Raw genomic sequence first — 41,738 nt, forward strand, 5'->3', positions numbered from 1 at the left:
CTCAACAACTAGACTTACTTCTATCCCTGTATCAGTATCTTTAAATTGATGTCGAACTCCACCAATAGTAGTACCATCTTTCATACGTGCAACACCTGTTGATTGGTATTGATAAGATTTATCTCTCGGTGTTTTCAATCCGGTTTCGTCACCAAAAACAATGAAAAATTGAACTGGAAACGGAGAATTACCAGTAGTTTCGATAACCTCTAATTCATTTTCCCCAAAGGGTCTTAGTACATAGTGATCAGGACAAGCAGATAAATTCACTTTGTTATTTTCACGTGATTGTTCAAGCATCAAACTATCAATTCCATGTATAGCTACTTCTGCTGTAATCCCGTCTAAATAAATACTAGTTTTCGAAAATTTTCGTCTATCACCAGATAAAAGAGTACAGATACGCATACCTATTGCACTTAATCTAAGTTTTGATTTCAACTTTTCGTACATTTCATTGTATGTATATCGCAACTTTATTTCCGTTAGCTGTTTTATCATGACGTCTGTATCATTTATTTCAAGCTCTTTATGTCCTAATGTATATAATACTTTTTTTATCCGTTCTCTTTTCCATTCTATAAGTTGCTCTTGTGAGATATTATTTCCATCGATAATAATTTTCATAAACTTTCTCCTTCCTTTTGATTGTATCGTAGTGTAGTTAATACTAAATTAACCATTTCTTGTTTTGTATCTAGATTCAACTTTACTTCTGAATGAGCAATACTACTAAGACCGTATAGAATAAACCCAGAAGCTAATAATGAGTTATCAGTATAAAAAACCCCTATGTTTACTCCCTCTTCAATTACTTGTCTAATTAACGGTTGCATACGTGCGAATAATTTCTGTTCCAGTTGAAAATGTTGTTCCGTCTGAAACGAACTCACATTTTTATAGGGTGCTAACTTTTCAATAAATGTCCAAAATATATCTAGTGAATCTTTCATCTTTTGCATGACAGACCGTTCATTTGAAACAAGTATTTCTTCAATTAACTCCATATTTTTCACAATACAGTCATTTAAAACTTCATCAACAAAAATCTCTTTAGACTTGAAGTAATAATAAAATAAGCCCGTTGCTACACCTGCATGATTCACAACATCTTTTATGCCAAATCCTTTCATACCATTTTTCATATATAGTTCAAAACCAATATCCATTAACTCTTGCCGTCTTATATCTGGTTCTTTTGATATTCTTTTCATAGGTCATCTCCTACTTTGTTTTTCCTGCGACTGAATCTGATTCAATCATAAACGACTGAACTTTATTCAGTCAATCTTATTTCATAAATTTAAAATCCATTTAATAACTAAGCAACGAAATTTCTACAAAAAAAGTAATCTCAAGAAATATGCTACTAACCTTAGATTTATCAAAAAAGTTAGATCATATAACTTGAGACTACTCATTTCCATTCAAAATATTTATGTAATTAAATTTTAGTTCTTCTGCACCCTGGCTGTCTCCAAAACTATTTGTGGAAGCTCTTTTTGAATGATTTCTTTCAGTCCATAAAGAGCTTTCTTCACATAACCACCTTCGAAATTCCCTAATGGTTCTGGTAATTCATCCTCATCTAATATGAAGTATTCTCCATTAGGAAGTACCATAATATCGATGATTAAATCTTCGAAGGAAACCACTTCGTCTTTTATTTGTGTATTTTTTACGATATTAAAATAGGAACCTAAATACTTCCCTTTTATATCTCTCCATACGTATAAATTGTACGGACAATCTTTCCAGTAATATGCGATTGTATAACTCCCTTTTGGAATTGTTAACTTAGTATCATTTGCAATCATTGTAAATGAATACTGCACCTCGTGAAATAAAACGATACTTTGTGATTGCTTTTCAAGTAATAAGCAATTGTGATCTACTATTGTTGAGTTATATCGGATTTTTCTTTCTATAATTTCACCTTTCGATGTAAGTAACTTATTCATTATTTTGTTTCCCCTTATACTAGTTCTATCCTCAATTATATCCATTTATCTAACGATAAAGAAGTATATAGTTTTTTATATAATGATTTATACAAGTACACAAGAAAAACTCCTTCTTATTTAGAAAGAGTTTTTCACTATCCATGTTTCATATTTTTTCACTTCTAACGGAAGCTTATTTGTTTTTATGTAACTAACAGCACTATTACTCATGTTTTAACTTTTCCTTAACCGCATCATAAAATTTTCGTTCTTCATCAACATTTAAGTGCACACGACTTACTGTTTTAGAAAATCCATATAACAACTGTGCTTTCACTGGCTCTTTTAATGTTATTTCAAAAGTAGCAGGTTCTTTTATGAACTCCATAACAGTTGCATCCAATACCTGTTTCCCTTCTTTTGCCGTTAGCAATTCATCACCCTTGTAGAACGCAATATTATCAATTTGTGTAAATGGTATAACAATTTTCTTTCCTAATCCAATTTGAATGATTACTTGTTCTTCTGTTACGTTAAGTGGATTTTTACGCATCGCTTGTATTTCAGCTATAAAATAAATCATCGCGTATACATTTAAAATAAGTAAAATCCGTGCTATTACTGGATTCCACTGGTGTAGCAAATAATGAAAACCAATACTTTCTATTAAGGTCGCATGGATGATCATGATATATACACCTATTGCACCAGTCTTTTTGTGATATGAGTATACGTATTCACCTTCTGGTACTTTTTCACGCCACGATAAAAATGCATAATAGATTAACTTACACTCCGTTACAATGATATCTATTAATTTATTTCTTTTCATAGTAGCGTCAAACGCAGCATCAATTGCATAAGAAAATGAAGAGTACTCACTTTTATATTCTTTATATTTTTTTATTATGGTAGGAAGCTTTCTAACAATTTTATATAGAAGGAATAACTCTAAACATACAAAAGCAATTTCTCCTGCAACTATAATATAAGAAACGTATGAAAAATCTTGTAAATAGTCACTTGGAATAATAAATCTTGCAAAAATATAACCAGCTATTACAACAGGAACTATATACGTTAACGAGTACCTTTTTCGAATAATGAAGAAATACGTGATGATTGGAATGACAAACATGCAATCTAATAATGACCCAAGTACAACTTCTTTCGGCGCAGCTGGTACTATTGGAAGAGCATACAATAAATAGTTTGATAGCATAATTAAAGAGACGAGTCCAATCCAAATACCTTTTCGCCTTCGCGATAGTGTAACATTCATACGTTCACTCCTTTATTTAAAAACCTCATTTAAGTGGTCTTTATAAAATGAAATGGCACGTTCAAATTCTTTTACTTCCTCTACTTTCACGACAGTTTCAAGTAATAATTTCATCGCTGACTCGTGATCGTTTACGTTATATTTTGCTAATGATAAAAATACTTTCATCGGATCGTTCTCTGGGAATTTTTTCACCCCAGCTTCTAATACTGTAATTGCCTTTTCATATTCCCCTATACAACGATATGTACTTCCTAGACCAATATAAGCACCGCAAAGGGATTCGCCATCAAGTCCATTTGCGATTGCCTGCTCATAATACGGAACTGCTTCTGTTTCTAGCCCCATTACATCATGTATCCACGCACACTGATACAGTACTTCTGCATCCTTTGTAAAGTTTGTTAATCCTATAAGCATCTCTTTAGACTGCGCATATTTCTTTTCGTTTCTAAGTTTAATAGCTTGCTTTAATAAATGTTCCATAGAATCCACTCCTCACCAATTATTCTGTGTATAGCTCTTGATTGATATACGCTTCACATTCGTGTAAAAGTAAAATTCCCACCAATTAAAGTTTCGCTTACTTATTACTATGCGGATTCATTCTTATCTAAAAACTTAATTTTAAAAAGCAGTGACACGATTACATAATACCTCTAAGCTTTTGACAATTTCTTTCGCTGTTTCATCTTTCCCATTACACAACTTCCCTTTACCATCTTGTCCAATTACATAATGCACAGCTCCGCGCGAATATAAAGAATGTGGTGAATTCGCAATCATTACATTCGCCCTTGCTTCTTTCATTCTATTTTTCGCTCTTTCAAACAGTTCTTCTTCATTTAAATCACTTTCAAGTTTAAAACCAATAAGTACTGTTTCTGGGTCCCATTCTTTTATTTGTTTTAATACTTTTGGAGCCTTTTGAAAGTGAATAATCGGTGCAATATCACTTGAAATTTTTCCGTTCATATTAAGAACATTACCATCTTGATCACAGATCTTCTCCACAATCCAATCTGATCCAGCCGCTGCCATAATAACCGCATCAACCTTTTCATGTGTGATGATACTTTTCATTTTATCTTGTAAATCAACAATCCCTTCAAATGGATGTAATTCTAACCCTCTATGTACATCGCTCGGTTTCTCCGCAAAATAACCGTGTAAATATATAACATGTGCCCCTTTAGCTAGAAGTTCTTCTGCGATTATCCTTCCGATTGTACCTTTAGCCATATTCGTATGCCCGCGTACTTGATCCCATTTTTCTAGACAACCACCGCTCGTAATTAATACCTTTTTCCCTTTCATTGTAACCATCCCTTACTAATTTTTCTTACGAAACCATTCTGTTCCAAAGTCAACTATATCACGCTGTTTCATTAGACGACACGTTGCATTCCCTATCTTCCCATTTTTTACAGTTCCTTTTCGCTCAAACTCAACACCAATTTCTACAAACTTCTCAGATTCGTAATCCATTTCAACAAACTCTTTCCACACTCTTTCACCGTTTTCTATAATAGGTGCTCCTACTTGTATTAACTCACATGCACCAGTACGCACCTCGGATAAATGAACAGACGTATTTGAATCATATCCAACACCAATTAATAATACGTACCCGTCTAAATCGTATATTTTTCTTAATGGAGATTCTTCTCCAAAGCTCATTGATAATGAATGGTTCATTGTTATTTCTACTGCATGTTTTCCCCATGCAGCAAAACTTCCTAACGGATGATTACTACGTACTACATTCGGATATGTACGAAAACATTCAACTATTTCACCCATTCCCCTTGTTGGGGTTATACGTGAATCAAATGCAGGGACGTTATCTCGGATAATTTGCCACCAGTCTTCCGGTACAGGTGGTCTTGACCAATGTTTCGGATCGGACAAATCCGAAGATTGCGTTGGCATTATTATCGTTCCTTCTTCCGTAACAACTTTCATTAATGCTTCTACTACGGCAACCGCACCACCAGATATCCATCCGATAGAACTTAGCGATGAATGAACGATAATTGTCATTCCTTTTTCGATTCCTAATGCTTTTAAATCTTTTGTTATTGTTTCGATTGTATTTGGAAATTGTGTGCTTGCTACTATTTCATTCATTTTCATATTGGTTCCCTCACTAGCCACGTAAATTTAAACTTTTATATAAATATATTATCATATTTTTCTTAATTTTTAACTTAATCATATTCATTACTACAAAAATATGTATATGGGTGTACTGAAGCCTCAAAACTCTATTAAAATCGTAGAGAATGATAAGCGAGAGTTTTATTAAATGAAGAAAAATGTAAATCTTATTTTTTCAAGCTATACTCCATATGCATATTTTTATACTATTTTTCCAAATAACAATGAAATCTTTCGATTTCCATATATTTTTCTCCTAAACTTTTAACTTGAAAACCAATTCTTTTATAAAATTCTACCGCCCCATCGTCTGTCTCTGCTTCTATATAAGTCAATTGATATATCCTTACCACTTCTTTAATCATTTGCAGTGCAATTCCTTTTTGACGATAATCTGAAGCCACTGCTATATGACATACTCGTGCTTTAGTTGCTCCGATTACTTCAATACCTATACAAGCTTTTTCTTCATATTTGTACAAAGTCCCTTTATTACTTTGATAAAATATTACTGCCTTCTTTAAGCTTATTTCATTTGGACCGACGGCATATTGTAGCACATTTAATATTGAATCTTTTTCAATTTGTTCAACACGCTGTAAATTCATATTTTCATCCCTTTCTATGAAAAAAGACTAACTCTTAATAAAAAGAGCTAATCTCATTACGCCGTTATTTTTTCTTCTTTTTTTACAACGACAGCTACATAACTATGAAGTATCATTCCAATAATAACGAGACTCATACCAACCCAAGATAAAGATGACGGAATTGGTGCAGATAACCATATCAGCTCTCCTACTAGCGCAAATAAAACTTCACCAGACTGCGTCGCTTCCACTGTTGCTAGTTTTTGTGGATCATCTTTTACAAGATCTGTTGCAAAGAAAAATAATATTGTCGCGATTAACCCAGAACTAACTGCTACAATAAAACATTGAAAAACTTGGTTACTTGACGGTAATCCGCCAGTTGATACTTCGTAACCAGATAATAAAAACCAAAATGGTAAACTTGCTAATGTCATACCGAGTACTCGCTGAAATACATCTAATTCCCCTTTACAAACTTGCATCATTTTTCGATTTCCAAGAGGATACGCAAATGCTGCAATAAGTACAGGAACTACACATAAAACGGTTTCACGAATACCTAATGAAGAAGCATGTTCTACTTGCATGAGAACAACACCGAATAAAATAATGCCCGACATAACTAATTCCTTCATCGGAAGTTTTTTATGTAGTGGATCCACCGCAAAAAATGGTGTTAACAAAATCCCTGCAACGATTGTAATTTGCCATGTTGATGCAACGAGCCAACCTGGTCCGAACGCTCCAGCAAAACTAAGCGGTGCATAAAAGAGACCAAATCCAACGATACTCCATACTAACCATTCTTTCGGATTGTTTTTCATATATTGAAAGAGTTGCTTTAAGTTCCCTCTATACATAACAATAAGTAATAGCATTGGAACCATAAAATAATACCGTAATGATGCACTCCAAATCCAGCTTCCACCTTCTAAGTCCATTGCCCGGTTTAAAACAAAGGTAAAGGCAAAGAAAAATGATGCCAGTATCCCTATAACAATTGCTTTCATCGTAAAACCCCTTGTATTTAATTTTTAATCTCTATAACATATATTTTAGTATACGCGATGAAAAATCTACATACAAACTTACATTTCACTTTCCATTCACTTGCAATGAAAAAGATAATAATACATACATTCATTCATTTATTATACTTAATATAAAAACATTAAACAGAAATAATTTTAAAAATAAGTTACTTCTATGGATGTGATAACACTGAAAATATACAGAGCCTCTATACAATCTATTTTATTTGTACTTTCTTTCGGAGTTGTTTTCCTTCTAATAAGTGTTTTATCTTTAATGGAAGAATTTGATTTACTAGGAATTATTTCAATATTTTTCTCCTTATGGCTACTAAAGTATGCCCTAACCTTATGGAAAACACGTGCAAACGATATAGGTTCCTATTGGGATGATAAAGGAATTGTAGTAGATTTGCATGGGAATAAAGTGTATTGGTATGAAATCGAGGATATTACATACCAAAATTTTTAAGGGTCAAAATCTACCTTAATCTCGACCCACTATACTCACCATGAAAATATACGAATCTGCCATAAAAGATGGCTACCAACTATTGCACATTCAATTTACTGGTTTTCTATTGAAAAACCAAAAAATTATCATAAAAATTTAATGATAGCTTGGGAAGAAAAACAAACGAATAAAAATAAACGCCTCCTTTAATTATTATTTAGGGGCGTTTGTTTATTCAAAAATTAAAGAATATGCAGTTTATATTCTCTATATAATTTCCTCAATCGACTTATATGTGCTTGATGATACCGATTATGATCTGCTATATGCCAAACTCCCCATCTTATAGTCGCATTTTCCCCTTTTTCATACAAAACTTCCTCTCTTAAAAGAACAACACCATATGTTCATCATCACTATACACACCATTCATTTTTATAGCCTTTTTTTCAATTCCGTACGTTTTAAATCCCATTGATTCATATAATCGTTTGGCTGGTTCGTTCGTTGACACAACCCCTAAGTTCAATTGCTCTAGCTTCATCTCTTTTGCCCTTTCAATTGCTTTACGTATTAAATCACGTGCAAGACCACTTCTTCGATTTTCAGTATCTACATACATTGCAACGATATGCCCTTTATGCTTATATGCGTCCTTTTCTTCTGTTAATAAAGTAACAACCCCAACTAAACGATTTTTATTATTAAAAGCACCAAATGTAAAACTACTGTTGGATGAAAGATTACCCGCAACGCGTTCAAGAGGGTTTTCTTGACGTACTGCTTCTTCATAAGTCGTTACAAATGCTTCTGGATTTACTTGTAGTGCTTGTAAACGTAACTCCCAATATTGTTTTGCATCCGCTTTTGTAAGTAATCGAATCATTTTATCTTCCCCTTTTTAATTGACATAATATTTTTATAGGTTATTATTTTTTGATTCATACTCTTCTTTTAATATACTGTAACGATAGCGATGAATGAACTTCCCCTGTCTCAATCGATCATTTCTCATTAACCCTTCGCATACAAATCCGGCATTTTCATAACTCTTTTTAGCTTGTGTATTATCTTCATCTACACGTAACCAAATTTTCTCCAATTCAAACTGGGAAAAACCTATTTGTAACATGCTGTTTAGAGCTGCCATTCCAAATCCTTTCCCCCAATAGTCTTTATTTCCAATCGTAATTCCTAGTTCTGCATTTTTATTTGTTTTATCAAAATTTTTAAGGTCTACCCATCCAATATGTATACCTTTCTCAGTAACGATCGCCCTTTGTTCATAACCATTTTTTCGGCTTATACAAGCTTCAATCCAGATTCTCGTATCTCCACGAGTGAACGGAGGATATTGGTCTGGTACGACTAAATGCTTTGTTACATCGCTATCTAACGACCATTGATAGCGATCTTCTACATCATCTAGTGTCAATTCTCTTAATTGAACATATGGTACATTCATTTTTCTCTCCCCTTTTTATTTACCAATAGAAAATCCTTCGAACACTCTTCCACCATACTGTTCTAACGTCATTTCTATAAAATGAATTAATTCATTTTTCTCTCCCGTTTTATAAAAATGATCAAAAGCCGCTACAAATTTGTTTGCATATTGCTCATCATATCTTCTTAGCACTCTAATAAACCATTTTGAACTCCCAAGCCACCTACCATTTACTCTTAATACATATTCATGTACTAAATCCGCTAATAAATTAGCGATAAACAATTCTTCTTCTCTTTTTGTTGCACCAATAAAGTCATCTAAAGTATCCGTAATAAAATATCGCTTCTGCTTAATCGTTTCTTCGGTCCATTTAGCTGGTCCTTTATGTAGTAAATCATTCGCTTCTTTTTTTAATTTCTCAACAATTTCCTTTTCCCCTTTTAATGCAACCCCTTCTGAAACTAATTGTGGTAACGACGGTCTCCCTCGATCACAATCCATTTTGAAAAAGGTTTTATATGTTGTAAAATTATGAACAAACACCTCAACAGGCCATCCATTACTATAGAAAGATTCTCTATAACAAGAAGTTAAACTTTGGTCAACTATTACAATATCAAGGTCAGATGTTTTTGTCGCTTCTCCTCGTGCAACGCTTCCACCGAGTAAAGCTACATCACAATTCGGAAATTGTGATGTAATTATGCTTTGTGCTGCTTCAATGGGTTTCATAGCCGTTCCTCTTTTCTTATTTCATTTTCTTTTTTTCAGCTCTTTCTCTCGCTTTTTTTATATAGCTTTCTGCATCTGGTGTTTTACATGATGTTGTACCGTGATCAACCTCTACTTTTCCAATTTCACGTGCAATTTCAATCGCTTGTCGCTCTAAGTCTTCATTACGAATTCCTATTGCGATTAAAGCACTATTCATCGCTTCTTTTTTTCTATTTTTTTCATTATGTATATTTTCTTTAATCTCTTCTAAGTATGGAGAGAAGAAATCATCATGTAACGCTTTATTTTTAATCGATATATTTGCTAATAAAGACCAGCCAGCTCTTCCAATCCATTCATCATTAGACTTTGTCCACTCTTCCATTCTTTCTATTGCAATTGGCGAAGTACATATAGATGTCATAAAAACATCCATTAAACAGTAATAATCAACATCCTGAACCCAACTATTAAGCTGTTCTGCTGTTATATTCTTTGGGTCTAAAATATAAGTTGCTAATGTCATCGCGTCCATATTTTTTGTTTCCCACAATTCAACTGCTAAATCGTGATCTTTTTTTATTTTCTTTTTTAACAATTTTAGATTCGCAAAACTAACTCCGAATAATGGCTCTTTCGCTCCGTGGTTTTTATACGTTTTTCGATTTTGTTCTGTTCCATATTCCTCTAGTTGCTGCATTACTTCCTCAAGTAACATATACCCACCTCTTTATCTTTTATGTTGACTGTATATATGTATGTACGATATATTCTACATTACTTTTTGTTTTTCCTATATTTATTTTTAAAATACGGTATGTGAAATTTCTAAACATTGCACAGCTATACCATTAAAAAACTGTACATGTTAAACATACAGTTTTTTGATGGTATCAATTTTGCGTAGAATAAGATATAAACTACGAAAGAACTTTTAATGGTCCTCTCAATCACCTATTTTTTCAACTAAATTTTTTACATCTGACCACTCTTCTATTGACCCTGCGTCCGGAAAAACTGTAACTACATTAAAATTCGCACCTTTTTCTTTCCCAATTTGTTTAGCTGCTAATAAATTCGCTGCCGCAGAAGTTCCTATTTTTATACCAGTATCTTTGTAAAAACGTGCCATTTCATACAGGGTATCTTCATATGAATAAGTCCATTGTTTTTCTATCAAATTTTCTTCCTGTTCTATGAAATGTTGTTTCTTTCCTAAGCCGAACCCACCTGATCCAGCATATTTCTTTAAATCATTTGGTGGTTGTTCCGAACCATAAGGCAATTCAGCAGGCATTACTAAATGTAGTTCAACATTTTTTGTATAATTCTTTATTGCTGTATAGACTCCCATTAGAGTTCCACCAGTACCAGCAGATGCTACCCATGCATGTATTGGTTTTCCATTCATTTGTGCAATAATTTCTCGCCCTGTACCTTCTATATGACTTACTAGATTTGCATTATTATAATGTTGGAATAAAAAGTATAATTCTGGCTTTTGTTTGCTAATCTCTATTGTTTTCTTAATTACTGCGTAGAACCCTTTATATTTATCAACTAAGATTACGTTAGCACCATAACGATCAAGTTCATTTAAGAGAGATTTACCGGTTCCAGAACTTAAAACTAACGTGCATTGAATCCCTAAATAATTACAAATACACCCAATTGACCTCGCTAAGCTTCCACCACTATACTCTAAAATATTTTGTTTTTTGTCCGCTTCTTGTAAATATTTATTAATCATTCCAAGTGCCGCCCTATCCTTAATTGACCCTGTAGGGTTATGCCATTCACATTTAGCATAGATAGAAAGGTCCTTCGTTTCTTTGCATTCTAATTTCACGAGAGGTGTATTTCCAACATGTTTAGAAAACTCTTCAAAATGGTTTACTATCATACTTTTATACCTCCTTCATAAATTATGTTTATTACATTTGTTCTTAGCCAAAATACTTTCTACATTTTAATAACTCTCTCAATAAAAATTTCTTATATAAAAATCCCTACAAACACTGTAGGGATTTATGTCTAAATCATTTTGTTACACTCTATTTCATATGAAAATAGTTTTCTTATTCAGATGCATTCATAAGCACAATTCTCCAACCGTCTGGATCCTCTATTGTGGTTCCTTTCTCTATCCAATACGGGTTTTCAGGTTCTACCTCATGATAGCCCATATTACTTAATCGATTCACTATCTTTTCAATTTCATCTTTAATAGGCATATAAAAAACTAGTAAATTATCTTTTGTCGGTGCCGGACATGGACTTCCATTAACATGTGTAGTAAACTCCAAATGATACTCTTCATCTGGTAAGCCAAACATAACCCCATCATATCCTTCATGATTGTGAAATTCCCCTATACGTTTTAAACCTAATCCTGTTTCATAAAAACTTATCACTTCTTCAAATTTATCTGTTGGTCTTGCAATTCTAAATTGAACCCAATTCTTCATGCAAATCTCCTCCTTTTCATTTTCCAAAGCTTTATAGTAATTAGTATAGGTTACATATATTCCCTTTAACATCCCTCATTAGTGTGAACTTCCTAAGTTGAAAGACCTATTAGTTAATAAACAATAGGACTTTAGTATAAAATTCATATAAAATTAGTTATATAAATATAGAGATGAATTACAAGCTATTACGTATGAAATAGTTCTCCTTGCAGGGCCTTTATATACCGATCAGCAGATCTTTGTACAGCTTTATTCGCATCTTCCACCACACCATGAAATGCATTATATAGTCGACTAAATTGGATATCTTTTACCTTCTCTGCCATATCTCTAACTTTATTCGCTGGTAATGGAATGAGATTGGGATAACTATACATAAAACTTACCCATTTTCGATCCGAAACTACTTGTATAATATCACCTGATAACAAAATACCTTTCCCTTCATTACCGTCTTTCCAATGTATAACAGTTCCACCCTTAAAATGGCCTCCTAAACGATGCAATGTAAGTTCTTCCGATAATATCAGATGCTCCCCAGACCAAAATTTAATTTGCTTACTCGGACGAACCACCCACTCTTTATCATCTTCATGAATATAAATAGGTACATTGAATGTTTCCGCCCATTTAACTTGTGTAGAGTAATAATGTGGATGAGAAAGTGCTATTGCTTGAATACCACCTAAATCATATATACGTTGTATCGTTTTATCATCTAAATAACTAATGCAATCCCACATAACATTTAAAGTTTTACTTTGTATTAAAAATGCTGTTTGTCCAATCGCAAATTTAGGTTTAGTAGTAATGCTATACAAACCGCTTTCTTCTTTTATTATTTCGTTTTTGTATAAATTGCTATTTTGCATCGTTTCTAATGTTGTCCATGACTGCCCAATTGGATTAACATATTGTCTTTCCTCATTACAAATTTTACAGCGAGAAGGTGCTTCTTCATTTTCGGGATACTGTACTCCACATGTAGTGCAAATATAATTATCCATATTCCCACTCCTTTTTTCATGTAATTGTTTCTTTACCAATATTTTAATAAAAAACAAAAATATTCGAATCAATAATTGGAACGAAAATGAAATGATACGAAAGTATGATTAGTCTCCTTTCGTTTTAAGACTTTAGCCTAAGTACTATATTTTTCATTTCTTCTTTCTGTGAAAGTTGCATATCGTTTTTAATAGAAATTCCAAGTAAATTAAACTTTTACCCATTAAATAAGTGAATACATCTTTTCAAAATAAATGAACCTATTCATAGATTTTGTCACACCTTTGACAAAGTTGCACTAAGCGATACACATTAGGGGTATAGTATATTTAAAGTAACGATAAAAGAATATTCAATAATTTTATCTTCCTTATCGTTACTAGATTCAATTCGTAACAAATAAAGGAGAGGTTTTAATGGAAATCGTTATTATGCTCTATGATGGAATTACTGCATTAGATGCTATTGGTCCATACGAAGTATTTGCTGCAGAAAGCAACAACAACATAAAATTTGTTGCTAAAACGAAGGGATTAATAAAATTAGATTCGAAAATGGGCTATTTACATGCTGATTACAATTTTAATGAAATTACTTCAGCAGATATTCTTATTATTCCCGGATGTCGTCCACCAAACTTTACACAACTTATGAAGGATGAAGAAACTCTTAATTGGATTCTCCAAATACATAAAACGACAAAGTGGACTACAACTGTATGTACGGGCTCCTTAATCTTAGGTGCTACTGGTCTACTAAATGGTGTTAATGCTACTAGTCATTGGAGCTGTTTTAACTTACTTCGTTCTCTCGGAGCTATTCCAACTGAAGAGAGATTCGTGCGCCATGAAAAAATTATAACAGCTGCTGGTGTATCTGCAGGTATTGATATGGCCCTTCAGTTAATAGCTTGGGAATTTGGAGATGAAAAAAGCAAAGCAGTTCAACTCATGTTAGAATACGACCCTCAGCCTCCCTTTGATACAGGTTCTCCTAAAAAAGCGCATGCATCCTTATTAGAAGATTTAAATTTGATGATTGAAAGTTTAAATAATAAAGTTTAAATTCATCCTATTTTTCAAAACTGCAATTGATATAAAATCTTGCATACTTTTGAGTAAACTTTTTTACACTTGTAAAAAAGTTTTTTTGCATTTCCCTACCTATAATTGCTAATATAGTAGAGTAGAACTTTTATAGAGAGAAGGAAAATTATGCACAATGGAATTCGAATGACAACTTTAGTAAAAAGGGCTATGTTAGTTTGTGCGGGGGTATTATTCACATACGAAGCGGCTTTGGGATCAGTACATACTGCTCTAGCTAGTACAGAGGATGAAGCAAAATCTGTTCAACTTGTAAGTGAGATTCAAACATCTCTTGCTCCGAAAGAAGCTCCTAAACATTATAACGGGCAAGTTAGAAAAGTCGCTTATTTAACATTTGATGATGGTCCTGGAAAATACACAGCTGAGCTTTTAGATATGTTAAAGAAAGAAAATGCAAAAGCAACATTCTTCCTAATTGGTTCAAACGTAAAAGCTTTCCCTGATCTTGTAAAACGCGAAGATGCTGAAGGCCACTACGTTGGGATGCACAGTATGACTCATAACTACAAGAAACTTTACACAGAAGGTCATTACGTAGATGAAATGAAGGAAGACCAAGGCTTAATCGCTGGTGTTTTAGGTAAATCACCAGTATTAACTCGTCCATCTTACGGCTCTATGCCAGGATTAAACGAAGCTCTTCGCAACAAAGTTGTAGAAAATGGCTTAAAAGTTTGGGATTGGACAATTGATTCTTTAGACTGGAAATACAACAAAATGCAAGTTGATGCTGCATCTGCTAAAATTGTAGAGAACGTGTTACATGGTGCTACAAATCCAACAGAAGTTATCCTTATGCATGATATTCATCCACAATCAGTAAAAGCAGTACCTGGAATTATTAAAGGACTGAAAGAAAAAGGATATGAATTAGAAGCATATAATGAGAACGAACATTTCCCATTAAACTTCTGGCATGATAATCGTATGTAATGAAAAGACTTGATTCCCTTTAGCTGGGAATCAAGTCTTTTTGTCGTTTTGGGAATTACTCCTCGTATATTCGACTCAAATTCCCCCTTCTCTAATATCAATAAAAATTCAAAATCACATGTTATACTAAAATTTAGTTTAAATAAGTAGGTGCCATATGATCGTATATACAGTACAAACTGAAGAAGCTTGGAAACAATTTAAGAAACTTGGTTATTTAGAAGGTAATAAAGAATTCATCGATCCAGACGATTTATATTCATATGACTGGATGGTGCGCGTTGCTAAAACAAGATTGCCTCATTACGAAGGTAACTATCCTATTTGGGTCTGGGAAGCAAATAATTACCCAAATCGAAATCATAAAGCTTGGGGTAGAACAAATTCAAAAATGGTAATTTTAACACTAGATGTACCGAAAGAATGGGTACTATGGAGCTATTTTGACTATTGGTGCTGCGCTATGACTGATGGATCAATATATTTACATACAAAAAATAAGTGTACTTTAGATGAATGGTATACATATATGGATAAAAAATACGAGATAATATTTGATTTCGATTATTTATTATCTCATCCTGATTGGTGTCTAGGTAAAGAGGATTCGTTAGAAAAACAAGGTGTTATCGGCAACATCCCCCTTTCCTTCGTAAAAAAAGTAAGGCGTTTTCGCGCTAAGGAAGATACATCTATTAATGAGATCAGAAGTGATAACTGGGATAGTAGAAAAGAAAACCGTATTAAAAAGATGAATCGAAAATTAAGAAAAAGAATCGAAAAACAAAAAAGATTGCAAAAGCGACTTATACGAAATTAAAACAGATTTATCAAAATATAGTAAGAAATTATGGATTGAATATAAAATTTCAACCCTTTTTATATTATCAACACTTTAGCACATATTAACCATAAGGAGTGATATGTATATGGAGTTTCTCTCATCTGAATATTTGTCTGCCTTGCTTGCCATCATTGTAATCGATTTAGTGTTAGCCGGAGATAATGCCATCGTAATTGGATTAGCAGCAAGAAGATTACCGAAAGACCAACAAAAAAAAGTTATTATATGGGGTACTGTCGGGGCAATCGCTATTAGAGCCCTCGCTACCTTAGTTGTCGTTTGGTTATTAAAAATACCTGGTTTACTCCTAATTGGCGGTATACTTCTTATATGGATCGCTTACAAGTTGATTGCTGAGGGCAAAAATCATGATATTAAAGCCGAAGAAGGATTTTGGTCTGCTATTAAAACCATTATTATCGCTGATGCGTTAATGGGCATTGATAATGTACTCGCTGTTGCAGGAGCTGCCCATGGTAACTTTTCTTTAGTAATCATTGGTCTATTAGTTTCTATTCCTGTAGTCGTATGGGGCAGTACATTGATTTTAAAATGGGTGGATCGTTTTCCTGTCATCATTACGATTGGAGCAGCGGTTTTAGCTTATACTGCTGCAAAAATGATTGTAGATGAGAAATGGTTTGCTGGATTTTTTGAAAGTAACCCTTTCATTAAATGGACATTTATCATTATTATCATTGTTGGTGTAGTTTTCTTCGGAAAAGCAAAACAAAAAGCAACAGCTAGTTCTGTCTAATAATGATGGTATATCTACAAATAAAAAGCGCTATTCATATGAATAGCGCTTTTTATTATTTAGCTTCCCCTTCCGGAGTCGTTTTTACCTTCGTTTTGTTTTTATCACGATTGTTATAGTTATACTTCGAACGATCTACTGGAGTGAATCCTTCCGGTGTGTAGAATCGTAATAAGTCACCATTTACGACTTGGTCAGAGTATTTTAGTGAGTTTTGAACCATTTGTTCATTTTTCTTTATTTCATCTGTAAATTCTACAGGTTTTCCAGTTGTTGTATCATAGTATTTGCCGTTTAGTGCAGTAACAGTTGGGCTTACGTAGTTACCGTTACGGAACGCAACGACTTGTTTATGCTCTGGTGATAATAAATCTGAACCGAATTGAACATAGTTTTTCGTATCTGTACCTAGTAAGTGTAATAACGTAGGAAGAACGTCAATTTCACCGCCATATTGATGTTGTACGCCACCTTTCACTCCTGGTACACGAACGATTAAAGGTACACGTTGTAACTGTGCATTTTCAAATGAGTTCATTTCTTTACCCATTACTTTTGACATTGCTGCGTTATGATTATCTGAAATACCGTAATGGTCTCCGTACATAACGATAATTGAGTTATCATATAAACCAGATTGTTTCAAGTAATCGATGAAGCCTTTTACAGATTCATCTAAATAGCGTGCTGTTTGGAAGTACGTATCTACTGATGAATCACCTGTTGTTGCTGGTTCAATCGTTGCTTCTGCCTTATCAATTGGATAAGGGAAATGGTTCGATAACGTAATAAACTTCGTATAGAAAGGTTGTTTCAACGTTTGTAATAACGGAATAGATTCATTAAAGAACGGTTTATCTTTTAATCCGTAGTTTACTACGTCTTTTTCATTCATATCGTAGTATGACGCATCAAAGAATTTATTAAAACCAAATGATTTATAAATATCGTCACGGTTCCAGAATGTTTTGTAGTTACCGTGGAATACTGCTGATGTGTATCCTTGTTGTCCTAAAATAGCTGGTGCTGATTGATACGTATTATGAGATTTCGTTGTAAAGACAGAACCTTGCGGTAAACCAAACATTGAATTCTCTAACATAAACTCCGCATCAGATGTTTTCCCTTGTCCTGTTTGATGGAAGAAGTTATCAAAGTATAGTGTATTCGCATCTTTTGTAAATGAGTTTAAGAACGGTGTAACTTCTTGACCATTTAATTTGTAATCAATTAAGAAGTTTTGGAATGACTCTAAATGAATATAAATTACGTTCATTCCCTTTCCTTTACCGAAATACTCAGGATTTGGACTTGCATAAGTTGATGTTAAATAATTTCGTACTTCTGTCATATTATCGCCATCAGCTAATGCTCGTTCTGTCGATGCTTTCGCACTTTGAATTCCATCATAAATTGTGTAGTTGTATGCCCCTAAATATTTCACAATATAATTACGGTCAAACGTTCTTGTTAATAATTCAGGACGGTCAGACTCTGCAAGACCTAAGTTAACACTGAATAATAAAATACCTGCTACAAATACTAGAGATAATTTATGCTTCGCAACACGAATTGGTTTTGGATTTGCAAATTTTGTTGCGACTAACACAATTAATATAATCGTGTCTAAAAAGTATAGTGGATCATAAAGATGTAGCAACGCAAGAATACTACCACCTAAATCTCCAAAGTTATTCGTTTGTGTTAATGTCGGGAACGTAATAAAGTCACTGAAAAAGCGATAGTATACTACGTTTGCATATAAAAGAATCGACAATAACAAGTTGATAACGATTAACCAAATATAAGATCGTTTCCCTTTTGCAAATAATGCAAGTCCTAAAAATAGAACTGCTGAACTAAGCGGGTTGAAAAACAGCAAGAATTTTTGGATTGTGTTTGAAATTCCTAAATTAAATTCCGTTACATACGCGGCATATGTTTTGAGCCAAAATAAAATAACGGCAAACAGAAAGAATCCAAAATGATTGCTTAACACACTTTTGCTCTTTAATAAGAACTGTTTCATTTCTCCACCTCTTTTAATCATCCAAGGCTTATTTTTTATAAGTCTGTCTCTCTATTCAAATTTTCTTCTTCAAATAGATTATCTTTATTTAACTATATGAAGAATATTAGTAATTATAATTTGAAGCTAGTATTTATTCAACTATTTCTTTTTAAACATTTTGACCTTGGTTTCTATTTAACAAAATAAATTTGTAACATTTCCTGTTTTCTCCCAAGATTCATCCACTAATTATGCCATCCCATACTATATACCTTTATAAACTCATTCGCAAACTATTCTATCTCCAATTTTGGTACATATTTCACATGACAAAATAATGTTATTTAATTATATCGCTCATCTTACATTTCCCTACTTCAACTAAATCTTAAATTCATTACATCTCTTCCATACATGAAAAACCCTCATGTTCACTAATGTTATATTTGAATAATTATTCATTTACCCTACCAGTGGTGTTATGTTTTCTCGACAAAAAAACTCGCTCTAAAAAGAGCGAGTTTTTTCATGATATATTATTGACCTTTGTACATTGCATCTACTTGTTTTTGAAGTTCTTCATTTTCTAAGTACTCATCGTAAGTTGCCTCTTTATCGATTACACCGTTTGGTGTTACTTCGATAATGCGGTTTGCAATTGTTTGTACGAACTGATGGTCATGAGATGTGAATAACATTGTACCTTTGAAAGCAATTAAACCGTTGTTTAATGCAGTGATAGACTCAAGGTCTAAGTGGTTCGTTGGATCGTCAAGTGTGATTACGTTCGCACCACTTAACATCATTTTAGATAACATACAACGAACTTTTTCGCCTCCAGATAATACAGAAACGTTCTTCTTAACTTCTTCACCTGAGAATAACATACGGCCTAAGAAACCACGTAAGAAGCTTTCTGACTCATCTTGTGGAGAGAATTGGCGTAACCAATCAACTAAGTTATAGTCACTGTTCTCAAAGTACTTAGAGTTATCTCTTGGGAAGTAAGATTGAGATGTTGTAACACCCCATTTGAATGAACCGCTATCTGGCTCCATTTCACCCATAAGGATTTTAAATAATGTTGTCATCGCGATATCGTTACGACCGATAAATGCAACTTTATCACCTTTATTTAAAGTGAAGTACACATTATCTAACACTTTTTCGCCATCAATTGTTTTAGAAAGGCCTTCAACAGTTAATAAGTCATTTCCTATTTCACGCTCAGGTGTGAAGCCAACGAATGGGTAACGACGTGATGATGGTCTAATATCATCTAATGTAATTTTATCTAATAATTTTTTACGAGAAGTTGCTTGTTTCGCTTTAGATGCGTTTGAGCTAAAGCGTGCAATGAAGTTTTGTAACTCTTTTACTTTCTCTTCTTTTTTCTTATTAGCATCTTGTGTTAATTTTAAAGCTAATTGGCTTGACTCATACCAGAAGTCATAGTTACCAACATAAAGTTGAATTTTACCGAAATCAAGATCAGCCATGTGCGTACATACTTTATTTAAGAAGTGACGGTCATGGGATACAACGATTACTGTATTTTCAAAGTTCATTAAGAAGTTTTCTAACCATTGAATCGCTTTTAAGTCCAAGTGGTTGGTAGGCTCATCTAGTAATAGAATATCAGGTTTACCGAATAATGCTTGAGCAAGTAATACTTTTACTTTCTCTGCACCAGTCAATTCTGATAATTTTTTGTCATGAAGATCTTCACCAATACCAAGACCTTTTAGAAGGATTGCAGCTTCTGACTCAGCTTCCCAACCGTTAAGCTCAGCGAACTCACCTTCAAGTTCTGCAGCACGCATTCCATCTTCATCACTAAAGTCTTCTTTCATGTAAATAGCATTTTTCTCTTGCATTACTTTGTAAAGTTGCGTGTGACCCATAATTACTGTTTCTAATACTGGGAACTCTTCATATTCGAAGTGGTTCTGTTTTAATACTGCTAGACGCTCACCTGGCGTAATATGTATATCACCTGTTGATGGTTCAATTTCTCCAGATAAAATCTTTAGAAATGTTGATTTACCAGCACCGTTTGCTCCGATTAAACCGTAGCAGTTACCTGGCGTGAATTTTATGTTAACATCTTCAAATAATTTGCGATCCGCGAAACGCAAACTAACGTTACTTACTGTAATCATTTGTGTCCTCCTACTAATACCGCTTATTTCAGCGTTTTCTCACCGATTGTCTTAAAAAATCGCATATTACGACTCAATTATTGTAGACTATAGCTATTATATAGTAGAAGCTGGATGAATAGCAACGGTTGATTACCTTTCTATAATGAAATCGGATAGTTTTTATCCATTCCCCTAGCTATTGTATGTATATCATTGACCTCTTTCTCATATAACCATTCACTTCTCATTCTGTAATACATTGGATTCATTTTTTATTTGAAATTTTATATATAGAAAAACTGTAGAGAAATCATCCCCTACAGTCTTCACTTATTTCGTATTTATTATCTTTTCTTTATAACTCTTCAATTTACTCGTTAACCCCATTAAAGCAGGTAACAATATCGGCATCACGATTAAAGCTAATAGTAATAGTGCAACGCCAACAACTGATGCTACTTGTATAAGTGTTAATACACCTGAAGGGATTAATGCTGCAAATGTCCCTACTAAAATTAGCGCCGCTGATAATACAACTCCTCCTATATGACGAGATGCAGTTATAATTTTCGTTACCGAATCCCCTTCTACCTCGTTATAGCGCATCATTACGAAAATACTATAATCCACTCCTAAAGCGACAATCATAATGAAGCTAAAGAATGGAACATTCCAGCTTAATGACTCTACATGTAATACATGTGCACTAATTTGTTCGCTTATACCAAGCGATGCAAAGTACGCTAATAGTAATGAGGCAATAATAAATATTGTATTTAATAATGAACGTGTAATTACCATTAATACAATCGCAATTCCAAATAACATAATCGTAGCTGTACGTAAGAAATCTTGCCCCGTTACTTCTTTTAAATCAACGTTTCTAGCTGTTGTTCCGCCAATTGCTGTTTTCGCATCCTTTAATTCCGTTCCCTTTACAGTGCCTTCGATTGTTTTATTGATTTCTTGAATAATCGGCATTGCTTCTTTTGAATACGGATTTACATCTAAAATGATGGTCATTTTAGTAATCTTTCTATCTTGTGACATGTACGTGTTCAATGCTTTTTGGAAATCTTCTCCCTCTAACACTTCTTTTGGAATATAAAACTTCTCAGAGCTTTTCGATTCATTGAGCTCCCCTAAATATTTCTGCGCGTCATGCAGGCCATTGCTTACTTTTCCAAGCCCTTCTGTACTTTTAGATAAACCGGATTGTAATTGCCCCATCTTTTCCTGCAGGTCTTTAAGGCCCGTTAAAAGTTGCCCTTGCCCATCGTTTATTTTCGTTAATCCAGATTGTAACTCAGCTGATTTATTCGCAATTTGTTTTGAACCTGCAGAACCTTCATTTAATCCATTTTTAAGATCCGCTGCTCCCTTTTGTAACTTATTAATTCCATTGTTCATTTCTTTTAAGCCGTTATCCACTTTCAGTAACGATTGATTCGCTTCTTTAAACGAACTCATCGCTGCTTTATGTTGCGTTGCTAATTGATTTAATTCTTTTGAAAGTACATTTAATTGTTTTTGAGCCTCTTTAGCAATCCCTATCGTTTGTTGTATGTTTGAATCATTCGCTAGTTCTGGTTTCGTTTGAACGAAATTGGTCATTAACATTTCAATTTGTTCATATCCCTTTTTCGCACCATCAATTGCTTGAGAAATACTTCCGAAGTATTGATCGTAAGAGCTTAAACCTTTTTCTAACTGTGCATAACCAGCATGCAGCTGCGACGTTGCATTAGATAGAACATTTATATTTTCGTTTACTGAAGCTAAGCCACTCTCAATTTGCTGTGCCCCTTGTGCACCGTCGTTTATGCCATTTGATAATTGATGTAAAGCTGTTCCTAATGCTGCTACCCCGTTTTTCGCCTCGTTCGTTCCATCAATTAATTTTTGAACATTCGCAAGACTATTTGAATCATTACTTCCCATTTTATTTTTCGCATCCGTTAATCCATCATTAATTTCCTTTATGCCACCATCGGCATCTCCTAATCCTGTATTCAATTCTCCCGCTTGCTTATTTAAATATAATTCTTTTATCTTCTCACCAGTTGGACGTGTTGGTGCATATACTTCTGATACACCTTTAACTTTCAAAATTTTATCAGTTAATTCGTCTAAAATTTGTAGAGAAGTTCCTTCATCCAGCTTTTTATCAGATTGAATGACTAATGTACTCGGCGAAGAGAAACCAGGCGGAAAATGATCTTCTATTACGTTAATACCCATCTTTGATTCATACTTATTATCTACTTCAAATAAATCATTGTAATTTAGTGTATTAGAGTATTTTAATATGAAAGGAATCGATATTAAAAATACGATGATTAAAGCGATAAATGGCCTTGCTACTGAGTTTTTCGCAAAGAATCCCCATAAGCGACTATCCTCATGACCTTTAAATGTTTTAACTGGATAAAACATTCCTTTTCCTAAAAGCACCATGAAAAATGGATTTAAAGTCGTTAATACGAGTAGTAATACTAAAACACCAATTGCTACCGCTGAAGTAGATTGATATAATTTAAAATTCGCTAACGCAAGTGATGCAAAACCAATTAGCACCGCTATACCGCTATATAATACGGTTTTACCTGCCGATTTAAATGTTTCTTTCGTGGCCCAAAATGCATTTTCTTGTTTACTTAATTCTTCTTTAAACCTCGTATATAATAAAATGTTATAATCTGTTCCTACTCCAAAGAGGACGACGACTACGAACACTTGTGTAAAGTTTGAAAATGGGAAATTAAATTGATCTACAAGCTGAGCAATAATCCCCATTGAAACTAAATACGACACACCGACTGTAAGAAGAGAAACAATCGGAACAACTGGTGAACGGAATACGAGGATTAATACTACAAGAATGAAAATGATTGAAATAACTTCTGTCTTTTTCACTCCCTCTTGAGAGGATTTAAGAAAATCACCCGCTATTAAGTCACTTCCTGTTAAATACGTTTTTACTCCTTTCGTTTGCACCTTTTCATGCAGATTATTTGAAACCCTTGATATTTCACCATGTTTTTTATCTATCGATATTTGCGTTAAAATAGTCGTATTATCTTTAGAAACTAATTGTTTCTCCAAGTCTTTATTATCTAAATGCGAAACAACTTCCTTAATTCCTAATTGCTCTTTTTCATTTTGCAGGGCGTTGATCGTTTTTGTTATTTCCTTCTTTTGTTCATCTGTTAAAGCTGCCTTATTGCCACTATTAAAAACGGCTATAATTTCATACTTTTCAACCCCTTCTTTATCTATCTCTTTAATCATCTTGTCAGCAATGCTGCTTTGTTCTGTATTAGGGATTGTAATTTTCCCTTTTCCCTTCACTAATTTATCCATATTAGGCATCGTTACAACCATTGTAATAGTAATAACTATCCATAATAGAAAAGATAAACTTCTCCAACTTTTTAGGTTGCTCATTTGAATCATCTCCCATTATGAAATTTACACACGGAATGAATGTTCATTCCTGTCCTTATAACGCTATAGAATCAAATGATTCTAATAGCATTCCAACAACTTTCTTCCAATTCCTTTACTAATTCATCTGTATATTCTAACTGCCCTGTTTCCATTACTTTAATTAATTTTTCAATTGGTTGATATACAATAATAATTAAAGCAATTGGTGGTAATGGACGAAGCAAACCTTTTTCGATTCCATCTTCAATCAAGTTCATGAAGAAACCCATGAAGTCCTCGAATATTTCATTGCTATGTTCATCTAGAAAATAACTATCACAGTGAGAATTTGTAAAAAGAAAAGCATCTGCATTTTGTCTCGCAAATTCAAATAAACGGTTGTATGTATGGCTAAACTGTTCACGAATATTTGCACCGACCGGGAAATCATTTTTTATTAATTCCGATAGTTGTAAAACACTTTTCGTAAATAAAGAATTAACAAGCGCTTCTTTATTTTCAAAATAACGGTAGATTGTACCTGCGCCTACTTTTGCTTTTTCAGCAATCATCGGAATTGTTGTACCATCATAACCTCGTTCTGCAAAAAGTTGTATTGCAGCATCAAAAATATCCTCTTGTTTGTTTTTAGCCATTTTTCCACCTCAATTTCCAGGAATGAAAATTCATTCCGTTTTTAATTATAAATTACATGAATTAAAAGTCAAGTGCGTGACAAAGTATAACTGTGATTTTTTATCCTCTATTTGTGAATGAAATTATATGAGTGACTTTCTGGATATATTGGCGCAACTTAAAATTATATCAGCGATTCTCATGATATATTGACTTACCGACAAAAATTCACAATATAAGAGGAAGCTATCCCGAAATTTCACTTAGGATAGCCCACCTTCATACATACAAATTAAAAGAAATCATAAATAAATGGCTTACGCACTGGTACTAGATTCTCAATTGACCGTATTGCCTCGTCACTTCCACTAATTAATTCAAGTTCATTTAGTTCTAATGGGCGTTTATAACCAAACATTATTGCCGATAGTGCATTTATATCCAGTTTTATTCCTTTTTCCGTTGTTTCTTCTACAATTGTTATTTCATGATTTGCAAGTCTCACTGTTACGTTATTCCACGGAGCAAATGCGTCTGTAATGTGTAGGATCACTTCTTGCTGTACATTGTTCCAATTCAACTCATATTGTTTTAAGAACTGCTCTACATCTACAATTCTTCCCATAAAATATGGTTTTATTTCTGTCTTCACGCGTGGCTCTTGCAATGAATATAACAACGGTTCGTTTTCACTTACTGTCATTTCAAGTTCTTTAATCATAGAATCATGCTGGCAAATAAAGTTCCACAGACCATTTCGTGCTTCATTATGTAGTGGTACAAATTCTTCTACTGTCATTTTATAGTTTTCTATTTTGTATAACATGTAACCTGCTGCCCTTTTATTTTCATCATAATAAATCGCTAATGTTAAATCATCATAAACCGCTTGTAACCACCAGTTCTTCTCTCGAACTAGCATACCTGAAAAACGTTCTGCAAATACTTCATAGAGCTTTTCGACCTCTTCTGGATGATTTTCTTTATTAAAACGTTTCACAGTGCCATTTACTTGTTTTTTCATCACTAAATCGCTCTTAGTCATATGACATGTGACTAAATTCGCACAAAGTTCCCAGCCGTATTTACGGTAAAATGAAACCGCAAATGGATGTAACATAGAGACTGTATAGCCATCTTTTTTCATCGTTTGAAGTGAATCTTGAAGTAGCTCTTTTACATACCCACTTCTTCTATACTCAGGATACGTCGCTACCCCTGCAACGCCACCCATTTTAAATTTTTCTTTACCTATGTAAATATGAAACGGAATAAGATGTAGTTTTGCTGCTAAGTCTTCCCCTTCCATAATGCCGTATATTTCATGACTTTCCTTCATCTTTGTAAGTTGCTGCTGTAATCGTTCCTCATCTACTTTATATTGAAAAGCGTATTCTGATAAACGTAATGCTTCTCTGAACTTATCTTCTTTTAATTGTATGACATTCATATAATTCTCCTCCATTCCCTGTTTGAATTGTATCACAATTCTTTCTATTATAGTTCGGTAAGTGAAATTAGAAAGACGTTTTAACAAAAAAAGCAGATACATCACGTATCTGCTTTCCATCCTTATTATTTAGCTAACTTTTGAAGTTCATCAAAGAATGTAGGATATGATACACCTACTGCTTCTGCATCTTCAATAATTGTTTTTCCTTCTGCCAGGCAGCCAGCAATCGCAAGCATCATTCCGATGCGATGATCACCATAACTATTTACTGTATTGCCTTTTAGAGCTGATTTTCCGTAAATGATCATGCCGTCATCAGTTGCTTCTATGCGAGCTCCTAGTTTCGTTAACTCAGCAACGACTGTATCAATACGATTTGTTTCTTTTACTTTTAATTCGTGTGCATCTTTAATTACTGTAATTCCTTCCGCTTGCGTTGCCGCTAATGCGATTACAGGAATCTCATCGATTAATCTAGGGATAATATCTCCGCCAATTTCAATTCCTTTTAATGAAGATGTTTCAATTGTAATATTTGCAGCTGGTTCTGATGCCCCTTCGTTAATTATATCTACAGTGAACGTAGCACCCATTTTCTCTAAAACATCAATAATACCTGTACGAGTTGGATTCATTCCTACATTTTGTAATACTAGTTTACTATTTGGGATGATTGCACCTGCTACTAAGAAAAATGCTGCTGATGATACGTCACCTGGCACTTGAATGTCTGTTGCTGTTAATTTTTGTCCACCTGACAGCTTCACTGTTTTCCCTTCGCGAGTTACTTTAACACCAAATGCTTCAAGCATTCTTTCCGTATGGTCGCGTGAAATATGTGGTTCTGTAACAGCTGTTACACCTTCTGCACGAAGACCTGCAAGTAAAATAGCTGACTTTACTTGTGCACTTGCAACAGGAGAAATATATTCAATTGCTTTTAAATCTCCGCCACGTATTGTTAGCGGTGTAAATGTTCCTTCTTCTCTGCCGTCAATGTTTGCACCCATTTGTTTTAATGGGTTTGTTACACGCTTCATCGGTCTTTTTGCGATAGACTCATCACCTTGTACGCAAGAGAAAAATGGTGTGTTAGCTAATATACCTGACATTAATCGAATTGTTGTACCAGAATTACCAACATCTAATACAGCTTTCGGTTCTTGTAAACCTTCTAATCCTTTACCAACTACAGTAACTTCATCACCGTTTTGCGTAATTTCTACTCCCATTTCTTTAAAACATGAAATAGTACTTAAACAGTCTGCACCGGGCAAGAAACCTTTAATTGTTGTTTTCCCTTCTGCAATCGAACCGAACATAACAGCACGGTGTGAAATGGATTTATCACCTGGGATTGTAATATTGCCATTCAATCCGTTATTAACAGGTTGTATTGTTCTTTCTTTCACGTTTTTCACCTTCTCATTTAAATTGTTTCATAAGTTTGGTATTCTTCTTCTCCAAGCGCTAGCTTTGCTTTCATACGATCTTCTTCCCTTTGGAAACTAATACGTAATACCCCAAGCAGTCCTTCACGCGCTTCTAATATTTGCAAGTTCGTAATACTAATTTCCTCGCGCGCTAAAATACTCGTAATATGAGCCAATGCCCCCACCTTATCTAATACATCAACGTATAAGTCGTGATAGGCAGGAATTGCACCACTCTTTCTTACTGGTAAAGAATCACGGTATTCCTTCGCATCTGCAAAATAGTTTTGAATCTCGCCTGCATCTCCGGTAGAAACTGTCTTATATAAACCTTCCATTTCAGAGATCCACTCTTTTAATAATACCATTAAATGCTCTCGATTTTGCTTTACAATATCACTCCACATTTTCGGACTACTAGATGCGATACGTGTAATGTCTTTGAAACCTCCAGCAGCGAGTTGATGAATGAGCGGATTATCTCCTGCATGTTTCTCAACTTGCTTTACTAAACCTGCTGCGATAAGATGCGGGAAATGACTAACAATCCCTGTTACATAATCATGTTCTTCTGTATTTAAAACAAGAAAATGAGATCCTGTTCCTTTTAACCATACTTTAAGGTCTTCCACTTGTTCATTTGGTACATGATTCATCGGTGTTAAAATGTAAAATGCATTTTCAAATAAATGCGCCTTTGCGCTTTCAACTCCCGTTTTATGAGAACCCGCCATCGGATGTCCCCCAATGAAAGAAACTTCCTTTGAAAATAAAGCTTCCGCTTCGTTCATAATAGACCCTTTTGTACTACCAACATCAGTCACTATAACATCTTCTCGTAAACGGAATGACGCAAGTTTGTGTAATAGTTTCTTCGTTTCTTCAACTGGAGAAGCAAAAACAATTAAATGTGCCTCTTCACATGCATGTTGTAAATCAACTGCTACTTCATCTACTACGTGTAATTCTTTTGCACGCTCTACTTGCTCTTTAAATATATCGTAACCTGTTATCGTTACATCGTGCTCTTTCTTAATCGCTAATGCGAGAGAGCCTCCTATTAAACCTGTTCCAATTAATACTACCTTTTTACGCATTTTCCTCATCTCGAGACTTACTTTTTTTGTTTTCAAAGTGTTGTTTTAACACTGAAATCACTCCTTCATTTTGCTCCCTTGTTCCAACTGTAATACGGACACCATTTGGGAATGGACGAATAATAAACCCTGCATGTGCACAAGCTTCATAAATCTCTCCTGCATTCTCAACTGGCAAGAAGATGAAATTTGTTTGTGATGGATAAAATGGAATTTCATTTTCCTTACAAAAGCTTTCGTATTGTTGTAATCCCTCTGTATTCACACGAACTATTTCTTCAATAAACTCGTTATCACCAAAAGCAATCGTAGCTGCTTTTTGCGCTAATGAAGATACGTTAAATGGTAAACGTACGACATTTAATTTCTCAATTAGCTCTTCCTGTCCGATCGCATATCCAACGCGGAAAGAAGCTAATCCGTATGCTTTAGAAAACGTTCTAAGTACAAGAATGTTTTTATGTTTTTCTAAAAGCGGTAATGTCTCAGGGAAATCTTTTGCTGTTACGTATTCATAGTACGCTTCATCAATGACAATTAACGTATTTTCACTAATGCCTTCAATAAATTGAGTTAATTTTTGCTCATTCACATATGTGCCCGTCGGGTTGTTCGGATTACAAATCCATACGATTTTCGTATTATTATTTACCGCTGACAAAATTTCGTCTAAATCGTATACACCATTATTTAAAGGAATTTCTTTCACTTCACAGCCTTCAATAATCGCATGATGACGGTATTGCGGGAATGTTGCACCTGCTGTTACAATGTTATCTCCCGCTCGTAATACGGCGCGGCTTATTATTTGAATGATTTCATCTAAACCACTACCACAAAGTACTTGTTCCATTTGCACATGCAACTTATCCGCGATTGTTTGACGGAGCGTCGTAGCACCTCCGTCAGGATATAAAGCATGTTCCAACCAAGATTTTTGCAACTCTTCTAAAACTCTCGGTGAACAACCGAATGGATTTTCATTCGATGCTAATTTCACAAACGAATGATCTCCGTACACTTCTTTCATTTGTTCTGGTGATTTACCTGGTTTATATGGTTGTAATGATGATAGTTGATCTTTTACTTGCACGTTAAACCCACCTTTTTATTAAAATTCTTTTGCGTAGTTATTGTGTTGCATAATGTTTTGTTTTAATAATTCCATACGATCTTTTCCGAATTGTTCGACTAGTGCATCTGCAAGTTCCCATGCTACAACAGATTCAGCTACTACACCCGCTGCTGGTACTGCGCAACTATCAGATCTTTCAATACTCGCTTGGAATGCTTCCTTCGTATCAATATCAACGCTTGCTAACGGTTTGTATAATGTAGGAATTGGCTTCATAACGCCTCTTACGACAATTGGCATACCTGTTGTCATACCGCCTTCTAAACCGCCGGCATTATTCGTTTTTCTCGTGTATCCTTTTTTTTCATCCCACAGAATTTCATCATGCACTTTACTTCCTGGTTGTCTTGCCGCTTCAAAACCTACGCCAATTTCAGCACCTTTAAATGCATTTATACTCATAATTGCACCAGCAAGTTTTGCATCTAATTTACGATCGTAATGAACGTAACTACCAACGCCAATTGGCATACCTTCTGCAATAACTTCCACAATACCACCGATTGAATCTCCGCTACTTTTTGCGTTGTCAATCGCATCCATCATTTCTTGCTCTACTTCTTTATCTAAACATCGAACTGGTGAGTTTTCAGTTATCGTTTGAATTTCTTCAATCGGTAAGTTTGAAATATGTTTTGCTTTTACTCCACCAATTTCAAGAACATGTCCTGCAATTTTTACGCCTAATTCGCTTAAAATTTGTTTTGCAACTGCACCAGCAGCTACACGAACTGTCGTTTCTCTTGCAGATGAGCGCTCTAATACGTTTCTTATATCACGATGACCATATTTAATTGCTCCATTTAAATCCGCATGTCCTGGACGTGGTTTTGTAATTGTACGTTTCATGTCCTTACTTTCTTTTTCAGAAATTGGCTCAGCACCCATTACTTTCGTCCAATGTTTGAAATCATCATTTTTTACGATTAACGTAATCGGTGATCCAAGTGTCATCCCGTGACGAACACCACTTACAATTTCAACTGTATCTGTTTCAATTTGCATGCGTCTTCCGCGTCCATGACCTTTTTGTCTTCTTAATAATTCTTTATTAATATGTTCCGCCGTAAGTGTCAAACCTGCTGGTACACCTTCTAAAATAACTGTTAACTGCGGTCCATGTGATTCTCCAGCTGTAATGTATCTCATTTCTCTTGCCCCTTTACTATTTTTTTGTACAAAAAAGTCCCTACTGAGCGCTCAGTAGGGACGATGTTTATCGCGGTACCACCCTAGTTGTAGACAACTGTCGTCTACCTCTCTTCTTCTTTAACGATCGTTTGACCGTCTTCCCCTCCATAAGTTGTCGAGAAAGATGCTCCAAGGCTGTAATTCATGCTTACCTTTGTACTGATTCACACCAGCCATCAGCTCTCTTTAACAGTGAGATAAGCACTACTGTTTCCTCTTCAACGCATATATGATATGGAATTAAGATAATTTATTTTTGAAACCTTTTAACTCATCCATGAATCTATGGAATTCTGGAATGTCCATTTGTTGTGCAGAATCTGACAATGCAACTGCTGGATCTGGATGAACTTCAGCCATTACTGCATCTGCGCCAATTGCAAGTGCCGCTTTCGCTGTTGGTAATAATAAATCTCTGCGTCCAGTTGAATGTGTTACATCAACGATAACTGGTAAATGTGTTTCTTTCTTTAAAATTGGTACTGCAGAAATGTCTAATGTGTTTCGTGTTGCTCTTTCGTATGTGCGGATACCACGCTCACAAAGAATAATTTGATCGTTACCTTGCGCAATGATGTATTCCGCTGCGTTAATGAACTCATCAATTGTTGCTGCTAATCCACGTTTTAATAATACTGGTTTGTTAACTTTACCTACAGCTCGTAATAAATCGAAGTTTTGCATGTTACGTGCGCCAACTTGAATTACATCAACGTAGTCTAATGCCATTTCAACATCGTTCGGATTTAAAATTTCACTAATAATTGCTAAGTCGAACTCGTCTGCTACTTGACGTAAAATTTGAAGTCCTTCTACTCCTAAACCTTGGAAATCGTATGGAGATGTTCTCGGTTTGAATGCACCACCGCGCATTAATTTTAAGCCTTGGTCTTTCATCGCTTGCCCTACTTGACGAACTTGCTCTAAGCTTTCTACTGCACAAGGTCCCATGATGAACGTTTGTGTTCCGTTTCCAATCAATTCACCTTTTACATCAACGATTGTATTTTCTTGTTTCTTTTTACGTGATACTAGTAACGCTTTACGGTTATCATCTTCTTGTAACTCTAAGCTTGCTTTGAAAATCGTTTTGAAAATATGTTGAACTGTTGATGTTTCGAATGGTCCTTCGTTATGCTCTGCGATCATATCAAGTACTTCACGCTCACGTACTGGATCAAAGCGTTTCGTACCTTGTACTTGCTTTTGCTCTCCAATTTTTTGAACGATTTCACCACGTTTGTTTAAAAGGTGTAATAGTTGTAAGTTAATTTCATCTACCTGTTTACGTAATTGATCTAATTCATGATTTGCCATTTGGAAATCCTCCTCTAATGTTTTAAAAGTATAGTAAGAGAATAAAAGATTCTCTATTTTCTGAACTGGTTAATTATACAAATTTATAGTGGAATCGATACCTCTTCTTATTTTAAACTAATAATTCGTACAAAGACATGAACTACTAGTTAAAAAGCCACTTTTTTGTACAAAAAAGCCCTACTGATCCAATCAGTAGGGACGATATTTATCGCGGTACCACCCTAGTTGTAGACTTCTTTCGTCTACCTCTCTTCATTGTTAACGATCATCTGACCGTCTTTCCCTTCATAAAGACAATACTATCTTTACTACGAAAAAGATGCTCCAGGACTGTAATTCGCTCTTGTTTTTGTACTGGTTCGCACCAACCACCAGCTCTCTGTTACAGGGAAACAACAACTACTGCTTTTCCTTTCAATGCATGACTATTTTATTTTCAAGTTGGACCACTAAAATACAAAAAGTCCCTACTGAATAAATCAGTAGGGACGATATTTATCGCGGTACCACCCTAGTTGTAGACTAACTTTCCGTCTACCTCTCTTCACTGTTAACGATCAATTGACCGCTTTTTCCTCATAAAGACAAACTATCTTTATTACGAAAAAGATGCTCCAAGACTGTAATTCATGATTATCCCTGTACTGGTTCACACCAACCACCAGCTCTCTGTTACAGTAAGACTAACCACTACTGTGATCTCTTCATTGCACTTTGTTTATTCAAATGTTTTTGAAATTGAATAAGTATGATTCGTATTATAGAACGCTTTTCAAAACACTGTCAACAACTTTTTATATATTTTTTAAAATTCCACTTTCGTCCTATAATTCTTCTTGTAAATCACCCATTACAATTCCTATGCGAATTATTTCATTTTCTAGTAAATGTAAAACAGATTCCTCTACTCCATACTGAACTAATAATTCTTTTATTTTTATGATTTCTTTTTCAAATAAAACGGCTTCTTGACATGTTTGTAGTAAAATAAAAAACACATTTGCAAACATTTCTTTATGCGCTTTCATACTTTCTTTTTTATGAAGCATTTCAATCAATAACTGCTTCATTTCCTCACCTGTACATTTACCATTTACACTTGAAAATGCACGAGACATAATACATAATCCTTTTTCTAATATTTCATCCATGTATAAAATAATACGTAAAAGCATTACATATTCTCTCGCTGTTATCTCACCCATTTTTGGTCGTTCTCGCAAAAATACACTGAGCCAAGCTGTCCAAAATTTTTGTTGTTCTTTTACACTTAATGTTTTGACGTAATAGCATAAAAACTGCATAAATTTAATTTTATTTTCTTCATTTTCTAGTATGAGTAAAGGGTATAACCAATCTGTTTTTTGCTCCCAATATAGTACACATTTAATAAATACAAAGCTAAGCCACTTCAAGAAAGCTTCCCTCGTATGCGGATGTAATACTTCCAAATGTTCTATCGCATACTTAATAAAACGCTTCATTTCTGTAAATAAAGGTAAATTTATTTGCGTGTAACATAAACCAGCCCATGCATATTCCATAATTTCATTTTGTTTTTTTAAATCTAAGTATGGTAACAAATATTTTCGGCACCATTGCTTTTCAATATGATATAGAAATGTAATATCTGCTATTAAACGAGCAAACATAAAGTTTGTTCGTACTGAATTAACTCTTACTTGTTCTTCAAATAAAAATAAATATTCATATACATTACGATCGTATAAATGATCATATGATAACAACTTTAATAATACAGCCGTCATTTTTCCAACAGGATGCTGAATTGATTCATTGTAAAAATCTTGTTTTCCAAGCTTAAAATCCGTATCACTCTTCATAACTTGAGGAAACACTGAAAAAGCAAAGCGTTTTACAACACGTATACTATTCTCTTCTAACTCTTCTAGTCGATTACTAATTTCATATAGAAAACTACTAATTAACCAATGAAAAGCAGTATTTCTAACAAATTTCTGCAATAACGGAATAATTTTTTGGATTTGATCATTTGTCAATCCTCTGTTATTTCGCCATTCTCTAATACAAACAAACCATACTTCATTACTTATTTCTTGCACTCCTACTAATTGATATGCGAATGAAATACTCCACTCTGTATTCAATTTACATGCTTTTGATAACATCTCTAAAAAATGGCGTTGTTCAAAAACACCATCTTGCAAAAATTGCCGAACTTGCTTCATAATTTCAACATCTTTCAGCTGCAATAATCCGTCAGCTGTTACATTACAAGTAATGCTTTGCGCTGTATCCTCTTTCTTTTGTACACTGTATCGTTCAGAATGAAAATGAGGATGCTTTTGCTTCATTAACTCATACCCATTTGCCGTAGATGGACTATTTGAATCACACTTGAATAATAAGTCTAATACGAGACATGCATCAAATACTCTCTCTTCTGTAAGACGCTTTATTACAGTTCGAGTGACTTCTTCTTTTGTTTTTTCCAAACAATTTGCATAATGACTTTTTAAAAGTTGGAAAACTTCATGTTTATAAGTGAAATCTAAAAGAAGTCCTTCCTGTAACAACCATTTCATTTTGTCATCTACACGAACAAAAATATTTTTATTCATCGCATCAATTGCAATTCGCTTTTGAAGTACACTATTCGCTTCTATCATTTCTGTAATATAATAATCCGCTTTTTTCTCATTGTTTTCACATAAATAAGTTAGACACTCTTTTACAATTTGTATTAAAAATGCAAGATCATTTTGATGAAACTCTTTTTCTACATCTTCCGTATTTCTTTTTTTCAGTGCCGTTTGTCTTAACGACAACATTCTCAATTTTTCTAATCCAATCATCATAATTGGAACAGCATAATAGGCGATATATGGCCTCATCTTTTCATTCCAAATTTGCTCCACATGAGAAAATGTTGATACTGGTAAGCGACTCGATTCCTCGAGTTCTATTGCTTCTTGCGTATCATTTCCCCATTTTCTTACACGTTTCAACTTCAGCTTTCCGTCTAAAATAAAAGTTAGTAACAATAACGCAATTTCCTTATGCTCAGGAAAAGAACATTTTTGCAGTAACTTAGAAATCTTTTCTATAGAGCTACTATCTTTTTCAGCAGTTTCTAATAAAAGGAGTGTCCACCTGGCAAACAACAATGGGTCCATCTTACTCTTCGTTTCGTTTAAGTAGTTACAAATTGTTCTCCATAATAACGGTGATATTTTAGAATAGTTTTTATAAATTAATTGAAATAATTCTATCTGATGACTAAAAAGAAATTGTTCCACTAACCATTCTGCAAATAATTCATCTACTTCATTATAGTTTGGCGTAAGCATAAACAAATTTTGTAATTTATCTTCTGCTTCTAACCATTCGACCCATTCATAATCGTGAGCAAATTCCACAAAGTAACGAACTGTTTCAATTTTTTTAATTGATTGCTTTATGTATGATAATTGTTCCTGTTCTAATGACGGGGGAACCGTTACAATATCCCGAATACGCATTCTTTTCGTAATATAATTATCACCCATTAATTCCGCCCAGCGTTTTACCGCTTTTACGAGAGATTGATGATTATTCACTTTATTCGGATACACAATCGGTCTTATCCCTAAATGTTCCCAGTGGTACGTATTTTCTCCTTGTGCGACAAAAGCAAATCGTCTTGTACTTGGTGGTAAACCAGTTGCTAAATATTTCATTACTGGGTCATTATGACTATATCCAACGAATAAAACGGTGTAATTTGAGAATAGATCGACTAAAAATCTTCTCGCCCAACCTTCCGTTAAGTAAGCCCTTCCAAAATCACCGTCTGTTAAAATTAAAGCCTCTTTCTCCTGTTCTACATTACCATGTATATAAGCAAGACCTTTAAAAGCTCTCCCAGTCGGTAAAGCTGGAGCGTAATAAACATTGATATCTCTATTTATTTCTTTAATTGCAGTTGTAAAATGTTGATCAAAATTTGTTGTTACAATGCGGATATCTGTATCTAAAGGAAATAACCTTGGAATTGCATAATGTAATGGATTCGGTTTTGATTTCTCTATATGAACAAGATCTCTTGCGACTTGATGTACATCTTTTGTTTTCGCAATTTTACCAAGATAATAATCATGTGGTTCTGTTATTTCACGCTTTTCGACATATAACGTTTTTGCAATTTCATCAACTAAATCATCAAAATTTGGTAAGTTTGATTTCCCTTTCATAGAAACTCCCGCTCCAACAAATAACACTAACTTTCCTTGCTCAATGTGATCAATTAACTCATCTGGAATTTCTACTTCTGAAGTAATCCACATCCTGGATTCCCCCTTACCTAAAAATGTCATAAACTCTCATTTTACTATAACATTTTTTCGTTATTTTTATAATATTTAGACTAAATTCCGAACATGAAAAAGTTTTATGTAAATAAATCCGTTACAATGTATGAACTCCAGAATTTATTGCAAAACTATGTATAAATCGGAGGTGTAAATTTTGAATGATTTCACAGTAGTGCTTATCAAGTTTATATCATGCATTATCGCATTTAGCATTGGGCTTGCTTTATTTTTCCCTGCAACGTTTGTTCAAATTATTTCATTCAGTCTCTTTGTTACAATCGTATCCTACATGTTCGTTGATAAAATTATTTTAAATCGAATTGGCAATACTGGTGCCATTATGTCGGATTTCTTATTAACATATTTAAGCGTATGGATTTTCGGTAATATTTTATTAGACAACTATATGCAAATTGCATGGGGCAGTATCCTTTCTGCCATCGTCTTCACTTTATCTGAAGTAATCGTTCATCGCTTCTCTAACTCTCATACAAGGCACAACAATGATAACATTCGTATTAATCGCCGCTTTGCATATGGTACGGAGTTTGCTGAAGAACAAAATATATTGGATAAAGACAAGAAGAAGTAACATTTTAATGCAGGAGCGCCCTTTTTAATTATGTGGTGCTCCTTTTTTGTATTTTTTCATTATGGTACGTGAAATTATATAAACGATTATTTCAAAATATCGACTTACCAACAATATTTGACGCTATTTTTCTAATAAAAAAACTGCCTCTTATTTAGAGGCAGCCACTTTCAAGTCTTTTAATGCAACAACATCCGCAAACGCTCCCAATACTGTGTTATGATGTTTCACAATATCTTCAGCACGTAACACTTCTGTATTAAATGTACTATGCGCATCACTCACTAACGTTACTTTATATCCTTCACTACATGCTCTGCGCGTTGTCGTATCTACACAATACTCTGTTTGCATTCCCGAAAGAATAACGTGTTCAATTCCTTTCTCTTGTAACACTTCGCTTAAGTTTGTCTTATGGAATGAATCTGGCGTCGTCTTTTCAACAATATCATTCCCTTCTTGCGGAGCGATTGTTGCATGGATTCGCCATCCATCCGTACCTTTTTCTAACGGATGGTCTTTAGGACCGTTATGTTGGACATAAATAACTGGAATATCATTTGAACGACATTCCCCAATAAGCTCTTGCAATGTTTGTAAAAACTTTTCCCCATTATGTACTGGCATTCCAGCTGTATACATACCGGCTTGCACATCAATTACGATTAATGCTTTTTTCATTTCACACAGCTCCCTTCGTTTATATAAGCCATTGCATATTCATTATAATTGTTTGTATTCCATCATCCAACAATCTTCTAGTTCCCCCTCATGCAGCTCATGTTCCTTTAAAATCTTTACTTTTTTAAATCCGCATTTTTCATAACACTTTATCGCTCGTTCATTATTTACTTTCGGATCCATTGCGATTGCTTCTGCTCCCATTTCACCCATAATGTATGTAATTGCTGCCTGAACGAGTTTTTGTCCAATTCCTTTTCCCCAATAGACTGGTTCACCGATAAATTGATCCATTCCCCATACATTTTGTGATTCTTTATAGCCATATATCGCTTTCCACTCTGAATCAACTGGGTACATTTGTATGTAACCAATCGGAACGGTATCAAATTCTATTAAACATCTATTTTCATTACTGTTTGGATTATGCATAAAATGATCAAGCACCTTTTCTACAGATTGCGGATTATCTCGCCCTTCGTAATACCGCAGGACTGCTGGGTCCGTTAACCATTTAGAAATGATAGCTGCATCATTTTCCATTACGTATCTAATCAATAAACCTTCTTTTTGAAAAAGCATATTATACCTCTATTATTCCTTTATATTTTTTCTTGATGTTACATCTTTCATTGCACCTACTAATGCATATGGTAGTAATGTAATCGCAAAAAATGCTGTAAATACGTTAAATTGCGGGATTGTATAGAGTGTGAACCATTCAGTGAAAAATTGAGAATTTAATATTCTATTAAAAAACTCTCCGCCTGGTCTAAAGTTTGGTGCCCACGCAGTTATTTCACACAAAATAAACAGTAACTGAACAATAAAAAATGCCCCTAGATAACGAAACCAAGTCCGTTTCCATATAGGTTGTGCATTTTTTAATATATCCCCCATCTAATCCCCTCCTTAAATATTCATCATATTAATTATACACTTTCCTCACTTTATTTGTTAAAATTTTCTATATAATTAATACCGTTGGGGGAATACATTATGTCTAAACCTATACTTACATCCACTTTAATCATTCTTAGAGGAAACTCCGCAAGTGGTAAAACAACGATTGCAAAGCAACTACAAGAACATTTCGGACAAGGTACACTTTTAGTATCACAGGATGTTGTACGTAGAGATATGCTTAGAGTACACGATACAATGGGTAATTTATCACATGATTTACTATTTGAAATTACAAAGTACGGAAAAGGAAAATGTGAATTTGTTATTTTAGAAGGTATATTGGACAGTCGTAGGTATGGTGAGATGTTAAAAGAATTAATTCGTTATTTTGATGAAAATGCATTTACATATTATTTTGATTTATCATTAGAGGAAACTATTAGACGACATAACACAAGGGACAAACGATATGAATTTGGTGAAGATTCCCTCCAAAAATGGTATAATCCGCACGATACAATTGAGGTTGCCAGAGAAACTATTTTTACAGATAACTTTACGCAAAAAGATATATTTGATGCGATTCTTAATGATGTTGCGATACAAAAACAAGACTAATATAATATGTTAGTCTTGTTATGTACTTTGTGTTTCCGTTTTTATAATTGAACAATCTTTACATAAATAATAGTATATATTCATTTCCCCAAACTGGAAATCAACTACTGAAATAAGTTCACGTTCCTCGATATCTTGTGTAATTGTAGCAACATACTTCATCTCTTTAGAACAAGTTGGACACGCCAAATGCTCTGGAAGATCCGCATATAATGGTGCCCCTAATAATCTACATACATATTCAGAACCGAACAAGTCAAAAGCTTCCCAGTAACTATCTTCATCTGTAGGTATATCTTCATTTTTCATATTTATAAGCTTTACCGTTGTTTTTAGTAATGAAACTGGTAACTTATCTTCCTCTTCCATTATCCATTCTTCTGTATTTTGCTGCTTTATGATTTGAACTGTTTTACCTCCATCACTTAACTGAAAATATTGCGGTTCCCACACCATCGCGCAGTTCAAGCATGAAACGAATGGTAAAATATTTAGTTCATTACTTTTAAGTTCAGCAAGTCTCCCATCTTTTAAATCAAAACAGAGAATTTGATGCATCTTCTCACCGCATAACTTACATACTGGCAAATTACAATCTTGACCGCCAAAGTAATGATTATATGAACCTCTTCCTTCAATTACTCTATACCCTTTCCGCTCATTACAATGTGCGCCATATAATTCTATTGTCATATTCTATCCTCGCCTTTTATAAGAATGATTCACAAAATGATAATAATTAAGACTAAAAAACATCGTCTTCCTGAATAGTTTCCATAATAAATTCTTTTAAACTCGGAGATATTTCTTCCATTTCGTCATCCGCGTGATACCAAATATATATTTTATCATCCATTTTTCCATTATTTATTTTAAAGCACAATTTATCCCCTGAACCATCGTCACCAATTATGATAAGATTTTCTGGTATAGACTCATCTCTCATGTCAATGTTTTTTCTAACAATATCATCCAAAGTTTTCGTTACATTTCTATTATCTTTAATCGGATATAGTATCCATTCCCCTATTTCAGCATTATTAACTAATTTAATAAGATCCCTATATTGATTTGGGAAAGCAGCACCTAGCTTTTCTTCCGTTTCTTTTATTTGCAACTCCAATACACCTTGTTTCTTTGTTTCAATATATTCTCTTACTTCTTTCATGAAATACACCTATCCTTTGAACTTAATTACACTATTATGAGTGAAAGTGTTTAGTAAACGATTTGATCCGATTTATATATTTCATTATACGTTAACCCTTCGTTTTCAACATACTATTCTTCTATTCTTCTCTACTTCTCAATAACCTTCTGTTCTACTTCCTTACCTCATTCTTAATAGTTTTTCTAAACATGAGACAATTTTTATGTTTTATTACAGGTTTATTAATAAGTCATTTAAAAATCCTATTATACTTCCACTAAAAAAATAAAAGCCAGCCTCAATAAAGAGAACTGACTTCTATTTGGATCATTATAGTTACTATAAAATTTTTACTTTAACAGTTTTTCTTCCCCAATTCATAGCTTTACTTTTTGACCCCATTAATACATCAATACGATTACCTTTAATTGCGCTTCCAGTATCACCAGCGATAGCTTCTCCATAACCTTCTACCCATACTTTAGATCCTAATGGGATTACTTTCGGGTCAACTGCGATAATTCTCATATTCGGATTTTCCGTTAAATCATGCCCCATCGCAGTTAAAACGCGTCCACCATATGTACCATTTTCACTTGGATCAGCAGTATACGCTGTCGCTACTACCGTTAATTCACGTTTAGCAGACTGTATGTTGTTTTTTGATACTTCTTTCGCTCTCTCTTCTTCTTTAGCCTGTGCTATTTCTCTTGCTTTCTCTTCTTCTTTAGCTTTTGCTATTTCTCTTGCTTTTTCTTCTTCTTTAGCCTTTGCTATTTCTCTTGCTTTTTCTTCTTCTTTAGCCTTTGCTATTTCTCTTGCTTTTTCTTCTTCTTTAGCCTTTGCTATTTCTCTTGCT

40 protein-coding genes, 1 pseudogene and 3 other annotated features (1 of these 44 cut by a window edge) are annotated in these 41,738 nt (G+C 34.1%); of the genes and pseudogenes, 7 read left to right on the forward strand and 34 right to left on the reverse strand.

The window, feature by feature from the left end; genetic code table 11:
- The 9 genes from H6481_RS19910 to H6481_RS19950 form a co-directional block, all read right to left on the reverse strand.
- Positions 1 to 627 carry the 5' portion of a hypothetical protein gene (locus H6481_RS19910; RefSeq protein ID WP_182812924.1) on the reverse strand. It extends 102 nt beyond the left edge of the window, so 627 of the gene's 729 nt are visible here — the first part of the coding sequence; the start codon lies at positions 625 to 627; its stop codon lies off the left edge, out of view.
- Entirely contained in the window at positions 624 to 1,214 is a 591-nt protein-coding gene (locus tag H6481_RS19915) for a TetR/AcrR family transcriptional regulator (protein WP_023522253.1), read from the reverse strand. Before H6481_RS19915 ends, H6481_RS19910 begins: the two co-directional genes overlap by 4 nt.
- Before the next feature lie 237 nt (positions 1,215 to 1,451).
- Complete coding sequence (locus H6481_RS19920; RefSeq protein WP_023522254.1) at positions 1,452 to 1,961, reverse strand: DUF402 domain-containing protein; 510 nt, start codon at positions 1,959 to 1,961, stop codon at positions 1,452 to 1,454.
- A gap of 205 nt (positions 1,962 to 2,166) precedes the next feature.
- Entirely contained in the window at positions 2,167 to 3,225 is a 1,059-nt protein-coding gene (locus H6481_RS19925; protein WP_182812926.1) for a hypothetical protein, read from the reverse strand.
- 12 nt (positions 3,226 to 3,237) lie between these two features.
- The gene (locus H6481_RS19930) at positions 3,238 to 3,711 is read right to left on the reverse strand and encodes a tetratricopeptide repeat protein (protein WP_000400637.1); all 474 of its coding nucleotides are present in this window, start codon (positions 3,709 to 3,711) and stop codon (positions 3,238 to 3,240) included.
- 141 nt (positions 3,712 to 3,852) lie between these two features.
- On the reverse strand, positions 3,853 to 4,542 hold the full coding sequence (locus H6481_RS19935; RefSeq protein ID WP_000676727.1) for a phosphopantothenoylcysteine decarboxylase: 690 nt from the start codon (positions 4,540 to 4,542) through the stop codon (positions 3,853 to 3,855).
- 15 nt (positions 4,543 to 4,557) lie between these two features.
- Positions 4,558 to 5,361: an AAC(3) family N-acetyltransferase gene (locus tag H6481_RS19940; RefSeq protein WP_000783341.1), complete on the reverse strand. Its 804-nt coding sequence runs from the start codon at positions 5,359 to 5,361 to the stop codon at positions 4,558 to 4,560.
- A gap of 230 nt (positions 5,362 to 5,591) precedes the next feature.
- Positions 5,592 to 5,993, reverse strand: a complete 402-nt coding sequence (locus H6481_RS19945) for a GNAT family N-acetyltransferase (protein ID WP_088020676.1) — start codon at positions 5,991 to 5,993, stop codon at positions 5,592 to 5,594.
- Between the two features lie 56 nt (positions 5,994 to 6,049).
- The gene (locus H6481_RS19950; RefSeq protein WP_000644593.1) at positions 6,050 to 6,988 is read right to left on the reverse strand and encodes a multidrug resistance efflux transporter family protein; all 939 of its coding nucleotides are present in this window, start codon (positions 6,986 to 6,988) and stop codon (positions 6,050 to 6,052) included.
- A 298-nt stretch (positions 6,989 to 7,286) separates the two neighbouring features.
- On the opposite strand from H6481_RS19950, the gene H6481_RS28915 reads away from it, so the two are divergent.
- Positions 7,287 to 7,481 (forward strand): hypothetical protein, encoded by a 195-nt coding sequence (locus H6481_RS28915; RefSeq protein ID WP_237655332.1) that lies wholly within the window; start codon positions 7,287 to 7,289, stop codon positions 7,479 to 7,481.
- Between the two features lie 224 nt (positions 7,482 to 7,705).
- On the opposite strand, the pseudogene H6481_RS19960 reads toward H6481_RS28915, so the two are convergent.
- The 8 genes and pseudogenes from H6481_RS19960 to H6481_RS19995 form a co-directional block, all read right to left on the reverse strand.
- A pseudogene (locus H6481_RS19960) lies at positions 7,706 to 7,843 on the reverse strand (DinB family protein); the annotation flags it as partial.
- Positions 7,844 to 7,848: 5 nt separating this feature from the next.
- Positions 7,849 to 8,349, reverse strand: coding sequence for a GNAT family N-acetyltransferase (locus H6481_RS19965; RefSeq protein WP_182812928.1), 501 nt, complete (start codon positions 8,347 to 8,349; stop codon positions 7,849 to 7,851).
- 33 nt (positions 8,350 to 8,382) lie between these two features.
- Positions 8,383 to 8,928: a GNAT family protein gene (locus H6481_RS19970; RefSeq protein ID WP_023522259.1), complete on the reverse strand. Its 546-nt coding sequence runs from the start codon at positions 8,926 to 8,928 to the stop codon at positions 8,383 to 8,385.
- Between the two features lie 15 nt (positions 8,929 to 8,943).
- Positions 8,944 to 9,645, reverse strand: a complete 702-nt coding sequence (locus tag H6481_RS19975) for a nucleotidyltransferase domain-containing protein (RefSeq protein WP_000802433.1) — start codon at positions 9,643 to 9,645, stop codon at positions 8,944 to 8,946.
- A gap of 16 nt (positions 9,646 to 9,661) precedes the next feature.
- Positions 9,662 to 10,345 carry a DNA alkylation repair protein gene (locus H6481_RS19980; RefSeq protein WP_088020674.1) on the reverse strand — a complete coding sequence of 228 codons (684 nt, stop codon included), beginning with the start codon at positions 10,343 to 10,345 and terminating at the stop codon, positions 9,662 to 9,664.
- A gap of 228 nt (positions 10,346 to 10,573) precedes the next feature.
- The gene (locus tag H6481_RS19985; RefSeq protein WP_182812931.1) at positions 10,574 to 11,530 is read right to left on the reverse strand and encodes a pyridoxal-phosphate dependent enzyme; all 957 of its coding nucleotides are present in this window, start codon (positions 11,528 to 11,530) and stop codon (positions 10,574 to 10,576) included.
- Between the two features lie 175 nt (positions 11,531 to 11,705).
- Entirely contained in the window at positions 11,706 to 12,095 is a 390-nt protein-coding gene (locus tag H6481_RS19990; protein ID WP_000800667.1) for a VOC family protein, read from the reverse strand.
- Positions 12,096 to 12,283: 188 nt separating this feature from the next.
- Positions 12,284 to 13,105, reverse strand: coding sequence for an MBL fold metallo-hydrolase (locus tag H6481_RS19995; RefSeq protein WP_000371021.1), 822 nt, complete (start codon positions 13,103 to 13,105; stop codon positions 12,284 to 12,286).
- Between the two features lie 417 nt (positions 13,106 to 13,522).
- Between H6481_RS19995 and H6481_RS20000 the strand changes: the two genes are divergently transcribed.
- From H6481_RS20000 to H6481_RS20015, 4 genes are all read left to right on the forward strand, one after another.
- Positions 13,523 to 14,170: a DJ-1/PfpI family protein gene (locus H6481_RS20000; protein WP_000407025.1), complete on the forward strand. Its 648-nt coding sequence runs from the start codon at positions 13,523 to 13,525 to the stop codon at positions 14,168 to 14,170.
- Between the two features lie 150 nt (positions 14,171 to 14,320).
- Positions 14,321 to 15,148 carry a peptidoglycan-N-acetylglucosamine deacetylase gene (locus H6481_RS20005; protein WP_000551449.1) on the forward strand — a complete coding sequence of 276 codons (828 nt, stop codon included), beginning with the start codon at positions 14,321 to 14,323 and terminating at the stop codon, positions 15,146 to 15,148.
- A 157-nt stretch (positions 15,149 to 15,305) separates the two neighbouring features.
- Positions 15,306 to 15,968, forward strand: coding sequence for a DUF3841 domain-containing protein (locus tag H6481_RS20010; RefSeq protein ID WP_098014861.1), 663 nt, complete (start codon positions 15,306 to 15,308; stop codon positions 15,966 to 15,968).
- 109 nt (positions 15,969 to 16,077) lie between these two features.
- Positions 16,078 to 16,749, forward strand: coding sequence for a TerC family protein (locus H6481_RS20015; protein WP_053564170.1), 672 nt, complete (start codon positions 16,078 to 16,080; stop codon positions 16,747 to 16,749).
- Between the two features lie 55 nt (positions 16,750 to 16,804).
- On the opposite strand, the gene H6481_RS20020 is transcribed toward H6481_RS20015, so the two are convergent.
- The 11 genes from H6481_RS20020 to H6481_RS20070 form a co-directional block, all read right to left on the reverse strand.
- Positions 16,805 to 18,778 carry an LTA synthase family protein gene (locus H6481_RS20020; RefSeq protein WP_000808748.1) on the reverse strand — a complete coding sequence of 658 codons (1,974 nt, stop codon included), beginning with the start codon at positions 18,776 to 18,778 and terminating at the stop codon, positions 16,805 to 16,807.
- A gap of 518 nt (positions 18,779 to 19,296) precedes the next feature.
- Positions 19,297 to 20,922, reverse strand: a complete 1,626-nt coding sequence (locus tag H6481_RS20025; protein WP_000633860.1) for an ATP-binding cassette domain-containing protein — start codon at positions 20,920 to 20,922, stop codon at positions 19,297 to 19,299.
- Positions 20,923 to 21,234: 312 nt separating this feature from the next.
- Complete coding sequence (locus H6481_RS20030) at positions 21,235 to 24,351, reverse strand: MMPL family transporter (RefSeq protein ID WP_182812933.1); 3,117 nt, start codon at positions 24,349 to 24,351, stop codon at positions 21,235 to 21,237.
- A gap of 71 nt (positions 24,352 to 24,422) precedes the next feature.
- Positions 24,423 to 24,989 carry a TetR/AcrR family transcriptional regulator gene (locus H6481_RS20035; RefSeq protein ID WP_001107291.1) on the reverse strand — a complete coding sequence of 189 codons (567 nt, stop codon included), beginning with the start codon at positions 24,987 to 24,989 and terminating at the stop codon, positions 24,423 to 24,425.
- A 272-nt stretch (positions 24,990 to 25,261) separates the two neighbouring features.
- Positions 25,262 to 26,419 carry a GNAT family N-acetyltransferase gene (locus H6481_RS20040; protein ID WP_142245235.1) on the reverse strand — a complete coding sequence of 386 codons (1,158 nt, stop codon included), beginning with the start codon at positions 26,417 to 26,419 and terminating at the stop codon, positions 25,262 to 25,264.
- 125 nt (positions 26,420 to 26,544) lie between these two features.
- Entirely contained in the window at positions 26,545 to 27,834 is a 1,290-nt protein-coding gene (gene aroA / locus H6481_RS20045; protein ID WP_016081178.1) for a 3-phosphoshikimate 1-carboxyvinyltransferase, read from the reverse strand.
- A 17-nt stretch (positions 27,835 to 27,851) separates the two neighbouring features.
- Entirely contained in the window at positions 27,852 to 28,952 is a 1,101-nt protein-coding gene (tyrA, locus tag H6481_RS20050; protein ID WP_053564165.1) for a prephenate dehydrogenase, read from the reverse strand.
- A complete protein-coding gene (gene hisC / locus H6481_RS20055) occupies positions 28,945 to 30,045 on the reverse strand; it encodes a histidinol-phosphate transaminase (RefSeq protein WP_098851023.1) in 1,101 nt (366 codons plus the stop codon). Before hisC ends, tyrA begins: the two co-directional genes overlap by 8 nt.
- A gap of 18 nt (positions 30,046 to 30,063) precedes the next feature.
- Complete coding sequence (aroC, locus tag H6481_RS20060; protein WP_182812935.1) at positions 30,064 to 31,236, reverse strand: chorismate synthase; 1,173 nt, start codon at positions 31,234 to 31,236, stop codon at positions 30,064 to 30,066.
- Positions 31,237 to 31,289: 53 nt separating this feature from the next.
- Positions 31,290 to 31,509 (reverse strand) — a binding site (T-box leader).
- A 9-nt stretch (positions 31,510 to 31,518) separates the two neighbouring features.
- Positions 31,519 to 32,595 (reverse strand): bifunctional 3-deoxy-7-phosphoheptulonate synthase/chorismate mutase, encoded by a 1,077-nt coding sequence (locus H6481_RS20065; RefSeq protein ID WP_001273575.1) that lies wholly within the window; start codon positions 32,593 to 32,595, stop codon positions 31,519 to 31,521.
- 194 nt (positions 32,596 to 32,789) lie between these two features.
- Positions 32,790 to 33,025, reverse strand: a binding site (T-box leader).
- A 54-nt stretch (positions 33,026 to 33,079) separates the two neighbouring features.
- Positions 33,080 to 33,315 (reverse strand) — a binding site (T-box leader).
- 107 nt (positions 33,316 to 33,422) lie between these two features.
- Entirely contained in the window at positions 33,423 to 36,905 is a 3,483-nt protein-coding gene (locus tag H6481_RS20070; protein ID WP_182812937.1) for a DUF4020 domain-containing protein, read from the reverse strand.
- Positions 36,906 to 37,086: 181 nt separating this feature from the next.
- Between H6481_RS20070 and H6481_RS20075 the strand changes: the two genes are divergently transcribed.
- Positions 37,087 to 37,524, forward strand: a complete 438-nt coding sequence (locus H6481_RS20075; RefSeq protein ID WP_000997702.1) for a YndM family protein — start codon at positions 37,087 to 37,089, stop codon at positions 37,522 to 37,524.
- 150 nt (positions 37,525 to 37,674) lie between these two features.
- On the opposite strand, the gene H6481_RS20080 is transcribed toward H6481_RS20075, so the two are convergent.
- From H6481_RS20080 to H6481_RS20090, 3 genes are read right to left on the reverse strand one after another with little or no spacing between them, the layout of a single operon-like run.
- A complete protein-coding gene (locus H6481_RS20080) occupies positions 37,675 to 38,205 on the reverse strand; it encodes a cysteine hydrolase family protein (protein ID WP_182812939.1) in 531 nt (176 codons plus the stop codon).
- A gap of 42 nt (positions 38,206 to 38,247) precedes the next feature.
- Positions 38,248 to 38,787: a GNAT family N-acetyltransferase gene (locus H6481_RS20085; protein ID WP_000898784.1), complete on the reverse strand. Its 540-nt coding sequence runs from the start codon at positions 38,785 to 38,787 to the stop codon at positions 38,248 to 38,250.
- Positions 38,788 to 38,799: 12 nt separating this feature from the next.
- Positions 38,800 to 39,105, reverse strand: coding sequence for a YfzA family protein (locus H6481_RS20090; RefSeq protein WP_000502339.1), 306 nt, complete (start codon positions 39,103 to 39,105; stop codon positions 38,800 to 38,802).
- A gap of 99 nt (positions 39,106 to 39,204) precedes the next feature.
- On the opposite strand from H6481_RS20090, the gene H6481_RS20095 reads away from it, so the two are divergent.
- Positions 39,205 to 39,729: a kinase gene (locus H6481_RS20095; RefSeq protein WP_074625439.1), complete on the forward strand. Its 525-nt coding sequence runs from the start codon at positions 39,205 to 39,207 to the stop codon at positions 39,727 to 39,729.
- Positions 39,730 to 39,747: 18 nt separating this feature from the next.
- Here H6481_RS20095 and H6481_RS20100 read toward each other — a convergent pair whose 3' ends face one another.
- The 3 genes from H6481_RS20100 to H6481_RS20110 all read right to left on the reverse strand — a co-directional run.
- The gene (locus tag H6481_RS20100; protein WP_182812940.1) at positions 39,748 to 40,422 is read right to left on the reverse strand and encodes a hypothetical protein; all 675 of its coding nucleotides are present in this window, start codon (positions 40,420 to 40,422) and stop codon (positions 39,748 to 39,750) included.
- 52 nt (positions 40,423 to 40,474) lie between these two features.
- Positions 40,475 to 40,897: an SMI1/KNR4 family protein gene (locus H6481_RS20105; protein ID WP_098126623.1), complete on the reverse strand. Its 423-nt coding sequence runs from the start codon at positions 40,895 to 40,897 to the stop codon at positions 40,475 to 40,477.
- A 321-nt stretch (positions 40,898 to 41,218) separates the two neighbouring features.
- Positions 41,219 to 41,738: 3D domain-containing protein (locus tag H6481_RS20110; protein WP_259347379.1), on the reverse strand; the 520-nt coding region annotated here is incomplete at its 5' end.

This window comes from Bacillus sp. ME78, from assembly GCF_903970865.1.
GTDB classification, from domain to species: Bacteria; Bacillota; Bacilli; order Bacillales; family Bacillaceae_G; genus Bacillus_A; species Bacillus_A cereus.

Coding starts and splice junctions, on each gene's coding strand:
- H6481_RS19925 (WP_182812926.1), bottom strand. CDS start 3,225: ATGAATGTTACACTATCGCGAAGGCGAAAAGGTATTTGGATTGGACTC.
- H6481_RS20005 (WP_000551449.1), top strand. CDS start 14,321: ATGCACAATGGAATTCGAATGACAACTTTAGTAAAAAGGGCTATGTTA.
- H6481_RS19945 (WP_088020676.1), bottom strand. CDS start 5,993: ATGAATTTACAGCGTGTTGAACAAATTGAAAAAGATTCAATATTAAAT.
- H6481_RS20085 (WP_000898784.1), bottom strand. CDS start 38,787: ATGCTTTTTCAAAAAGAAGGTTTATTGATTAGATACGTAATGGAAAAT.
- H6481_RS19935 (WP_000676727.1), bottom strand. CDS start 4,542: ATGAAAGGGAAAAAGGTATTAATTACGAGCGGTGGTTGTCTAGAAAAA.
- H6481_RS20035 (WP_001107291.1), bottom strand. CDS start 24,989: ATGGCTAAAAACAAACAAGAGGATATTTTTGATGCTGCAATACAACTT.
- H6481_RS19970 (WP_023522259.1), bottom strand. CDS start 8,928: ATGAATGTACCATATGTTCAATTAAGAGAATTGACACTAGATGATGTA.
- H6481_RS20100 (WP_182812940.1), bottom strand. CDS start 40,422: ATGACAATAGAATTATATGGCGCACATTGTAATGAGCGGAAAGGGTAT.
- H6481_RS20105 (WP_098126623.1), bottom strand. CDS start 40,897: ATGAAAGAAGTAAGAGAATATATTGAAACAAAGAAACAAGGTGTATTG.
- H6481_RS19985 (WP_182812931.1), bottom strand. CDS start 11,530: ATGATAGTAAACCATTTTGAAGAGTTTTCTAAACATGTTGGAAATACA.
- H6481_RS20040 (WP_142245235.1), bottom strand. CDS start 26,419: ATGAATGTCATACAATTAAAAGAAGATAAGTTCAGAGAAGCATTACGT.
- tyrA (WP_053564165.1), bottom strand. CDS start 28,952: ATGCGTAAAAAGGTAGTATTAATTGGAACAGGTTTAATAGGAGGCTCT.
- aroC (WP_182812935.1), bottom strand. CDS start 31,236: ATGAGATACATTACAGCTGGAGAATCACATGGACCGCAGTTAACAGTT.
- H6481_RS20015 (WP_053564170.1), top strand. CDS start 16,078: ATGGAGTTTCTCTCATCTGAATATTTGTCTGCCTTGCTTGCCATCATT.
- H6481_RS20065 (WP_001273575.1), bottom strand. CDS start 32,595: ATGGCAAATCATGAATTAGATCAATTACGTAAACAGGTAGATGAAATT.
- H6481_RS19995 (WP_000371021.1), bottom strand. CDS start 13,105: ATGGATAATTATATTTGCACTACATGTGGAGTACAGTATCCCGAAAAT.
- H6481_RS28915 (WP_237655332.1), top strand. CDS start 7,287: ATGGAAGAATTTGATTTACTAGGAATTATTTCAATATTTTTCTCCTTA.
- H6481_RS19990 (WP_000800667.1), bottom strand. CDS start 12,095: ATGAAGAATTGGGTTCAATTTAGAATTGCAAGACCAACAGATAAATTT.
- H6481_RS19915 (WP_023522253.1), bottom strand. CDS start 1,214: ATGAAAAGAATATCAAAAGAACCAGATATAAGACGGCAAGAGTTAATG.
- H6481_RS19950 (WP_000644593.1), bottom strand. CDS start 6,988: ATGAAAGCAATTGTTATAGGGATACTGGCATCATTTTTCTTTGCCTTT.
- H6481_RS20080 (WP_182812939.1), bottom strand. CDS start 38,205: ATGAAAAAAGCATTAATCGTAATTGATGTGCAAGCCGGTATGTATACA.
- H6481_RS20030 (WP_182812933.1), bottom strand. CDS start 24,351: ATGAGCAACCTAAAAAGTTGGAGAAGTTTATCTTTTCTATTATGGATA.
- H6481_RS19940 (WP_000783341.1), bottom strand. CDS start 5,361: ATGAAAATGAATGAAATAGTAGCAAGCACACAATTTCCAAATACAATC.
- H6481_RS20090 (WP_000502339.1), bottom strand. CDS start 39,105: ATGGGGGATATATTAAAAAATGCACAACCTATATGGAAACGGACTTGG.
- H6481_RS20000 (WP_000407025.1), top strand. CDS start 13,523: ATGGAAATCGTTATTATGCTCTATGATGGAATTACTGCATTAGATGCT.
- H6481_RS19980 (WP_088020674.1), bottom strand. CDS start 10,345: ATGTTACTTGAGGAAGTAATGCAGCAACTAGAGGAATATGGAACAGAA.
- H6481_RS19920 (WP_023522254.1), bottom strand. CDS start 1,961: ATGAATAAGTTACTTACATCGAAAGGTGAAATTATAGAAAGAAAAATC.
- H6481_RS19975 (WP_000802433.1), bottom strand. CDS start 9,645: ATGAAACCCATTGAAGCAGCACAAAGCATAATTACATCACAATTTCCG.
- H6481_RS20070 (WP_182812937.1), bottom strand. CDS start 36,905: ATGTGGATTACTTCAGAAGTAGAAATTCCAGATGAGTTAATTGATCAC.
- H6481_RS20020 (WP_000808748.1), bottom strand. CDS start 18,778: ATGAAACAGTTCTTATTAAAGAGCAAAAGTGTGTTAAGCAATCATTTT.
- H6481_RS20025 (WP_000633860.1), bottom strand. CDS start 20,922: ATGATTACAGTAAGTAACGTTAGTTTGCGTTTCGCGGATCGCAAATTA.
- H6481_RS19930 (WP_000400637.1), bottom strand. CDS start 3,711: ATGGAACATTTATTAAAGCAAGCTATTAAACTTAGAAACGAAAAGAAA.
- H6481_RS20010 (WP_098014861.1), top strand. CDS start 15,306: ATGATCGTATATACAGTACAAACTGAAGAAGCTTGGAAACAATTTAAG.
- H6481_RS19965 (WP_182812928.1), bottom strand. CDS start 8,349: ATGATTCGATTACTTACAAAAGCGGATGCAAAACAATATTGGGAGTTA.
- H6481_RS20095 (WP_074625439.1), top strand. CDS start 39,205: ATGTCTAAACCTATACTTACATCCACTTTAATCATTCTTAGAGGAAAC.